The sequence below is a fragment of the Inquilinus sp. CA228 genome (assembly GCF_052078665.1).
In the GTDB taxonomy this organism is placed as follows: Bacteria; Pseudomonadota; Alphaproteobacteria; order DSM-16000; family Inquilinaceae; genus Inquilinus.
Map to the genome: position 1 here is coordinate 1 of NZ_JBQJIK010000056.1, position 54,527 is coordinate 54,527.

The following is a 54,527-nucleotide window of genomic DNA, read 5'->3' on the forward strand; positions in this document are numbered from 1 at the left end:
GCCGGCGTCGTCATCGACGGCGCCATCCTCAAGGCCGCCTGATCCACACCATCCCGAGGACCTGATCAGTCCTCGCGGAAGCAGGTGGACGGACCGATCCCGGACATGGCGCCCGCCAAGGGCCGAGGTCAAGAATGGTGCCGTCCCCTGAGCCTCCCCCGACGCAAGCGGGATCATGGTACTGCCCTCCAACGGGCAACCGTATGTGAGTTGGACCTGGCCGCACCGCCGGCCGCGTCTCCCCAACACGGCTCAGGCCTGCCTTCCGGACTCCCTAATCCTCTCAACCAGGGCGACACACCATGCCGTAGCCTCTTCACCCGCTTGACACCAAACTCCCCATGTGAGCCCGGGCATGACAGAAATGGGTGGACGGGACCTCCTCAGATCGACGGATCGGCGTCTTCTCCAGCCCGCTTGGCCGAGCCGGCGAAGCTGGTGATGGCGAAGGACTCCAGCAGGTCGATCGCGGCGTCCACCGGCATTGCGCCGGTGTCGATCGTCAGGTCCGGCGTCTCCGGCGCCTCATAGGGCGCCGAGACCCCGGTGAAGCCCTGGATCTCGCCGCGGCGCGCCTTGGCGTAGAGGCCCTTGGGGTCGCGCTGCTCGCAGATCGCCAGGTCGGCCTTGACGAAGATCTCGCGGAAGCCGTCGCCGATCACGTCGCCGGCCAAAGCGCGGTGCCAGCGCTCGGGCGAGATCAGCGCCACGATCGCGATCAGCCCGGCCTCGGCAAACAGCCGCGCCACCTCGGCCGCGCGGCGGACATTCTCGGCCCGGTCCTCGGTCGAGAAGCCAAGGTCGCGGCCGAGGCCGGTGCGCAGCGAATCGCCGTCCAGCACCGTCGCCTGCCAGCCGCGGGCGAACAGGCGGGATTCCAGCGCCGTGGCCAGGGTCGACTTGCCGGCGCCGGACAGGCCGGTCAGCCAGACCACCCCGCCGCCATGGCCGTTGGCGATGCGCCGGGCGGCGGCATCGACCCGCCGCTCGGTCGGGAACAGCAGCCGGCTGTCGCCGGTGGCGTCGAGGATGGTGACGCCGCCCACCACGTCGTAGCCGTCGACCAGCACGCCGCGGCCGGTGCCGGGCAGATCGGCATGGCGGTCGAAGGCCATGGCGGTGCGGCCGACCACCTCGATCTCCGCCGTCTCGTTGCGCCGCACCAGCTCCGCCGTCCGGGTCTCGAGCGTGTGCACCTCGACCACATGGGCGATGCGCTCCACCGTCACCGTGTGCTCGGCGGCGGCCAGTCGCAGCGTCAGCCGGGCGCCGGGGCGCAGCGGCTCACGCGCCAGCCAGAACAGGCGCAGCTTCAGCCGGGTCGCGGTGGCCGGCGCCTGCTCGACCAGAGTCGCGATCTGGCCGCGCTCGACGAAGACCGGCGGGTCGAGCGTCAGCCCGACCGCCTGGCCGGCGCGGGCCGAGGTGATCTCCGCCGCCGGCCAGCTCTCGATCGTGGCGATGCGCGCGACCTTGCCCGAGGGGGCGAAGCGCAGGGTCTGGCCGACCGCGAGCGCGCCGCTCTCGATCCGCCCCGACACGATGCGCCGCTCGTCGAATTTGTAGACATCCTGCACCGGCAGGCGCAGCGGCTGGTCGGTCGCCGACGGCGCCGCCTCGAGCCCGTCCAGAGCCTCGACCAGCGACGGCCCGTCATGCCAGGGCATCAGCGCCGAGCGGGTGACGATGTTCTCGCCATGCCGGGCGGCCAGCGGCACCACCACCACGGGGGTGATGCCGACGCTGTTCAGATAGGCCGAGATCTCGTCGACCACCGCCTGGAACCGGGCCTGGTCGTATTCCACCAGGTCCATCTTGTTGATCGCCACCACCACCTGGGTGATGCCGAGCAGGCCGAGGATCAGGGCGTGGCGGCGCGACTGCTCCAGCGTGCCCTCGCGGGCATCGACCAGCAGCAGCGCCGCATCGGCCCCGGCGGCGCCGGAGACCATGTTCTTGAGGAACTCGGCATGGCCCGGCGCGTCGATCAGCACATAGCGCCGGCGCGGGGTGCGGAACTGCACCTCGGCCGTATCGATGGTGATGCCCTGGTCGCGCTCGGACTGCAGCGCGTCGATCAGGAACGACCATTCGAACGGCATGCCGCGCTTCTTGCTCATCGCCTCGACCGCCGTGACCCGCTCGGGGCCGAGCGCGCCGGTGTCGTGCAGCAGGCGGCCGATCAGGGTCGACTTGCCATGGTCGACATGGCCGGCGATGACGACGCGCAGGGTGCGGGCGGCGGCCAGCGCCGGGTGCAGGGCCACGATGCCGTCCATCCTACATGTATCCCGCGCTGCGGAGACGCTCAAAGCCGTCCTCGGTCTCGTTGTCGATGATGCGGCCGGAGCGTTCGGAGACCTTGGTGGTCTCGAGCTCGGCGATGATCGCCTCGATCGTGTCGGCGTCGCTGGCCACCGGCAGGGTGATGTTCTTCTCGCCCAGCGAGCGGTAGCGCAGCCCGTCCCTGGCCAGGTACAGCGGCACGATCGGGATGCCCTCGCGGTGGGTGTAGCGCCAGACGTCGATCTCGGTCCATTTCAGGATCGGGTGGATCCGGACATGGGTGCCGGGCTCGAACCGGGTCTTGTACTGGCCCCAGAATTCGGCCGGCTGGTCGGCCACGTCCCAGGCGCCCTCGAAGCTGCGCGGGCTGAACACCCGCTCCTTCGCCCGCGTGCCCTGCTCGTCGCGGCGGATGCCGACGATGATGCCCTCGAAACCCTCGCGGTGGACCACCGCCTTCAGCCCCTCGGTCTTGCGCGCCGCCGCCCGGCCGCCGGCCGCGAGGGTCGGGTCCATGTCCTCCTCCGGCGGGCAGTCCTCGATGATCAGCGGCAGGTTCCAGTCGCGCACCAGCTTGTCGCGGAACTCATAGACCTCCGGCAGCTCCATATGGGTCTCGAGCTGGATCAGCGGGAACGGGATATGCCCGAAGAACGCCTTGCGCAGCAGCCACAGGATCAAGGTGGAGTCCTTGCCGATGGACCACAGCAGCGCCAGCCGATCGATGCGGGCGAAGGCCTCGCGGAGGATGGTGATGCTCTCCGCTTCGAGTTCGTCGAGATGATTCATGGCCTAAAGGAACGTGACTGGGGAGGGATCGGCGGGGCGGTGGATACCGCATTCGGTCTTGTCTTGGCCAGACCAACGGCCGGAGCGCGGGTCTGCGCCCTGCGCGACCCGTTCGGTACAGGGCATGCAGCCGATCGACAGGAAGCCGTCGGCCTCCAGCGGATGGCGGGCCAGTCCCCGGCCCTCGAACTCCGCGGCGATCCGGTCGGGCGACCAGCCGGCCAGCGGGTTGATCTTGAAGCGGCCCTCATCGGCCGCCCATTCGACCGCCGGCAGGTCGGCACGGGTGAGCGCCTGGAACCGTTTGCGGCCGGTGATCCAGCCGCCGAAGCCGGACAGCGCCCGCTCCAGCGGCTCGACCTTGCGCAGCGCGCAGCACGCGTCCGGGTCACGCTGGAACAGCAGCAGGTCGGGGTCTCGTCTGGCGATCTCAGCGGGGTCAGGCCTGACCGAGCGCACATCCTCAAGTCCGAGCTGCGCGACCAGCCGGTCGCGGTAGCGCAGAGTCTCGCCGAAATGCCGCAGCGTGTCGAGGAAGACGACCGGCGTGGCCGGCGCGACCTCCGCCACCAGGGCCAGCAGCACCGCCGATTCGGCCCCGAAGGACGACACCAGCGCGACCCGCCCGAGCCTGGGATCCGCCAGCACCTTTTCGATCAGCGCACACCCGTCCAGCCCGGCGAAATCGGCGGCGATCAGCTCCTGATCGAGCTGCGAAGTGGCAGCGGCAGAGGCGGACATCGGGTGCTCATGCTCGGCAATTGCTCCTACTTTACTGTAAAATAGAGCGCATTTGCGGGTTGACTGTGTGTGAATCCGGAGACTAATGTCAACCATCAATTGTGGATAGAACGCCGCCGCCGATGTCCGCCGATCCGACCGCCGCTCCCGCGGCCCCGCCCAAGCTTTCCGCCGTCGAAGGCGTGAAGGAACAGAGCCGATTCCTGCGCGGTGGCATCGCCGCCGACCTTGCCACGCCCGGCATCTCGGTCACCGAGGAAAGCTATAACCTGCTGAAATTCCACGGTAGTTATGAGCAGTACGACCGTGACACCGCGACCGCGCGGAAGAAGCAGGGGCTGGAGAAGGAATACCAGTTCATGGTCCGCGCCCGCATCCCGGGCGGGCGGATCACGGCCGACCAGTATCTCGCGATGGACGCCATCGCCGACAGGTATGCCAACGGATCGGTGCGGATTACCACGCGCCAGGGCATCCAATTCCACGGCGTCGTGAAGGGAAACCTGAAGGCCACGATTGCCGACATCAACCACTCGATGCTGACCACCATGTCCGCCTGCGGCGACGTGGTGCGCAACGTCATGACCACCCCGGCGCCGATCCGCGACGCGGTGCATGGCCGGCTGGAGGCGGATGCCCGCTTCCTGTCGACGCGGCTGCTGCCGAAGAGCCGGGCCTATTACGAGCTGTTCCTCGACGAGGAGAGCCAGGCGCCGGCCGAATCAGTCGACGAGCCGCTGTACGGCACGACCTACCTGCCGCGGAAGTTCAAGATCGGCCTGGCCGTGCCCGAGGACAACACGGTCGACATCCTGACCCACGACCTCGGCATCCTCGCCGTGTTCGAGGGCGACCATCTGCTCGGCTACAACCTCAATCTCGGCGGCGGCCACGGCCTGACCCACACCAAGCCCGGCACCTATGCCCGCATGGGCTCGCCGATCGCCTCGGTCGGTCCGGGCGAGCTGCTGCAGGGCGCCGAGGCGGTGATCCGCCTGTACCGCGACCACGGCAACCGCGCCGACCGCAAGCGCGCCCGGCTGAAATACGTGCTCGACGACATGGGCCTGGACTGGACCCGCAAGGAGCTGGAGCGCCAGTTCGGCCGGGTCCTGGCCGACCCGCTGCCGCACGCGCCGTTCCAGGTGCCCGACCATCTCGGCTGGCACGAGCAGGGCGATGGCCGCTTCTGGCTGGGCCTGCCGGTCGCCAGCGGCCGGATCCAGGACGGGCCGCAGATCCGCCTGCGCACCGCCCTGCGCACCCTGTTCGAGAACTGGGCCAAGCCGGCGGTGCTGACGCCGCAGCAGGACATCCTGATCGCCGACATCGCGGCGAATGAGCGCGACGAGATCGAGGCGCATCTGCGCAGCCACGGCGTGGTCTTCGCCGAGGACCTGACCGCCGTCCGCCGCTGGGCCCTGGCCTGCCCGGCCCTGCCGACCTGCGGCCTGGCCCTGTCGGAGGCCGAGCGCATCCGCGAGCCGCTGATCGATTCGGTCGAGGCCGTGCTGCGCAAGCACGGGCTGATCGAGGAGCGGATCAGCATCCGCATCACCGGCTGCCCCAACGGCTGCGCCCGCCCCTATGCCGGCGATATCGGCCTGGTCGGCCGCACCCCCGGCACCTTCGCCCTGTTCGTCGGCGGCGATTTCGAGGGCACCCGGCTGAACGCCAAGCTGACCGAGAAGGTGCCCGAGGCGGCGATCGCCGACACGCTGGACCCGCTGCTGGGCGCCTTCGCGCAGGACCGGCAGCCGGGCGAGGGCTTCGGCGACTGGTGCCATCGCCAGGGCATCGACAAGCTCGCCACGCTGCTGCCCGGCGGGAAGGCGCTCTGATGCTGCCGATTTCCCTGTGCCCCGAGGCGGTGCCGGTCGCCCTGGTCGGCGCCGGCGACAAGGCGGTGCACCGCCTGGCCCAGCTGGACGAGGGCGGCTTCACCGTCGCCGTGTTCTCGGACGCGCCGTCGCCCGATCTCGTGCTCGCCGCCGGCGACCGGCTGCGGCGGCGCCTGCCGACCGCAACCGATCTTGGCGCCCAGCGGCTGCTGCTGGTGGCCGATCTGGACGAGGGCCGCGCCGCCAACCTCGCCCTCCTCGCCCGCCGCCTCGGCCTGCTGGTCAATGTCGAGGACCGCACGGCTTTGTGCGACTTCCACCTGCCGGCGATCGTCCGCCGCGGCGACCTGGTGGTGGCGATCTCGACCGGCGGGCAGAGCCCGCGCCTGGCCGGCCGGCTGCGCCTCGCCGCCGAGCGGCTGATCCATCGCGACTGGGGCGTCCGCCTCGCCCGGCTCGGCCTGCTGCGCTCCGAGCTGCGGGCCCAGGGCAAGGGCCCGACGGAGATTTCCCGCGCGGTCGATTCGGTGATCGACCGCGAAGGTTGGCTCGGCCGGCCGGGAGCCTGAGCGGTCAGACGCCCCGCCGGGCGATCAGGACGGCCCCCACCACCAGCAGGATCGCGCCGAGGACCGGCAGCCGCTGGGCCGAGAGGGTTTGGGCGCCGGGCTTCAGCTGGTCCGCCGCCAGCCCGGCCACCAGCTGGCTCGCCACCAGGATGGCGATGGTGGGCGCCGCCCCCAGCCGCTGGTAGCCGAGGATCCCGGCGAAGACGAAGAACGAGCCGAGCAGCCCCGGCAGGAACGCCCAGGGGCGCAGGGCCGACACCGCCTCGGCCACGCCGCCCGTGCCGTTGCGGAGCAGCAGCAGGGACAAGAGCAGCGTCAGCCCGACGGCGGAGTTGATCACCAGCGCGACCAGCACGGTCGAGGCCGACAGCGTGATCCGCACCATCAGCAGGTTCTGCAGCACCAGGCACAGCCCGGCCGTGGCCAGCAGCGCGACCGTGGCGGCGGCGCCCATCAGGCCCGGCCCTCCGGACCGGCGCGGCCGTCGAGCCGCAGCTGCAGGAAGGCCAGGTCGAGCCACCGGCCGAATTTTGTCCCCACCTCGCGCATCACCCCCGCGGGCTCGAAGCCGAGGCTCTCATGCAGCCGGATCGAGCCGGCGTTGCCCGCCTCGATGCCGGCGACCATGACGTGCTTGCCCAGGGCCTTCGCCCGGACGATCAGCTCCAGCATCAGCGCCTTGCCGATCCCGCCGCCGCGCCGGTCGCGGTGGACATAGACCGAATGCTCGACGGTGTGGCGATAGCCGTGCCAGGCGCGCCAGTCGCCGAAGGAGGCGTATCCCGCCACCCGGCCGTCATCGTCGACCGCCACCAGCACCGGATAGCCGAGGCGCCGCCGCTCCGCCAGCCAGGCGGCGCGGTTCGCCGCATCGACCACGGACTCGTTCCAGATCGCGGTCGTGTGGGCCACGGCGTCGTTGTAGATCTCCAGGATGCCGGCGATGTCGCCGGCCTCGGCGTCGCGAATGCGCATCTCACCCTCACGACAATGGACAGTCCGTAGATAGGACTGACCCCCGGCTTTGTCCATTTTAGTGATACGCATTGCTCATATAGTCCACTATAGTAGCACGCATGGTGGGCCCAGACGGCATCGACCGGCGCATCGGCGCCCGCATCCGGATCGAGCGGGAGAGCCGCGGCTGGTCCCTCTCCGACCTGGCCGTGCGCGCCGCCGTCTCCCGCGCCATGGTGTTCAAGGTCGAGCGCGGCGAGAGCAGCCCGACGGCCAATCTGCTCGGCAAACTGTCCGGCGCCTTCGGCCTCAGCATGTCGGCGCTGATGGCGCGGGCCGAGATGCAGCAGGGCCGGCTGTCGCGACGGGCCGACCAGCCGGTGTGGACCGACCCGCAGACCGGATATCTGCGCCGGCACGTGTCGCCGCGCACCGACCTGCCGCTCGACCTCGTGCGGATCGAGCTGCCGGCCGGGCGCGAGGTGCCGATGCCGGCCTCGGCCTATGCCTTCCAGCGCCAGCTGATCTGGGTGCTGGAGGGCGCGCTGGTGTTCGTCGAGGGCGCGGTGCGGCACGAGATGCAGGCGGGCGACTGCCTCGAGCTCGGCCCACCCGTCGACTGCATCTTCCGGAACGAAAGCGATCGCCCCTGCACCTACGCCGTCGTGGTGCTGCGCCAGCCCTGACGCCTCAAGCCTTGTCGAGCGGGAAGCCCCTGAACGGCTTGATCTCCTTCAGCACGAACATGGTCTGCATCTCCTTGATCCCGGGCAGGCGGCGCACCACCGCCATGGCGAAGTCGGCATAGCTGTCCAGGTCGGGGGCGACGACCTGCAGCAGGAAGTCCGAATCGCCGGCAATGCTGTAGCAGGCGACCACCTCGGGCAGCTGCCGGACGCTCTCGGAAAACTCCTCCGCCTCCGCCTCGCTGTGGCTGTCGATCCTGACCCGGATGAACGCGAGCACGCCGAGGCCGATCCGCCGCCGGTCCAGCAGCGCCGCATAGCCCTGGATGACGCCGTCCTCCTCCAGCTGGCGGACCCGGCGCCAGCAGGGCGAGGTCGACAGCCCGACCTCGGCCGACAGCGCCTGGTTGGTCAGCCGGCCGTCCTGCTGCAGGGCGGCGAGGATGCGGAGATCGACCGGTTCGAGCATGATCTGCCTTTAAGAGAATACTTCTCGGTAGATCCTACCAGAAACCTAGATAGACGACGCAAGGATAGGCAGGATCGACCAGCCGACGCGATGTATCCTGCCGCGCAGACCGCATCGAAGGCCGCCATGACCCAGGATCTCCGCCTCGCCATCGTCGTGAACCCCGGCCTGCCGCTCGGGCTGATCGCCAACACCGCCGGCGCCATCGCCATCGGGCTGGGGGCCCGGCTGCCGGCCCTGGCGGCACGGCAGCTGACCGACCGCCACGACCGCACCATCGACATCAGCTCGAACCAGCCGGTGCCGGTACTGCAGGCCGATGCGGCGGCGATCCGGGCGCTGCTGCTGAAGGCGCTGGCCCAGCCGGGCGAGCGGGCGGTGGTGCCCTTCCCGGCCTTCGCCCGGTCGCTGCACGCCTATGCCGAGTACGAGGCCGCCTTCCCAGGCCGTGACCTGGGCGAGGAGGCGATCGACGGGCTGGGCCTCGCCGGCCCGTCGAAATGGGTCAAGTCGCTGACCGGCGCGCTCAAGCTGCTGCGGTAACCTTCGCCTCGCGCCTAATCCGGATCCTCCGGCCATTGCCGGGCGTGCGTGGGGATGATCACGCCGGGCAAGGCCCGGCTGGTCCAGATGTGGACGGCGTCGCTGAGATCGAGCGGCTCGTCGAGGGAGCCGCCCTTGATGCAGATCTCGTCCTCCCGGTCCTTGTCGCCGTCCCAGAGGCGCGATCCGCAGGTCGGGCAGAAGAAGGAGACGATCGGCCACCCCGATTTCGCCGGCCGCGACCAGCGGCTGAGCTCGCCGCCGAGCAGGCGAAGATCGGCGCTGCGGAAGAATGCCGAGATCCCGAAGGCCGAGGCCGACTGCTTCCGGCATTCGCGGCAGTGGCAGACATACAGGCCGAGCGGCGGCCCGGTGAGCTCGTAGCGCACCCGGCCGCATTGGCAGCCGCCGGTGAGGGGCGTTCCGGCCATGGATCAGACCCTCAGTTCGCCGCCGGGACCGGGCAGCTCATGTCGCCTTCCTCGCAGTTGAGATAGGCCTTGAAGTCCTCGATCCGGCTCTTGGTCTGGCCGTCCAGGCACATCGCGTGGATCATCGGCGCGGCGGTGCCGCCCGCGACGGCGGAGGCCTGGAAGTCGCATTCGGCGTCGCGGAAGGACACCCAGGCGCGCTGCGTGGCCACCAGCAGCCTGGTCGTGTCCGGATCGTCCTTCAGCCGGCCCTGGATCTCCTTGTAGAGCTTGTTCAGCTCGGCATCCGAGGTCTTGAACGCCTTGCCGTAGCATTCGTTCAGATCCGCCTGGCCCTGGGCGCTGTCGCAGTCGTCGGCCTGCGCGCGGGCCGGGCCGGCGACGGCCGCAACCGCCAGAAGGGCGACGAGACCGGCGAGTGAAGCACGCATGGACGATCTCCCCATCCTCGGCAGAAATTCTGTCGTCATGCCGGAGTCGTAGCGACTTCCGGGACGACCTGCCAACAGGGAGTCCGCTACGAGCGAAACATCGATCGGCCCGCCGGCTCAGTCCTCCGCGGCGAAATAGCGGCCGGGGGTGACGCCGAAGGCCTTGCGGAAGCCGGCGACGAAGGCGCTCGGCCCCTCATAGCCGAGGCGGTCGGAGACCTCGCCGACCGGGGCGCCGAGCGACAGCCATTCCACCGCCTTCAGCAGCCGGGCCTGGCGCCGCCAGGCGCGGAAGCTGAGGCCGGTCTCGGACCGGAAGTGCCGTTCGAAGGACCGCTCCGACAGCGCCGCCCGTCGTGCCACCTCGGCCAAGTCGTCGGTCCGGGCCGGATCGGCCGCCAGCTCGGCCACGGCGCGCCGCAGCCGGGCGGATTGCGGCATCGGCAGGTGCAGCGGCGCGATCGGCTCGGTCACCAGCTGGTCGAGGATGACGCCGACGATCCGCCCCGCGGGGCCGCCGGTCGCGGCGTCGCGCGGATAGCCCAGCAGCGTCAGCACCAGCTCGCGCAGCAGCGGCGACAGCCGGATCACCGACGGGTCGCGCGGCAGGTGGCGCACCGCCTCGGGCCGCAGGAACAGGTAGCGCAGCGCCGAGCGCTGCAGATAGGTGACGGCGTGCGGCACGTCCGGCGGGATCCACAGCGCCCGCTCCGGCGGCACCACGAAGCTGCCGCGCCCGGTCTCGACCGTCACCGAGCCGGAGACGATGTGGAACAGCTGGGCCCAGCGGTGGCTGTGCGCCTGGAAGTGCAGCCCGGCCTCGACCTCGCCGGCGAAGGTGAGGACGGGGGCCGGATAGTCCTCCGCCGCCGGCCGGTCGAGATCGGGATGGATCAGATTGTCCGGATGGGTCATGGCGACTCGGATACAGAACTCCGGCCAATGGCGCCAGAGGCTTGGCGACTCGAACACATAAATCGGCGGAGTGGCGCTAACACGAAAATCGGCCCTGGATCTAGTGTGACGCCGGTGACAGCGATCCCCCGCCCGACCGAGCCATCGTCGGGATCGACATCCAAGGAGATTCGGCGATGACCACGATCATTTCATCCCGCGAGTCGCGGGCACCGGCCCCCCGGCCGACGATCCTGGCGACGGCCGCCGCCCGCAGCATCGCCTGGGTCCGGCATCAGCTGCGGCTCCGGCGGGACACCGGGATGCTGCTGGCGCTCAGCGACCACCTGCTCGCCGATATGGGCGTCCACCGCGACCAGGTCGGGCGGGCCGTGCGCGACAGCACTCGGGCGGAGCGAGGGCCGCGGTGACCGGCCTCAGCCGCGGCCGGTCAACCGCAGCCGGAAGCGGAACTGCAGCGTGCCCTCGCACCACATCGGGAAGTTGGTGCCCCATTTGTTGTTGTGCAGGTTGATCCGCACGCCGCCGGAGAAATCCGGCAGGCCGGGGGCGAAGGGCATGAAGGGCGAGGCGGCCGGCGCCGCCAGCGGCGCATCGGGCGACTGGAGCAGGGCGGTGCCGCCCTCCGCCAGCCGGCCGCGGATGCCGGACACGGCCTGCAGCTGGCCGCCGCCCCTGGGCGTGATGCGGTCGGCCGGCTGCCACAGCCCCATCTTGCGGTAGTCCCAGCCCTCGATTCCGGCCGGGGTGAAGCCCAGGAAGCTGGCCTCCGGCATTCGGTTCGCCGGCTTGTCGCGCAGCACAAGCACGAGCTCAAGGCCGTCGCCGGCCGCCGCGATCCGCAGCTCCGCCCGGCGCGGGGCACCGAACACCGCATGCGCCTCCGCCGGCAGATCCAGCAGCAGCGTCGCCCCCGATCCGTCCCGCGCCAGCCCGGCCAAGCGCGGCCGCCAGGCGGCGGAGCGCGCGGTCCGCGCCCGCTCCAGCCCCGGCTTGCCGTGGTCGAGCAGCGCCCATTCGATCCGCTGCGTCAGGTAGACCTGCATATAGGCGGCGACGTCGGCCGCGTCATAGCTCTCGTAGGCATAGGCGATCAGGCTGCCGCCGATCCCCTCCAGCATCCGGCCGTCCGGGGCGGTGAGCCTGGCGATGGCCCCGGTCGTGCCGTCGACGCCCAGCCGCCACTGGCCGGCCCGAATCTCGACGATTCCAGCCGCCGGCGCGTCCGCCGCGACCGGGTCGCCCGGCCGCAGCTCGGCCAGGGCCTGCTCCGCCGCCGGGCGGTCGGCCGGGGACAGCGCGTCCACGGCCGCATCGAGATAGAAGCGCTGCTCGGCCCAGGAGCTCTCGGCGAAGCGGAAGCGCGGGTCGAGGCGCCGCGCCGCCTCGAATTCCGGCCGGTCCCACGCCGCCTCGTCGCGCAGGAAGGTCTTCACATCGACGCCGCAGGTGTGCTCGGCGACCATCGCCAGGCGCCGGCCGAAGGCGAGGCGGCGGTCGTCCAGCCCCTCCACGGCGAAACGGTCATAGACCCGCTGCAGCGCCAGGAACCGCGCGGTCTTCTCCGGATCGCTGGCGCTGCCATGGATCCAGCTGTCGCCGATCTCGCGGTCGACCACCGGCAAGCGCTCGCGCTCCGGCCAGACCGCCGCGGCGAAATCGTCCAGGGTCGAGGCCCGGATCGCGGTGCCGGGATTCGCCGCCCGCAGCTCGCGATGGCATTCCGCCGCCGCCGAGATGCCCTGCGGCCCGACATTGTCCGAGGTGTGGGCGAAGCTCAGGCCCTGGTCCATCCCCTCGGGGAAGAAGGTGGCGCCGTAGCTGCTCTGATAGGCCACCAGCACCTCCTCGCCCGACGGCGCGCGCCAGCGGAACAGCGGCGGCACCTCCGGCAGGGTCGAGGCCGAGTTGACGCCGATATGCAGGAAGCGGATGCCGGCCTCGGCCAGGATCGGCACGATGCCCAGCGGGTGGCCGGGCACGTCGGTCATCTTGGCGGCGATGGTGCTGGTGCCGAAGCGGCGGTCCAGCGCCTGGGCGTAGGACAGGCCGGCGCGGAACAGCGCCGGCGACATCAGCTCGGTGTGGGTGGTGAAGGGCAGGCCGTGCCAGCGGATCAGCCCGCGCTCGATCGCCCGCTCCAGCCGCCGCACCTGGTCGCGCGGCTGGGTCTCCAGATGGTCCCAGATCAGCCAGGCGCCGGTGGTCCAGACGAACATGCGCTGCGCCGGGTCCTCGGCGAAGAAATGCTCGCCGGTGTCGATCGCGCGCGGGATGAACACCTCGTGGTATTCCCGCCGCACCGTCTCGGCCAGCTGGGTGAAGCCGATGTCGAGATGCGTCTTGAAGACGAGGTGGATCGTCCGGCCGGTCATCGTCTCATCCATGATGGCGTGATGGGTCAACCCACAGTGCTGCGGACGACCAGCTTGGTGCGGATCGTCTCGACCAGCGGCGGGGCGCCGCGATTCTGCAGGCGCTGCAGGATCAGCCGCACCAGCGCGGCCACCCGCTCCTCGACGTCGATCTTGATTGTGGTGAGGTCGTAGCTGCGCCAGGCGGCCTGGTCGATGTCGTCGAAGCCGACGACGCTGACCTCCTCCGGCACCTTCCGCCCCAGGGCGTGGCGCAGCGCGTCGAGCGCGCCGAAGGCGCTGACGTCGTTGGCGGCGAACACCGCCTCGGCGCCGGGCCCGCCGCGGAACAGCTCGATGGTGGCGTCATGGCCGCGCTGATAGCTGAAATCGCCCTCGACCACCGCGGCCGGCGGCAGGCCGCGCGCCGCCAGCACCTGCTGCAGCGTGCGCAGCCGCGCCGTGTTGGCCTGGGCCTTGGGGTTGCCGGCCAGATAGGCGAAGCGCCGGCGGCCGAAGCCGGACAGAAGGGCCACCGCCTGCTCGATGCCGTCGCGCTGCAGCACCCGCAGGCAGTCGAAGCGGTGCATCCCCGATTCCGGCGGCGGGCCGGGGTCGGTGGCCTCGTTCGGATAGTCGACATAGACCGGCACCGCCTGGTCGAAGGCGCGGTGCAACTGGTCGGGCGGCACGTTCTCGGTGAACACCACCACGCTGTCCGGGTTGTAGGCCCGCATGTAGGACAGCAGCTTCGGGTCCAGGCTGCGGTCTATCCGGGTCTTGAACAGCAGCGTGGCGAAGCCGCGGTCCTGCAGCGCCGTGGTCAGCGCGTCGATCTCGAGGCTCTCCCACGGGCTGCAGACATGCGGCACGATCACCCCGACCAGATGCGACCGCTGCGTGGCCAGCGCCCGGCCGGCCATGTTGGGGACGTAGTTCATCTCCTCGGCGATGCGCAGCACCAGCTCGCGCTTGTCGGCCCGCAGCGGCGCCTTCGGGTTGAACGCCCGCGAGACCGCGGCGCGCGACACCTTGGCCCGGTCCGCCACGATCTCGGCGATGGATTGTCTCTGGTCCTCTCGTGCCACCTGCGCCTCAACCGACTGAAATCGCTTTCATCCACACTGGGCAGACGGCATGGGGCTGTCAAGCATGGTTGCGCGGAAGTTTGGCAGGATCCCTCGCATTCCAACGATCCTCGGGCGGAGTGCGGCGATGTTCAGAGACCGAAACGATCGCGATTGACGGAAAACTGAAAGCGTGTTCACTTCTGCTCGAAGCCGCATCCCGCCTGAAGGATGCGCCGCCATGGGAGGCCACAGCGCATGACCGCACATCGCCTGGGAATTCTCACCGCCGGCCTGCTCGCGACCCTGTCCTGGGGTGCGCCGGCGCAGGCCGCCGACCTGTCCATCGTCTGCCGCTGCGTCGAGGGCGGCGTGAACGCCGAGCTGGCGACCTGGATCAAGACCTGGGTCATCCCCGAATTCGCCAAGACCCCGGCCGGCGCCGGCTCGACCGTGACGCTGAAGGAGTTCGGCGGCACCGACGAGCAGTTGACGCAGCAGCTGGCGCTCGACTTCTCCACCGGCGCCGGCGCCGACGTCTCCGGCTTCGACGGCTTCCTGATCCCCAGCTTCGTCGAGGGCGGCCTGCTGAAGCCCCTGAACGAGATCGCCGGCTCCGAGGTCGATGGCTGGGACGGCTGGCCGCACATCTCGGCCGGCGCCCAGGCGCTGATGTCCTACCAGGGCAAGCGCTTCGGCCTGGCCGAGGGCACCGATGTCCGCGTCATCTTCTACCGCCGCGACCTGCTTACGAAGGCCGGGCTGAAGGCCGAAGGCTGGCAGCCGGCCAGCTGGGACGATGTCCTGGCCACCGCGCGGGCGCTGAAGAAGGCCGATCCGGACAGCTTCCCGCTGCAGATCAACGCCGGGGTCTCGATGGGTGAGGCCACCACCATGCAGGGCTATTACCCCCTGATCCTCGGCGCCGGCGAGGCGCTGCAGGACAAGGACGGCAAGTGGATCACCGCGAGCCCGGCGATCCTGGCGGCGCTGAAGCTGTACAAGACCGTCTATGTCGACGAGAAGCTGGGCGACCAGCGGGCCCAGCTGCTGGCCGACGGCCGCAACCGCAGCTTCGCCAATTTCCGTGACGGCAAGACGGCGATGCTGGTCGAGGGCGACTGGTTCTACCGCTCGGTCACCGCGCCGGGCAGCGAATTCGCCGTCGCCGACCGCGACCAGACCATGGGCTGGGCCAAGATCCCGGCCGAGGCCGCCGGCCGCGGGCTGGACGGGCGCGACTTCGTCACCATCTCCGGCGGCACCGGCTTCGTGCTGAACCCGAACACCCAGAACCCGAAGCAGGCCTGGGCGCTGCTGGCCTTCATGAACAGCCGGCCGGCGCTGACCGCCTATCAAGGCTTCTCGGAGCGGATCCGCATCCGCGACGACGTGCCGGTGCCGAACTCGACCTTCCTGCAGGACACCGCCAAGGCGCTGCTGCCGATCACCACGGCACGGCCGAACGACCCGAACTACGAGAAGGTGTCGGCCGAGCTGCAGCGCATGACCGAGGCCGTGGTCTCCGGCAACGCCACGCCGGAGGAGGCGATGGCCCGCTACGGCGCCGCCGTGAAGAAGATCGTCGGCGAGGCCAACACCGCCAGCAAGAGCTGAGGATGGGGCAGGGACGGATCGGCATCGTAGGTTGGGTTCGCGTGCGCGAACCCAACATCCATCCGGCCGAGCCCACGTCAATGTTGGGTTCGCATCCGCGAACCCAACCTACGTCTGCGCTACCCCCTCCCGCGAGGGGAGGGGGAGAATAGTGGAGAAGCGCGCCACCCTGCTCTCCGCCCGGTCCGGGGCCGCCTTCATGGTCCCGGCCGGGGTGCTGGTCGGGCTGTTCGTCGTCGTCCCGTTCTTCTGGATCATCGCGGTCAGCTTCACCAACCGCACGCTGCTGGGCCGCACCGCGCTGCATCCCGATTTCGTCGGGCTGCAGAACTACACCTCGCTGTTCGACGGCAGCGCGTTCTTCGCCCCCGGCGAGTTCGGCGCCTCGCTGATCCTGACCGTGCAGTTCGTGCTGCTCTCGGCCCTGATCGGCCAGGCGCTGCTGGGCCTGCTGCTGGCTTGGCTGCTGCAGAATATCCATCCGGCCCTGAAAGCAGCGGTGCAGGCGGCGGTGGTGGCGGCCTGGATCCTGCCGGAGGTGGTGATCGGCTTCGCCTGGTTCGCCTATCTCGACCGCGACGCCGGCACGCTGAACGGCATCCTCGGCACGCTCGGCCTGCCCCGGCCGGACTGGCTCCTGGAGATGCCGTTCCTGGCGATCGTCGTGTTCAACACCTGGCGCGGCACCGCCTTCTCGATGATGCTGTTCTCCTCGGCGCTGCAGTCGATCCCGCCGAGCTATTTCGAGACCGCCAACGTGGTCGGCGCCTCGTCCTGGCAGAAGCTGCGCGACATCGCCCTGCCGCTGATCCGCGGCCATGTCGTCACCGACCTGATCCTGGTGACGATGTGGACCTTCAACGTGTTCACGCCGTTCCTGCTGACCGGCGGCGGCCCCTCCTTCCGCACCGAGATCCTGTCGATCTACACCTACCAGCTGGCCTTCAAGCATTTCGAGTTCGGCCGCGGCGCCGCGGTCGGCGTCGTCATCATGCTGATCAACCTGGCCTTCGCGCTGGTCTATCTCGGCCTGGCGCGGCGCCGCCGGGCCGCGGCGGAGCATTGACATGGCGCTGCGCCCCCTCCTCCTCCGCATCCTGTTCGCCGGCCTGGCGGCGCTGATCGGCCTGGTCTTTGCCCTGCCGCTGCTGTGGTTCGTGCTGGCGCCGTTCAACGCGCGGGCGGAGCTGGGGCTGGCGGTGCCGGACCCGTTCACCCTCGGCAACTTCGCCAAGGCGTTCGAGAACGGCTTCGCCATGCGGGCGCTGCTGAACAGCCTGATTCAGAGCGTCGGCGGCGTCGCCCTGGTGACCGCTGCGGCGACGCTGGCGGCCTATGCCATGTCGCGCGCGCCGGTGCCGGGCAAGGGCCCGATCACCTACCTGCTGCTCTTGTTCTCCTCGGTCGTCTCCGGCTCCGCCGCCATGGTGCCGATCTTCCTGATCGTCAGCGCCATCGGCCTGGTCGACACCCATGTCGCGGTGATCCTGGTCTTCGCCGGCGGCCTGCTGCCGACCGCGATGTTCATCCTGCGCGACTTCATCGACGGGCTGCCGCGCACCTACGAGGAATCGGCGCTGGTCGCCGGCGCCTCGCCGCTGCGCGCCTTCTTCGACGTCGCCCTGCCGGTGATCCGCCCCGGCGTCGTGGTCGTCGCCGTCTGGGCCTTCGTGCAGATCTGGGGCAGCTTCCTGATCCCCTTCGTCCTGCTGCGCAGCGAATCCCGCATGCCGGCGGCGCTGGCGATCTACTCCTACTATTCCGAGGCCGGAACGCCGGTGGTCACCCTCCTCTCGGCCTATGCCGTTGTCTATTCGGCGCCGGTGGTGGCCCTCTACCTCTTCGTCAGCTGGAAGTTCGGCTTCCGATTCTTCGGCGGCATCAAATCGTGAGCGGGCGGGAGATCCGATGGCTTCTGTAACGCTGGAGAAGGTCCAGAAGGCCTTCGGCGAGCTGACCGTGGTGCGCGACATCAACCTCGACATCGGCGACGGCGACTTCGTCTGCCTGCTCGGGCCCTCGGGCTGCGGCAAGACCACGACGCTGCGCATGGTGGCGGGGCTGGAGCAGCCGACCGCCGGCCGCATCCTGATCGGCGGCGCGGACGTCACCCGCAAGCCGCCGAGGGAGCGCAACCTGTCGATGGTGTTCCAGGACTATGCGCTGTATCCGCACATGTCGCTGGGCCAGAACATCGGCTATCCGCTGAAGGTCCGCGGCGCCCCCGTGGAGGCGCGGCGCGGCCGGACCCAGGAGGTGGCCGACATCCTGCAGATCGGCCATCTGCTGGACCGGCTGCCGTCGCAGATCTCCGGCGGCCAGCAGCAGCGCGCCTCGCTGGCCCGGGCCCTGGTGCACCCGTCGCAGGTCTATCTGTTCGACGAGCCGCTCTCCAACCTCGATGCCAAGCTGCGGCTGGAGGCGCGGGCCTTCCTGAACCACCTGCAGCGCGACATCGGCATGACCGCGGTCTACGTCACCCACGACCAGGCCGAGGCTATGGCGCTGGCCACAAGGGTGGCGGTGATGGAGGCCGGACAGGTGGTGCAGTACGCGCCGCCGCTCGAGGTCTATCGCCGCCCGGCCACCACCTTCGTCGCCGGCTTCGTCGGCAATCCGCCGATGAACCTGGTGCCGGTCGAGGCCGTGCTGCAGGACGGCGCGGCGTCGCTGGCGGCCGAGGGGCTGGAGGCCCCGCCCCTGCCGCCGTGGGACGCGCTGGCCCGGGCGATCGACCGCAGCGGCCGGCTGACGCTCGGCATCCGGCCGGAGCATCTGGGCATCGCCGGCGACGATTCCGGCTGGCGCCTCTCCGGCGAGCTCTTCGCCAATGAAGGCATGGGGCCGGAAAGCCTGGTGACGATGCTGCTGCCGGGCGAGCGGCGGGTCACCGCCCGGATCTTCGGCGACGATCCGCTGAGCCTCGGCCGCGACGTCCGGCTCGGCTTCCGGGCCGAGGATCTCGTGCTCTTCGACGCCGAGGGCCGACGCATCCCGGGTCCGCGGGAGGCGCCGTGACGCTGGCCCAGGCGCTGACCGTCCGGGTCGCGGCCACGGAAGGCCCCTACCGCCCGGTCCCGGTCGAGATCCCGCCCGGCACCACCCGGATCGACGTTGCCATGGCCTATGCCAAGGTGGGCGACTGCATCATCGACCTCGGCCTGCTGGACCCGCGCGCCACCGCCTTCCCCAGCCCGGCCGGCTTCCGCGGCTGGAGCGGCGGCGCCCGCGACGGCTTCTTCGTCGCCACCGACGACGCCACCCCGGGCTATGTGCCGGGGCCGATCCCGGCCGGGACCTGGACCATCCTGCTCGGCCTCTACCGCGTGCCGCCGGGCGGCGCCGAGGTGGCGCTGACCCTTCGCCTCGACGACGCGCCCCGCCCCGACTGGTCGCCGGAGCCGGTGGCCGATGTGCGGGATCCGGCGCCCGGCTGGTACCGCGGCGACCTGCACTGCCACACCCATCACAGCGACGCGCGGGGGGCGCCCGAGCTGCTGCACGAGGCAGCGCGTCTGGCGGGGCTGCGCTTCCTGGCCGTGACCGACCACAACACCACCACGCAGCGCCGCTATTTTTCCCCACGCAGCAGCAGGGAGATCGTCTTCATCCGCGGCGAAGAGATCACCACGGCCGAGGGCCACGCCAATGTCTTCGGCGCCGAGGGCTGGATCGATTTCCGGATGACGGCGCCGGCCGACGCGCACCGGCTGGCGGCCGCCGCCCATCGCGCCGGCGGGCTGCTGTCGATCAACCACGACAAGCCGCCGATCCCGTGGCGGCACGAGCTGCCGATGCTGGACTGCATGGAGGCCTGGCAGTCGCACTGGTTCACGGGCAACTGGATCTCCCTGGCCCGCTATGACGAGCGACTGCGCGCCGGCTGGCGGATCTCGCTGATCGGCGGCAGCGACTGGCACCAGCCGGCGGCGCTGGCTCCGCCCGGCCCGCTCGGCCTCGGTCGGCCGGCCACAGTGCTGTGGCTGCCGGAGCTGTCGGAAGCCGCGGTGCTGCGGGCGCTGCGCGCCGGCCACGGCTATGTCACCGAGGGGCCGGACGGGCCGCATCTCGCCGTCACCGCCGGCGGCGTGCCGATGGGCGGCACCCATTCCGGCGATGGCGACTGGACCGTCGAGGCGGAGATCCGCGGCGCCGCCGGCGACCGCCTGGTCTGGGTCGATGCCGGCGGCACGGTCGCCGAGCAGGAGATCCCGGCGGAGGACTGGATCGCCCGCCTGACCCTGACCCCGCCCGACCGCTTCCTGCGCGCCGAGATCGTCGCCGCTGCCAGCCGGCCGCGGCTCGAGGCCGAGTTCCTGCAGGCGCTGGCGGGGCGCAGCCTGCCAGCCGGCGTGACCCACAGGGACATCGCGGCCCAACCCCTGCGCCGGGCGCTGGGCAACCCGATCTATGTCGGGTGAGGCGGGACCTTATGCCGGCGAGTTCGTGATCGGACTCTCTTTCCGAAGAAAGAGCCGTCATTGCGAGGAGGCGAAGCCGACGAAGCAATCCAGGGGCCAATGCGAGCCGCCCTGGATTGCTTCGCTGCGCTCGCAATGACGATTGTGGGCTGGCTGCCCATGGTCTCCTACTCGAACATCCCCTTCGGCGTCTCGCCCTTGAGGAAGGGTTCGATCACGGCCACCAGCAGGTCGGCCTGGCCGATCACCGCGGTGTGCGAGGTCGCCGGCAGCACGGCGAGGCGCGAGGCCGGCAGCTTCTGGCCCATGTCGCCCATGCCGCCGCCGCCGAGCAGCCGGAACAGCGCCACCGAATGCTCCAGTGTCGCGACATCGGCATCGCCGGTGATGATCAGCACGGGGGTCTTCAGCGCCTTGACCTCCGCCTCCCACGCCATCGGCTCCTTCTCCAGCGCGATCAGCTTGCGCACCAGTTCGGGGAAGCCGTCGGGATCGGCGGCGAGCTTGCGGTACGCCTCGGCGAACACCGGCATGCCGACGAACATCTCCACCGTCATCTGCGGGATGAACTCCCGGAACGCCGGCTGCCAACCCTGGGCGTCGTAGGCGACGGAGGCGGCGGCGAGCTTGTTCACCTTGTCCGGGTGGCGAATCGCCAGCTGCAGCGCGGCGGCGGCGCCCATGGAATAGCCGAACACGTCGGCCTTCGGCAGGCCCACCGCATCCATGAAGGCGGCCACGTCGTCCGCCAAAGCGGGATAGGTGATCGGCCGGTCGATGTCGGTGGTGCGACCGTGGCCCTGGAATTCGAGCGCGTAGACCTTGTGGGCCTCGGCCAGCTTCGGGATGATCGCGCCCATCGACGGGATGTTCATATAGGCGCCGTGCAGCACCACCAGCGGGTCGCCGCTGCCGGAGACTTCGTAGTAGACCTGCATGCCGTTGACCTCGACGCGGGCGCCCACCGGCTGGGCCTCGGCGAAGGCGGGACCGGCGACGAACAGGGCCGCGGCCATCAGGACGGTACGGATCATGGGACTTTCCTCTCCAACGCGTGCGGTTTCGCTGACGCTGTCGATAAGACGAAGCACCCCTGCCCCGATCCGACACGGCCGGGCGGAAATTTTTGCGATCGCATCCGGATGGTGATCCGCATCCGCCCGGCCCGGCCGGAGGACAGGGACGCGCTCGGGGCGCTCAAGCTGCGCGCCTCGCTGGCCTGGGGCGATCATGTCGAGGAACTGCGGGCGCTGCCCGAGGCAAGGCAGGTCCCGGCCGAGCATCTGCCCGGGGTCTTCGTCGCCGAGCTGGACGGCAGGATCGCCGGCTTCGCGACCATCCTGCCGCGCGGCGACGGCGAGGCCGAGCTGGAGGACCTGTTCGTCGATCCCGAGTCCTGGCGCCGCGGCGTCGGCGCCCGGCTGGTGGCCGAGGCCGAGCAACGGGCCGCCGCCCTCGGTGCCCGCGCGCTGCATGTGATCGCCGGCGAACGGGCCCAGGCCTTCTACCAGCGCTGCGGCTTCCGGGTCGTGGGCACGGCGATGACCGCTCTCGCCCCCGCCCTCGCCATGCGGAAGGATCTGGCCCGCTGAGCGCCCGGAAGCAGCCGGCCGCGCTGTTAACATCATGTGCATTGCGCTCGTCTGCGATTCTCGTTCATGATACGTTCTATGGACAAGGCGCATTCCGTCTCCACTCCGCAGCCGGCCGTGCCGGGCCTCGACCCCGAACGGGCCGAGCGGGCTGCGCGCATGCTCGACCGTTTCGCCGAGATGGCGATGGAGCAGGCGGAGGCGATGCATCAGGCCACCCTGGCCGCGGCCGAGGCCGGCGATGCCGCCGCGGCCAAGGAGCTCTCGCTGATCTTCGACCGCGCCGGCCGCAGCCTGCGCCGGTCGCTGGCGCTGCAGGCCCGCCTCGCCCGCGAGCGGCTGGAGATGGCGGACAGGAAAGCCGCCCATGCCCGGGACCGCGCCGAGGAGAAGACGCAGCGCCGCCGCCAGGTCGCCCGCGCCGTCGCCGGCTCGATCGCCGGCGACGACGGGGTCGATGCCGAGAAGGGCGAGAGGCTGACGGCCGAGATGTGGGAGCGGCTGGTCGAGGATGAGGACATCGATGCCGAGCTGGCGGTTCTCGACCATCCGCTCGAGGAGATCGTCATCCATCTCTGCCGCGACATCGGCATCCGCCCCAACCCGGCCTGGCTGAACCCGGACTATTCCGGTGCCGATTGGTCCCACGGCCGCGAGGCGGAGGGCGATGAATCTGGGCCGCCCGGCTGGCCCAAGGACGGGCCGGACGCAGGCCGGTACTGGCGCTTCGCCGAGCCCGGCTGGTACGACTTGGAAACCTGCAAGAAGCTGAACCGCCCGCCCTGGGAGCTGAAGCCGGACAGCAGCTGAGCGCTGCCCGTCGTCGGGACCGGCTCCCGCCCCCCTGAAACCGTCATGGCGAGCCCCGCAGAGGCGTGGCCATCCAGCAGCCCCGGCTTCTGGATCGCCCCTGCTCGACTTGACGGGGGCGCTGCGCGCCTCGCGATGACGGTTCTGTTGCGAGAGGCCCGCCTACTCCGCCGGCTTCGGATGGGCAGGCGGCTCCTCCTCCTCGACCACGCGGTGATGGTCGCGGGCGAGGTAGGTGTAGACCATCGGCACCACGAACAGGGTGAACAGCGTGCCGATCGACATGCCGGACGCGATCACCAGCCCGATCGAGAACCGCGCTGCGGCGCCGGCGCCGCTGGCGTAGAGCAGCGGCACCACGCCCAGCACCATCGCCGCCGTGGTCATCAGGATCGGCCGCAGGCGGATCGCCGCCGCCTGCTCGATCGCGTCGCGCCGCGCCAGCCCCTGCTCCTCCTGCAGCTTGTTGGCGAACTCCACCATCAGGATGCCGTGCTTGGTGATCAGCCCGACCAGCGTAATCAGCCCGATCTGGGTGTAGATGTTCAGGCTGGCCCCGGGCACGTCGATGACGATGCCGAGCTGCTGGCCGATCCCCGGCAGCATCGAGCCGACATTGAGCGCCGCCAGCGCGCCGAAGATTGACAGCGGCACCGACACCATGATGATCAGCGGGTCGCGGAAGCTCTCGAACTGCGCCGCCAGCACCAGGAAGATCACGATCACCGCGAAGGCCATGGCGATCATCACCGTGTTGCCCTCGGTGATGTACTGCCGGGAATCGCCCTCGTAGTCGTAGCTGACGCCGCGCGGCAGGATACGGTCTGCGGTCTGTTGCAGGAAGGTCAGCGCCTGGCCGAGGGTGACGACCACCGGGGTCGGCACCGCCTGGATGGTCGAGCTGTTGAGCTGGTTGAACTGGGTGTAGGAGTTCGCCGTCGCCTGGGTCTTCAGCGTCACCACCGAGGACAGCGGGATCAGGTCGCCGCCGGCGGTGCGGATGAAGTACTTGTTCAGCTCCTCCGGGTTCAGCCGGCTCTCCTGCGCGACCTGCGGGATCACCTTGTAGCTGCGGTTGTCGCGGTCGAACCGGCCGATGTCGTTGCCGCCCAGCATGACGTTCAGCGTGGTGCCGATGTCGTCCATGTTGATGCCCAGCGCCGCCGCCTTGTTGCGGTCGATCTCGACCGACAGCTCCGGCCGGTCGAAGGCCAGGGTTGCGTTGGCGAACAGGAACATGCCGCTCTTGCGGGCCTCGTTGGCGATCTGCTGCGCCATCTCGTAGACCAGCTCGGGCGAGCCCGGGGCCTTGATCACGAACTGCACCGGCGGGCCGCCGCTGGAGCCCGGCAGGGCCGGCGGCGCGGTGGCGAAGCCCTCGACCCCGGCGATGCTGCCGACGATGCCCTGGACCTGGGCCTCGATCTCGGCGCCGCTGCGGGTGCGCTCGCCCCACGGCTTGAAGGTCATGCCGCCGAAGCCGGAGGCCAGCGAGCCGGCGCCGTTGACCGCGAAGATCGCGTCATGCTCCGGCACCGCCTGCAGGTCCTTGACCAGCTTGTCGGAGAACCGGTTCATATATTCGAGATTGGCGTAGCGCGGGCCCTCGAGGATCATGAAGACGAAGCCCTGATCCTCCTTCGGCGCCAGCTCGCTCGGCGTGTTCACGAACAGGAAGGCCGAGGCGCCGAGCAGCACCACGGCCAGGAAGATGGTGACCGGCCGGTAGTTCAGCGAGTTGTGCAGCCGCCGGTGGTACCAGTTCTGCAGTCCGGTGAAGAAGCGGTCGACCACGCGCTGGAACCGGCCGGCGCCCGCGCCATGCGGCTTCAGCATCTTGCTGGTCATCATCGGCGACAGGGTCAGCGCGACGATGCCGGAGATGATGACGGCGCCGGCCAGGGTGAAGGCGAATTCGCGGAACAGTGCCCCGGTCAGGCCGGTGGCGAAGCCGATCGGCACGTAGACCGCGGCCAGGGTGATGGTCATCGACACCACCGGCCCGGCGATCTCGGCCGCCCCCTTCAGCGCCGCCTGCCTGGGTGTCAGCCCCTCCTCGATATGGCGGTGGATGTTCTCGACCACCACGATGGCGTCGTCGACCACCAGGCCGATCGCCAGCACCATGGCCAGCAGCGTCAGCGTGTTGATCGAGTATCCCAGGGCGTAGAGGCAGAACAGCACGCCGATCAGCGACAGCGGGATGGTGACGACCGGGATGATCACGGCGCGGAACGAGCCGAGGAACAGCAGGATGACGACGACCACGATCGCCACCGCCTCGGGGATGGTCTTGCCGACCTCAAAGATCGAGGATTCGATGAACTCGGTGGCGTCGTAGACGATCTCGCCGCGCATGCCCTCCGGCATCTGGCGCTCGATGTCGACCATCGCCGCCCGCACATTGGCCGCCGTGGTCAGCGGGTTGGCCGCGGGCGTCGGGTTGATGGCGATGAAGATCGCCTCGCGCCCGTTGAAGGTGACGCGGGCGTCGTAGCTCTCGCTGCCCAACTCGACCCGGGCGACGTCCTTCAGCCGGACGATGTTCGACCCGTCCGATCGCACCACCAGGTCGCCGAAGGCTTCGGCCGTGCGCAAGGTGGTGTCGGTGCGGATGGCGAAGGTGACCAGCTCGCCCTCGGTCCGGCCCGGCGCCGACTGGAAGTTGTTGGCCCGGATCGCCGTCACCACATCGGCCGCCGTCGCCATGCGCGAGGCCAGCCGGATCGGGTCGACCCAGACCCGCATGGCGAAGCTCTTGGCGCCCAGGATCTGGGCCTCGGCCACGCCCTCGGTGGTCGACAGCTGCGGCTGCACCACCCGGGTGATGTATTCGGTCACCTCCTCCGGCGACATCCGGTCGCTGTCCAGCGCGATGTACTGGATCGCAATCTCCTGGCCGGTGCCCTTCACCACCACCGGGTCCTTCGATTCGTCCGGCAGGTCGTTGCGGACCTGCTGCACCTTGGTCAGCACCTCGGTCAGCGCCGCGTCCGGGTTGGCGTTCAGCTTCATGTGCACCGACACGGTGCTGAGGCCCTGGACCGAGGAGGAGGTGACGTAGTCCAGCCCTTCCGTGCTGGCCACCGCCTGGGCGACCGGGGTGGTGATGAACCCCTGCATCAGGTCGGCGCTGGCGCCCGGATAGGCGGTGGTGATGGTGATCGTCGTCTCTTCGGTCTTCGGGAACTGGCGCACCGGCAGGGTGGCCAGGCCCTGCAGGCCGAGCAGCAGGATCAGCAGGCTGATCACCGAGGCCAGCACCGGCCGGCGGATGAAGATCGAGGTGAAGTTCATGGCGTCCCCCCTTCCCGGCCGGGCCTAGGACCCGGCCTGCGGCGGACGGGTGGGGTCGACCGAGTTGTCGATCACCACCGGGAACCCGTTCTGCAGCTTGAGCTGGCCGGAGGTGACGACCTGGTCGCCCGCCTTCACCCCCTCGACGATCTCGGCGACGTTGCCCTGGCGCTGGCCGACCCGGACGAAGACCTGCTCGACCGCCAGCTGCGGCCCGGCCGGCGGCTGGCTCCCGTCACCGGAGGCCGCCGGCTTCTCCGCGGGCTGATCCGCCGGCTGCTGCTGGCCGGCCTCGGCCTGCTTCTCGCGGATCACGAAGACGGTGTCGCCATAGAGGCTGAAGGTGATCGCGGTCTGCGGCACGGTCACGACGTTCGGCCGCTCCGGCAGGATCAGCCGGACATTGGCGAAGAAGCCGGGGCGCAGCTTGAGGCCGGGATTGTCGATGGTGGCCCGCACCCTGACCATGCGGCTGGCGGCGTCGACCACCGGCTCGATGCCGGTGACCTCGCCGCGGAACGCCTCGTCCGGGAAGGCGTCGGCCCGCACCTCGACCTTCTGGCCCTGGCTGATGCGGCTGAACGCCTGCTCCGGCAGGGTGAAGTCGGCATAGACCTGGTCCAGGCGCTGCAGCGTCACCAGCGCATCGCCGGGGGCGACGTAGCGGCCGATGTCGATCTTGCGGATGCCGACGATGCCGGCGAAGGGTGCCATCACCGCCTTCTTCTCGATCGTCGCCTGGGCGCGGGCCAGCTGGGCCTGGGCCTTCAGCAGCTCGGCGTTGGCGGAGTCGAGGTCGGATTGCGGGGCGTTGCCGCGCGACCGCAGCGACGACACCCGATCCAGGACCCGCTGCGCCAGGTCGATCGCCGCCTGGTACAGCCGCACATCCGCCTGGTCGATCGAATCGTCGAGCTGGACCAGACGCTGCCCGGCGCTGATCGTGTCGTTCGGCTTGAAGTCGATCGACTTGACCGTGCCCGCGACCTCGGAGGCGAGTTCGATGCCCTCGACCGCGGAGACGCTGCCGATGCCCTCGAGGTAGTCGGTCCAGGTCTTCGCTTCGGCCTTGGTGGCGGAGATCGGCACCGGCGGCATCTGCTGGCTGGCGAAGAACTCCGCCACGCCCTGGTCGCGCATGATGTTCATGCCGACAAGCGCGCCGACAACGATGATCAGGCCGATCCCGACCAGAAAGAAGCGGAGAATCATGGGGAAACCGTCTCCCTGGCCGCGGCGCATCTTTGCCCGGCCGCGCTGTGAATCGAGAGGCGCGCCACCATACACCAGACTGTTACAGTTGACATAATCGGAAACATACATGCGTGTACGTCATATGTAACCGACCCCTCCATGCGCCGTTCGCAACCCGCCGGCGGTGGCCACCATCGGCCTTCGCATTGCCCCTTTCACCGACTAAGGTGCCGGTCAGGACTGGACGGGACCCCGCGTCATGCAAGTCTATCTGCCGATCGCCGAGGTCTCGGTGAATGCCCTGCTGATTCTCGGCATGGGCGGTCTCGTCGGATTCCTGTCCGGCCTGTTCGGCGTCGGCGGCGGCTTTCTGATGACGCCGCTGCTGATCTTCATCGGCATCCCGCCGGCGGTCGCGGTCGGCACCCAGGCCAACCAGCTGGTCGCGGCCAGTGTCTCCGGCATGCTGGCCCATCTGCGGCGCGGCAATGTCGACCTGAAGATGGGGCTGGTGCTGCTGGCCGGCAGCGTGATCGGCAGCGTGCTCGGCGTGCGGCTGTTCAGCCTGCTGCAGCTGCTCGGCCAGATCGACCTCGCCATCAACCTGTTCTACCTGCTGTTCCTGGGCTCGGTCGGCGCGCTGATGCTGGTCGAGAGCCTGCGGTCGATGCTGCGCCGCCGCCGATCGCCCGGGCAGCGGCGCAAGCTGCACAAGCACGGCTGGTTCCTCGGCCTGCCGTTCAAGACCCGGTTCCCGAAGTCGCGGCTGTACATCAGCGCCCTGGCGCCGATCGCGATCGGCGCGCTGGGCGGCTTCCTGACCGCGATCATGGGCATCGGCGGCGGCTTCATCCTGGTGCCGGCGATGATCTACCTGCTGGGCATGCCGGCCTCGCTGGTGGCCGGCACCTCGCTGTTCCAGATCATCTTCACCACCGCGCTGGTCTGCTTCCTGCAGGCCTTGCAGAACCAGACGGTCGACGTGCTGCTGGCCCTGCTGCTGCTGGCCGGCGGCGTGATCGGCGCCCAGTTCGGCACCCATGCCAGCGGCCGGCTGCGCGGCGACCAGGCCCGCGCCCTGCTGGCCACGCTGGTGCTGATCATCTGCATCAAGGTCGGCTTCGACCTGATCGGCACGCCCGCCGACCTGTTCACCGTCGCCATGCGCCGGGGGGGCTGAACGTGCCGCGCCTCCTCCTCGCCGTCGCCATCTGGGCCGCGGCGCTGGGCCTGTGCCGGTCCGGCGCCGCCCAGGACCTGGTGGCCGACCTGTCCGACCACGTCATCGCCATCAACACCGGCTTCACCGGCACCAAGGTCCTGCTGTTCGGCGCCACCGAGGGCGAGGGCGACGTGGCGGTGGTGGTACGCGGCCCGGCCGACCGGGCCACGGTGCGCGAGAAGGACCGCGTCGCCGGAATCTGGCTGAACCACGCCAGCCTGAAGTTCAACGGGGTGCCCGGCTTCTACGCCGTGGCCTCGAGCAAGCCGCTGGAGCAGCTGGCGCCGCCGCCGGTGCTGGAGCGCGCCGGCATCGGCCTGAAATACCTGCAGCTGGCGGTCAGCGACGACGACCGCGAGGCCGGGCCCGAAGTCATCGCCGCCTTCCGCGACGCGCTGATCCGCGGCCTGCAGCGCGGCGGCCTCTACGTCATCGACACCGGCCAGATCAGCTTCCTCGGCGGCCGGCTGTTCCGGACCCGGATCGAATTCCCGGCCAATGTCCCGACCGGCCAGTACCAGGTCGAGACCTATCTGTTCCGCGGCGGCCAGGTGGTCGACGCCCAGACCACGCCGCTGATCGTCGGCAAGGTCGGGATGGGCGCCGAGATCTACGGATTCGCCCAGGACGAGCCGGCGCTGTACGGGCTGGCCGCCATCATCGTCGCCGTCGCCGCGGGCTGGCTGGCGAGCGTCGTCTTCCGCCGCGCCTGATCCCTTCCCATCTGTTGAGGGTGCCATGACCGACAACGCCCCAGAGACCCCCAAACAGGAGCTGCCGCGCATCTTCCTCGTTGTCGTCGACGACACCGAGGAGTGGCGGGCGGCGCTGCGCTATGCCTGCCGCCGGGCCCAGCACACCGGCGGCCGGGTCGCGCTGCTGCAGGTCATCAGCCCGAGCGAGATCCAGCATTGGGGCGCGATCGAGGACGTGCTGCGCGAGGAGGCGCGGCACGAGGCCGAGCAGCGGCTGCAGCGGGTGGCGCGTGAGGTCAACCAGCTGACCGGCACCATCCCGATCCTGCACATCCGCGAAGGTGCTGCCCGCGACGAGCTGATGGCCCTGATCGCCGAGGAGCCGTCGATCTCGGTGCTGGTGCTGGGTGCCGACACCGTCTCCTCCGCCGGCCCCGGCCCGCTGATCCAGTACCTGACCAGCAGCAAGGCCATCGCCAGGCTGCGGATCCCGCTGACCATCGTGCCGGGCCACCTGACGACCGACGCGATCGACGCCCTGAGCTGACCCGCGCCGCACGCCGGGACGGCAGGCCCAGTGCGGCTTGACGGCGTCCTCCGGCAGTGGCATGCGACGGGCGACGGGTGCCGGCAGGCCCTGCCTTCGATGAATCGAGACATGGACGAGCCAGACAGTCGTCCCGACCGGGACGAACCACAGAGGCGACCCGACCGGATCGCCCCGAGACGGAACGGACGGCCGAGCGCCGCGCCGGCCGGAGGGTTCCGCTAGACATCGCGGCCCCTGGCCGCCGATGCGCCGGCCTGCAGGGGACAGACCGCGATGCTGCGCATCTACACGCTTTCGAACGCCCGTTTCGCGCCGGTCGAGCCGGCGGAGGGCGTCAGCTTCCCGCCGGACACGGTCTGGATCGACCTGTTCAACCCGACCGCCGAGGAGGAGCGGCTGTCCGAGCAGCAGCTCGGCCTGTTCCTGCCGACCCGGGAGGAGATGCAGGAAATCGAGGCGTCGAGCCGGCTGTACCAGGAGGATGGCGGCATGTTCATGACCGCCAGCGTGCTCTACGCCACCGAAACCGATGCACCGGGCACCGCGCCGATCACCTTCGTGCTGAAGGGCCAGATCCTCGTCACCATCCGCTATGCCGAGCCGAAATCCTTCGCCGGCTTCATCGCCCATGCCGAGCGCCAGCCGATGCTGTGCCCCTCCGGGTCGGCCACGCTGATCGGCCTGCTCGAGGCCATCGTCGACCGCACCGCCGACATCCTGGAGCGGGTGGCGGGCGAGGTCGACGCGCTGTCGCAGCGCATCTTCAAGGTGCATGAGGCGGTGCACAAGCGCACCACCAACGAGGAGCTGGAAGCCAATCTGAAGGCGATCGGCCGCAGCCAGAACCTGGTGTCGAAGGTGCGCGAGAGCCTGGTCAGCCTGGCCCGGCTGCTGAGCTTCCTGGCGGTCGGCGACGCCACCAAGGACAAGGCCTTCCGGATCCATCTGAAGAGCCTGAGCCGGGACGTGCTGTCGCTGACCGACCACGCCACCTATCTCGGCAACAACATCACCTTCCTGCTCGACGCCTCGATGGGGATGATCAACATCGAGCAGAACGCGATCATCAAGATCTTCTCGGTCGCCGCCGTGGTGTTCCTGCCGCCGACCCTGGTGGCCAGCATCTACGGCATGAATTTCGACATCATGCCGGAGCTGAAATGGGCGGTCGGCTATCCCTTCGCCCTCGGGCTGATGGTCCTGTCCGCCGTGCTGCCCTATCTGTGGTTCAAGCATAAAAGGTGGCTGTAGGGCGGCGTTGCCGTCACCCGCACCGTTCCCACCATCGTCATGGCGAGCCCCGCAGGGGCGTGGCCATCCAGCGGTACCGGCCCCTGGATCGTCACGACGCTGCGCTCCTCGCGCCCCTCGGCATAGCCATCGTCGGATGGCATCATGGCCATCCATATCGCCTGGATATGCCGATGATCGAGCTGCGCCATCTCCGCTACTTCGTCGCCGTGGCCGAGGAGGGGCATGTCACCCGGGCGGCCGAGCGGCTGGGCATGCAGCAGCCGCCGCTGAGCCAGCAGATCAAGGCGCTGGAGCAGGCGCTGGGTGTGCCGCTCCTCCACCGGCTGCCGCGCGGCGTGCGGCCGACCGAGAGCGGCCTGGTGCTGCTGGCCGAGGCCCGCGCGATCCTGGCCCAGCTCGACCGCGCGCTGGAGACGGTGCGGCGCACCGGGCGCGGCGAGCAGGGTCGGATCGCCGTCGGCTTCACCAGCTCCGCCGCCTTCCACCCTTTCGTCTCCGCCGCCATCCGCGGCTTCCGCGAGGCCGCGCCCCAGGTCGAGATGGCGATGGAGGAGGGCAGCACCGCCGAGCTGGTCGAGGCGCTGCGGCTGGGCCGGCTGGACGCCGCCTTCATCCGCTCCCCGGTCGGCGACGCCGCCGGGATCACGGTCGAGCCGCTGCTGGACGAGCCGATGGTCGCGGTTATCCCGGCCGGCCATGCGCTGGCCGCCGGGCCGAACCCGATCCCGCTGGCGGCGCTGGCCGAGCAGCCCTTCGTGCTGTACCGCCGGCCGAGCGGACCGGGCCTCTATGATTCGATCATCGCCGCCTGCCGCGCCGCCGGCTTCAGCCCGCGCATCGTGCAGGAGGCGCCGCGGCTGGTGTCGACGCTGAGCCTGGTCGAGGCCGGGCTCGGCGTGTCGATCGTCCCGGCCTCGATGGCCCGGCTGGACGCCGGCGGCGTCGCCACCCTGCGCCTGGCCGCGCCGCTGTCGGCACCGCTGCACCTGGCCCGGCGCGACGCCGAGCCGCTGGGCGCGACCCGGCGCTTCGTCGACCATGTCCGAGGGATGATGGCCGCGCAGGCCTAACGCGAGAAGCGCTTGGCCCCGGCAACGCAGAGGACAACGGCGGCGGCGCAGCCGACCAGGCCCCAGCCGACCGGCTCGTGCAGCAGGGTCGCGGCCAGGGCCAGGCCGAAGAAAGGCTGCAGCAGCTGCAGCTGGCCGACCGCGGCGATGCCGCCCAGCGCCAGGCCGCGATACCAGAAGATGAAGCCGATCAGCATGCTGAACAACGAGACATAGGCCAGCGCCAGGAGCGCCGGCCAGCCGACCAGGGCCCAGGAGGAGGGCAGGGTCAGCAGCGACGCCGGCAGCGACAGTGGCAGCGAGATCAGCAGCGCCCAGGAGATCACCTGCCAGCCGCCGAGCCGGCGCGACAGCCGGGCGCCTTCGGCATAGCCCAGGCCGCAGACCACGACGGCCGCCAGCATCAGCCCGTCGCCGAGCGGCGAGGCCTCGGCGCCCTGGCGCAGGGCATAGGCGCCGACGATCGCGGCGCCGAGCACCGAGAACACCCAGAAGGCCGGGCGCGGCCGTTCGCCGCCGCGCAGCACGCCGAACACGGCGGTGGCGATCGGCAGGAGGCCGATGAAGACGATGGCATGGGCCGAGGTGACAGTGCGCAGCGCCACCGCCGTCAGCAGCGGGAAACCCACGACCACGCCGAGCGCCACCACGACCAGCGGCACGATGTCCGTCCGCTCCGGCCGCTTCGGCCGCAGCACCAGCAGCATCGCGGCGCCGAGCACCCCGGCGATCGCCGCCCGGGCCAGGGTCAGGAACAGCGGGTCGAGGTCGAGCACCGCCACCCGGGTCGCCGGCAGCGAGCCGCTGAAGATGAGCACGCCGAGCAGGCCGTTGATCCAGCCCGCCGCCGCCTCGTTCGAAGGTTCCATGATCGTTCGTGTCGCTTCCATGCCGCCGACCATGACGGCCAGCGACGGCATGGGCCAGAGATGGTAGAGTACAGTTTCGCCGAACTGTCCTGGTCCGGAGCCTGGTACGGATGCTCGATCTCGTTTCAGCGCCGCAGCGCGGCGCGACCCTTGTCGCCACCGTGATGGACACGATCCGGCAGCGGATCGAGAGCCGTGCCCTGGCGCCAGGCGCCAAGGTGCCGTCGATCCGCCGCATGGCGGAGGCGCTGGGCGTGTCGAAATCGACCGTGGTCGAGGCCTATGACCGGCTGGCGGCGGAGGGAGCGATCGCCGCCCGCCCCGGCTCGGGCTTCTACGTCGCCCGGCGGGCGCAGCCCCTGACCCTGGCCGAGCCCGGCCGGCGGCTGGACCGGACCATCGACCCGCTGTGGATCGCCCGCCAGGCGCTGGAGGATACGGGGCCCGACGGTCCGACGTTGAAGCCGGGCTGCGGCTGGTTGCCGGCCGACTGGATGCCCGACCCGGCGATCCGGCGGGCGCTGCGCAGCCTGGCCCGGTCGGAGGGCGCGGGCCTGGTCGACTATGATTCGCCGCTCGGCTTCGCCCCCCTGCGCCGGCACCTGGCCGGACGGCTGGCGGAGCGCGGCATCGCCGCCGATGCCGGGCAGATCCTGCTGGCCGATGGCGGCACCCAGGCGATCGACCTGATCGGCCGCTTCCTGCTGGAGCCGGGCGACGCCGTGCTGGTCGACGACCCCTGCTACTTCAACTTCCTCGGCGTGCTGCGCGCCCATCGCGCCCGGGTGATCGGCGTGCCGCGCACCCCGGCCGGCCCCGACCTGGACGCTTTCGCCCGCGCCGCGGCGGAGCACCGGCCGAAGCTCTATGTCACCAACGCCGCCCTGCACAACCCGACCGGGGCCAGCCTGGCGCCGCAGGTGGCGCACCGGCTGCTGATGCTGGCCGAGGCCCATGACCTGGTGGTGGTCGAGGACGACATCTTCGCCGATTTCGAGACTGACTCGTCGCCGCGCCTGGCCGCGCTGGACGGGCTGCAGCGGGTGATCCATATCGGCAGCTTCTCCAAGACCCTCTCGGCGGCGGTGCGCTGCGGCTTCATCGCCGCCCGGCCGGACTGGATCGAGGGGCTGATCGACCTCAAGTTGGCCACCAGCTTCTCCAACGGCGCCCTGGCGGCGCGGCTGGTGCACCGGCTGCTGACCGACGGCAGCTACCGCCGCCATGTCGAGGGGCTGCGCGGCCGGCTGGCCCGGGCGATGGGCGAGACCGCGCGGCGGCTGGGCGCGCTGGGCCTGGTGCCCTGGGTCGAGCCGCGCGGCGGCATGTTCCTGTGGGCGGCCCTGCCGGACGGCCTCGATTCGGCCGAGGTGGCGCGCCGCGCCCTGGCCCGCGACGTGGTGCTGGCGCCGGGCGACGTGTTCAGCCCATCCCGCAGCGCCGGGCGCTACCTGCGCTTCAATGTCGCACAGTCGGCCAGCCCGCGCATCTTCACGGTGCTGGAAGAGGCGATGTGGGGGTGAGAACGACTCGTCGGTCGGCAAGACAGATTGCCTCTCCCGCGTGGCGGGAGAGGTCGGGCGTCCGCAGGACGACCGGGTGAGGGCTGGCCCAGGCCTCGACAAACTCCCCTCACCCGGAGCCGCTTATCCTCCCCCTCCCCTTGCGGGAGGGGGGCAGGGGGAGGGGTCTGCGCGCGTCAGCGCGCCGCCTCTGCCTGCCTTCCCAAGCAAACCTCGTCATCCCCGCTTTCGAAAGCGGGGATCTCATCACGCCGGAGGATCGGAGAGAGTCCCACTCTCGCGGGAATGACGGCCAAAAAAGGGAAGGGGCCTCCCGCGACCATCGCCGGCGCGACCGGGAGGCCGGCATCGGTGTTTGGGATACAACTAAATATCGCATCAAATATCATTATTTATTCAAAATTCATCAATTGACTCATGATAAACACGCATCTACCCTAACTATAGAGTTCAACTTACCAGTAGATTTATCTTTGTAACTTAATAATTCTGGGAGACTAAAAATGCCTGTTTTGTTCGCATTCGAACAATCGTCGAGCCCAGGGATCGAATTCATCATCGAGCTCAATGATGACCAAAAAATTCAACACGCTCGTAACATATTATCTGGAGAAGAAACCCAAAGCGTTCACGTTCACGGGCGGATCATCAAACGGATGGCGCCATACAATCCAAGATTCAACTTCTATCTCGACCCCAACACGATCGACTTCTTCCAGATGGCGATCGAGGTCTGCGACGCGAATATGATGTATGTGGAAGACCATCTCGACGAGGCCTGCGGCGCCTTCCTTCCCGGCTGCCACTGGTGTCCCTGGGACTCCAGGCTGACCCGCGAGGTCACCCCGTAAACCGGCCTTCCGGCGGCGGAGGTTTACTCCGCCGCCATCGCCCCGGTGCCGGCCGCCGGCGGCATCAGCCAGCCATCCTCGACCCGCAGGCGGAGCGCCGCGCCCTCCTCTGGCGGCGGGCCGCGATGGGCGACGCGCAGCACCCGGCCGGGATCGGCATCCGGCCGGCAATGCAGGATGGTGACCGCGCCTTCGAACACGGCACGGTCCAGCCGCGCCGGGATGCCCTCGGCCGGGTCGACCGCGAGCCCCTCGGCCCGCAGGCAGGCGGTCTGCGACGGTGCCCCCGGGCCGCTGCGCAGCCGCACCGCATGGCCCCAGAGCTCGGCGGCGCACAGGCCGGGTCCGGCGCCGCCGTGCCAGGTCACCGGCACCACCATGCCGCGGCCGACGAAATCCGCCACCATCGCCGTCGCCGGCTCGGCGTAAAGCTGCCGCGGCGGCGCCACCTGCTGCAGCTTGCCGTGGTCCATCACCGCGATCCGGTCGGCCAGCGCCATCGCCTCGGCCTGGTCGTGGGTGACATAGACCACGGTGGCGCCGAGCTGGAGGTGCAGCCGGCGGAACTCCGCCTGCAGCGCGTCGCGCAGATGCACGTCGAGATTGGCCAGCGGCTCGTCCATCAGCACCAGCGCCGGCGCCATCGCCAGGCAGCGGGCCAAAGCGACGCGCTGGCGCTGGCCGCCGGACAGGGTCTCGGGCCGGGCCTCGGCGCGATCGGTCAGCCCGACCGCCGCCAGCGCCTGGTCGCTGCGCCGAATCCGCTCCGCCGCCGGCAGCCGGCGGATGCGCAGCGCATAGTCGACATTCTCGCGCACGGTCATATGCGGCCACAGCGCGTAGGACTGGAACACCATGCCGATGCCGCGCTCCTCCGCCGGCACCATCGTCCCGCTTCCGGCCACCACCCGGCCGCCGATCCGGATCGTGCCGGAATCGGGCGCGTCGAAGCCGGCGAGCAGGCGCAGCAGCGTGGTCTTGCCGCAGCCGGACGGGCCGAGCAGGGCCAGGAACTCACCCTGCGCCACCTGCAGCCCGACCCCGTCGACCGCGGTGCGCTGGCCGAAGCGCCGGACGACGCCAGCAATCTCTACGGCAGCCATGGCAGCGATCCCCTGGGCAGGCGGCGGGCGAAGAGGGTGGCGACCCCGGCGAGGCCGAGCGTGACCAGCACGGTCAGCACCGCGACGGCCGAGGCGGCGGTGGCGGCGCCCTCCGCCTGCAGCGAGAACACCATCACCCCGACCGTCTCGCTGCCGCGCGACCAGAGGAGGGCCGAGACCGTCAGCTCGTTGAAGGCGGTCAGGAACACCAGGATGGCGCCGGTCGCGACCGCGGGCGCCACCGCCGGCAGCAGGATGCCGAGCAGGCGCCGCGGCCCGTGGGCGCCGGCCAGCTTCGCCGCCTCCTCCGGCGCCGGGTCGGCCTGGGCGATCGCCGCCGCCACCGGCCGCAGCGCCAGCGCCAGGAAGCGGCCGAGATAGGCGGCCAGGATGATCCACAGCGTACCGTAGAGGCTGACCCCCAGGATCGGCAGCGGTCGCAGCAGCAGCAGGATCGCGGCGATCGCGGTCAGCACGCCGGGCAGCGCATAGGGCAGGTCAGCCAGGGTGTCGAGCCAGCGCATCGCCCGCCAGCGCCGGGCCTCGGCGTAATAGGCCAGGACCAGACCGACCGCCGCCGTGGCCATAGCCGCCGCGGCGGCCAGCAGCGCGCTGTTCAGGAAGGCGCGGCGGGTGGCGTCGTGCTGGAACAGGATGTAGCCGAACTGGTCGAGGCTGGCGGTGGCGAAGGTCAGATCCACCCCCAGCGCCGGCACCAGGGCCGAGGCCAGCAGGGCCAGCAGAGGGGCAACCGAGAGCACGCCGACGATGAGCCACAGCGCCGCCTCAGTCCAGGCCCGGGCCTGGCCGAGCGGCAGGATAGGCCCGGTCGGGCCGGTGCGGACCAGCACCGGCGCCCGCGCCGCCGCCCAGCGCTGCAGCCCGAGGCCGAGCGCCGCCAGCACGGCCAGCACCAGGGCCAGCGCCGCGACCTCGCCCAGCACCGAAGGCCCGAAGCCGCTGAGCCGCTGGTAGATCAGCGTCGTCAGCACGCTGTAGCGGCCGGGGATGCCGAGCAGCGCCGGCACGCCGAAATTGCCGATCGCCGAGACGAAGGCCAAGGCGGCGCCGGCGACGAAGGCCGGGCGCAGCAGCGGCAGCAGGATGCCGGGCAGGATCCGCGATCCCCGGGCGCCGGCGGCGCGGGCGGCCTCGACCAGGTCGCAGGGCAGGCTTCGAATAGCGGCGGTGACGGCGAGGAAGACCAGCGCCGCATGCTCCAGCCCCATGATCCAGACCACGCCGCCGCCGGAGTAGAGCGGGTGGTTCGGCCAGCGGCCGGTGACGGCGTCGAGCAGGGCGCGGGCCGGCGTGCCGGCGTCGAGCAGCCGGATCCAGGCCAGGGCGGCGATCTGCGGCGGGATCAGCATCGGCAGCAGGCACAGCAGCGCCAGCACACCCTTGCGCCGGATGTCGGTCAGGCCGATGGCCAGCGCCAGCCCGCCGCCGACCACGACCGACACCAGGGTCGAGCCGAGGCCGGAGACCAGGGTGTTCTGCAGCGCCCGCAGCGTCGCCCGGCCGCCGAGCATGGCCAGCGCCGCCTCCGGCTGCGCCAGCCCCTCGGCGAACAGGCGCAGCATCGGCAGGGCGCAGACCAGCAGCACATAGGCGCCGGCCGCGGTCGCCAGCGCCGGGTCGCCCCAGCGGCGGAAACCGGCAGCTGGCAAGGTCGATGCGAAGGAACGGCTCACGGATCCGATGGCACTCTGGTCGGCGATCTGTCCCGTACCATGCCTCGCCGGCGCCGGTCTCCCCCTCACCCGCCGAAGGCGTCGGTGAACTTGCGCTTGTTCTCGTCGACGCCCTTGGCCAGGGTCTCGGCCGAGACCGGCATCAGCTTCAGCGCCGAGGCCGCCGGGCGGCCGGGCGGCAGGGCGACGCCGGGCTTGCCGGGGATGTAGCCCTGCTTGGTCATGTAGGCCTGCCCGTCATCCGACAGCAGCCAGTCGACGAAGGTCTTGGCGTCGGCGACGTCGTCCGCCGACTTCAGGATCGCCACCGGCTCGGTCACCACCGACACGCCGTCCGACGGATAGACGAAGTCGACCGGCGAGCCCTTGGCCTTGGCGTTCAGCGCCATGAAGTCGACGATGATGCCGTAGCTCTTCTGGCCGGTGGCCACCGCCTCCATCACCGTGCCGTTGCCCTGGCCGGCGACCGCGCCGTTCGCGGCCAGCTTGTCGAGATAGTCCCAGCCCATGCCGGGCTGCGCCGCGACCGTGCCGACATGGATCACGGCGGCGCCGGAATAGAGCGGGCTGGCCATGATCACCTGGTCCTTGGCCGCGGCCGACAGCAGGTCGTTCCACGACGTCGGCGCCGGAGCGCCGGACTTGGTGTTCCAGGCGATGCCGGTCGGGATCAGCTTGGTGCCGAAGAAGGTCTTGTCCGGGTCGGCAAAGCCGTCGGGGAAGCCGGCGATCGGCGCATCGGTGTAGGCCATCAGGCGGCCGTCATCCTTCAGCTGCTGCATCGCCACCGCATCGGCGATGAACACCACGTCCGGCTGCGGCGACCCGGCCGCGAACTCCGCCTGCAGCTTGTTCAGCACCTCGGTGGTGCCGGAGCGGAAGAACTCGACCTTCACCTCCGGATGCGCCTTGTTGAACTCGGCGACCAGCGCCGTCATCGCCTCGTTCGGGGTCGAGGTGTAGATCATCAGCGATCCCGGCGCGGCAAGCGCCGCGGCGGAGATGGTGGTGAGGGCGGCGGCGAGGAGAAGGCGGGTCAGCATGTGCGTGGATCCCAAGGATTTTAGACAATGGCTGGGGTGCTAGCAGGTTCCGGTTGCAGTTTCGTGACCGGTTCGACCCGCCAGGGCAAGTCCGGAGCCTCCGGCGGCGTGAATCGCATCGGCAGGGGGGCTGGCCACGCCCTTGCCCTCGAAGACGAAGGGCTGCATCGGTCAGAACGGTCCCTATGTTATAGAATGCGATCGGACGTCACGGTATCCGCGGGGTCGGGTGCACTATGGACGAGAAGACGAACAATCTGGTGCTGGAGCACCTGCGGCACATCCGCGGGTCCGTCGACGACATCCGCGAGGACATGCGTGAGGTGAAGTCGCGCCTGGGCCTCCTGGAGCAGCAATACGCCATCATCTCCGGCCGGCTCGACCGGTTGACCGATCGTGTCGAGCGCATCGAGCGTCGGTTGGATCTGGTGGAACATTCCCCATGAGTCCAGGGATACCAAGGCCAAGTTTGGCTCACTGAACCGGTCAGATCTCCACGGTCTCGTCGAGGGCGATGCGGGCGGGGGCGAAGGCCTTGGCCCAGGCGGCGCGGTGCTTAGCGTCGCCGAAGGCCGGGATCGCCGTCTCGGCCCCAAGCGTCTTCGCCAGCGCCGCGTTCTGCGACAGGCGCGGATGCACCGGCCAGCGCAGCGCCACCGCACGCCCCTCATCCACCGCCCTTCGCGCCGGGGTGCCGGCGGCGACATAGCCGGTGGCGACCACCGGACCGTCGTCGCGGCCCCAACCCTCCAGCAGCGGCTTGGCGGCGCCGCCGGTGGCGTTCGGCTTGGCGGCGATGATCGCCCGTTCCGGCGGCGGCTCGACCGAGCCGATCGGCTCGATCCTGCTGCGCAGCGAATCCAGCATCGTGCCGGCGCCGGGCCGCAGCCAGGCGGGGTCGTCGATCAGCCGGTCGATCATCGCCCGGTTGGCGTCGCACACCGCCGGCTTCCGCTCATGGGCGGCCGCCGCGGCCAGGGCCATCTCCGGCCCGCGCCCGCCGGCCGGGGCGAGCAGCAGCGAGCGCTTCGCCGCGAAGATCGGGGCGAAGGCGGCCAGGCGATCCTCATGCGGCGTGTCGTCGTCGCCATAGGAGGCGTCGAGGATCGCGACAAGCGCCGCCGGCGGCTCGGCATCCACCGCGAAAAGCACGGAGTCGAAGCCCATGTCGCCGGCATAGAACAGCCCGCCGCCGATCGCGAGATGCAGCCACACCCCGCCCGGCGCGTGGCCGGACCGGCCGCAGGTGACGGCGAGGTCGCCCGGCAGGGCGTTGCGGCCGAGGACCAGCGGCCGGCGGTCGGCCGGCGCGCCCTCGGGCAGCGCCTGCAGCACCGGCGGGGTGGCGTAGACCGGCACCGGTCCGAAGCGCTCCGCCGCTTCCGCCAGCGCCTCGACATGGTCGGGATGGGCGTGGCTGAGCAGGATGGCGTCGATCGGGCCGAGGCCGGACAGGTCGGGCCGCATGCCCTCATCCGGCCCGGCGCCGCAGTCGAGCAGCAGGCGCATCCCGGCCGCCTGCACCAGGAAGCAGGCGGGGCCCTTGCCCCCGACCCCCGAGATCGCCCGCACGCTCGCCGCCATCGGATCCTCCAGATCGCCAACCCTGCCTAGACGGGAACGGAGCAGGACGCCACCGCGTCCTCCGCACGGGTGCCTTGACGGGCGTATTGACTCCCGGATGAAACGTTTCATAGTGAGGGAATGTCGCAGCGGAAGACGACGATCAGGGAGGTCGCGTCGCGCGCCGGGGTCTCGCTCGGCACGGCATCCAACGTGTTCAACGGCAAGGCCGGGGTTGCCGCCGAAAGCCGCCGGCGGGTGCTGGAGGCGGCCGAGGCGCTGGGCTATCGCCCGAACAGCCTGGCCGCCGGGCTGCGGCGCCAGCGCACCCGCACCATCGGCCTGGTGGTGCCCGACGTGCTGAACATCGTGTTCAACGAGCTGGTCGAGCATCTCGAGAACATCGCCCTGTCGCAGAGCTACGAGGTGATCATCGTCACCTCGCGCGAGGACCCGGAGCGCGAGCATGAGCGGGTGTGGGCGCTGCTGTCGCGCCGGGTCGACGGGCTGGTCATCATCCCGACCCGCGACTGGTCGGCGACCGAGCGCGAGATGCGGCACCACCGCATCCCGGTGGTGGTGCTGGACCGGGTCGCGGCGCAGGACCATTTCCCGTCGGTCGCGGTCGACAACGCCGCCGCCACCCGGCTGGGCACCGAGCATCTACTGGGGCTGGGCCACCGCGACCTGGCCTTCGTCATCAACTCGACCCGGCTGTGGAACAGCGCCGCGCGGGTCGAGGGCTTCCTCGCTGCGATGCGCGCCGCCGGGCTGGAGCAGCGGGCCCGCGTGCTGCTGCCCGGCATGACCGAGGAGGAGACCCGGGCCGGGGTGCTGCCCGTCCTCACAGCGGCCCGCCGGCCGACCGCCGTGTTCACCGGCAGCAACGTCGCCACGCTGGGCGTGCTGCGGGCGGTGCAGGATGCCGGCATGTCGATCCCGCAGGACCTGTCGCTGCTGGCCTTCGACGATTTCGCCTGGCTGACCGTGCTGCGCCCCTTCGTCAGCGCCATCCGCCAGCCGACCGAGGCGCTGGCCGGCCATGCCTGGCGGATTCTCACCGCCACCTTCGAGGCGCCGGACCGGCCGGCCGAGCACATCCGCCTGGCGGCGCCGCTGATCACGCGCGAGACCACGGCCGCGCCGCCGGGCAAGGCGCACCGGACGATGAAAGCGGACACGGTGGACGGGGCGTCGCCCTGAACCGCCGGGCCGGGCGGCCGCCACGAAGCCGCCGGCGACAAGAGTAGGGAGGAGAGGTGTCGAGTTCAGCCGCAGAAACCAGCCCGGCCACCGCGACGCCGGTGCTGCGGGCCGCCCGCATCGGCAAGGCCTTCGCCGGGGTACCGGTGCTGCACGGCGTCGGCCTGGACGTGTTCGCGGGCGAGATCCACGCCCTGATGGGCGAGAACGGGGCCGGCAAGTCGACCCTGATGAAGATCCTGGCCGGCATCCACGGCGACTATGACGGCACCATCCTGGTCGACGGCGCGCCGCGCCAGTTCGCCGGGGTGCGCGACGCCGAGGAGGCCGGCATCGGCATCATACACCAGGAGCTGAACCTGGTGCCGGGCATGACCGTGGCCGAGAACATCTTCCTGGGCCGCGAGCCGCTGCGCGGCGGCATCTTCGTCGACGGGCCGGCCCTGCGCGACGCGGCGGCGCGGCTGATCCGCCGGCTGGGCATCGCCGTCGACCCGGAGGCGCGGGTGGGCAGCCTGCGGGTCGGCGAGCAGCAGCTGGTCGAGATCGCCAAGGCGCTGTCGCTGGACACCCGCATCCTGATCATGGACGAGCCGACCTCGGCCCTGTCGCAGGCGGAATGCGCCACCCTGTTCGCGGTGGTGCGGCAGCTGGCGCGCGACGGCGTCGCCGTCGTCTACATCTCGCACCGGATGGACGAGGTGATGGAGCTGGCCGACCGCGTCACCATTCTGCGCGACGGCCGCCATGTCGTCACCGCCCCGATCGCCGCGCTGACGCGGGAGCGCATCATCGCCCATATGGTCGGGCGCGAGCTGGCCACGGCGGCGCATCCGGCCGGGCGCCGCGGCGCCGAGGGACAGCCGGTGCTGAGCGTGCGCGACCTGTCGCTGGAGGTGCCGGGCCGGCGCGGCGGCTGGCGCCGGGTGCTGGACGGCGTCGGCTTCGACCTGCAGCCCGGCGAGATCCTGGGCATTGCCGGGCTGCTGGGCGCCGGCCGCACCGAGATCCTGGAGACCATCTTCGGTTCCGCCCGCGGCCGCCGCGGCGGGTCCGTGCGGATCGACGGCGCGCCGGTGGCGATCGACGATCCGGCGGCGGCCAAGCGCCACGGCCTGGCGCTGGTGACCGAGGACCGCAAGGTCACCGGCCTGCAGCTCGGCGCCTCGATCCGCGACAACCTGACCCTGCCCTCGCTGTCCGTCTTGGCCCGCCTGGGCCTGCGCCGCTTCGGGCGCGAGGCGGAGCTGGCGCGCGGCACCATCGGCCGGCTTGGGGTGCGCTGCACCGGGCCGGCCCAGCCGGCCGGGCGCCTGTCCGGCGGCAACCAGCAGAAGGTGGTGATCGGCAAGTGGCTGGCCACCGCGCCGCGCGTGCTGCTGCTGGACGAGCCGACCCGCGGCATCGATGTCGGCGCCAAGAAGGAGATCTACGACCTGGTCTTCGCCCTCGCCGACCAGGGCATCGCCGTCCTGCTCGTCTCCTCCGAGCTGCCGGAACTCCTGTTGCTCGCCGACCGCATCCTGGTGATGTGCGAGGGCCGGCAGACCGGCCTGCTGCCCCGCGCCGAGGCCAGCCAGGAGGCGATCATGGACCTCGCCTCGCCCCGCGCTTCCCGCCCCGTTCCCCGAGCCGCCGAGACCGTGCCATGAGCGTCCTGCGCCTGTTGTCCCGCACCAAGCTGTACTGGGGCCTGCTGGTCATCCTGCTGATCGGCATCGCCTTCTCTCCGGTCAGCGGCAGCGGCCGCAACATCTTCCTGTCCTATGGCAACCTGACCGACGTGCTGCGCCAAGTGTCGATCACCGGCCTGGTCGCCGTCGGCATGACCGTGGTGATCCTGATCGCCGGCATTGACCTGTCGGTCGGGTCGGTGATGGCCTTCGGCACGGTGCTGACCGCGACGCTGCTGACCGAGGCGGGCTGGACCAGCGCCGCCACCGTCGCCGTGCCGGCCGCCATCTCCATCGCCTTCCTGGCCGCCTTCCTGCTGGTCCGCTTCCTCGGCCGCGGGCTGAAGCACCGGGAGGGGCCGGTCGGCGCCAGGCGGCGGCCGGGGCGCGACCCGCTGCGCGACGGCTGGGTGCCGGGCGCCGCCGGCCTCGCCCTGGCGGCGCTGGTGGCCCTGTGGCTGGTGCCGCAGATCGGCACCAAGTTCGGCGTCCCGGCCCTGCTGGTGGCCGTGCCCTGCGCCGGGCTGATGGTCGGCGCGGTCAGCGGCGCCATCATCGTCGCCGGGCGGCTGCAGCCCTTCATCGTCACCCTGGCGATGATGGTCGGCATGCTGGGCCTGTCGCGCCTGACCGCGGGCCAGGACAGCGCCGTGCTGCCGGTCTATGCCGGCACCAACGCCACCGCGGACATCGAGCTGTTGCGCAGCATGCTGTGGGGCGTGCTGCCGGTGCCGGGCCTGTTCTTCCTGGGAGCGGTCGCGGTGTTCGCGGTGCTGCTCCGCCTGACCGTGTTCGGCCGCTACGTCTACGCCATCGGCGGCAATGAGGAGGCGGCGCGGCTGTCCGGCATCCCGGTCGACCGGGTGAAGATCGCGGCCTACGCCTTCTCCGGCATGCTCGCCACCCTGGCCGGCATCCTCTATGTCGCCCAATACCGCCAGGGCAAGCCGGATGCCGGGGCGGGGCTGGAGCTGGACGCCATCGCCGCGGTGGTGATCGGCGGCACCAGCCTGATGGGCGGCCGCGGCGCCCTGGCCGGCACCCTGGTCGGCGTCCTGATCTTCGGGCTGCTGTCGAACATCCTGCAGCTCCACAACATCAACTCCAACCTGCAGCTGGTGTTCAAGGGGGCGATCATCATCGTCACCGTGCTGCTGCAGGAGCGCAACCTGGCCGATCTGCTGGCGCCGTTCCGCACGGCGCGCGCAGCCCGGCGGGACCCCGCCGCCCGATCCGAGGCGCCGGGCCAACAAGGATCGTCGCTGATCCATCGGGAAGGAACGCAACCATGAACCGTCGCGATCTTCTGAAGACGACCGCGCTGGCGCTGGGCGCCGGCGTCACCCTGTACCTGCCCGCCGGCTGGGTCGCCCCGGCCCGCGCCGCCGCCAAGTGGCGCATCGGCTTCTCCCAGGCCACGACGCTGGAGCCGTGGCGGGTGCAGTTCAACAAGGACATCAAGGCCGAGGCCGAGAAGCAGCCCGACGTCGAGCTGCTGATCGCCGACGCCGAGGACAAGACCGAGAAGCAGGTCGCCGATGTCGAGAACTTCATCCGCCAGGAGGTCAACGCCCTGCTGATCTCGCCGAAGGAATCGGCCGGGCTGACCGGGGTGGTGGAGAAGGCGATCGAGGCCAAGATCCCGGTCTTCGTGCTGGACCGCAACGTCGACACCCAGGGCTACACCCAGTTCATCGGCGGCGACAACGTCCTGATCGGCAAGGCGGTCGGCGAGTTCGTGGTCAAGACGCTGGGCGGCACGGGCAAGGCGGCCGGCAATGTGGTCGAGATCTGGGGCGGCCTCGGCACCCAGGCCTCGCACGACCGGTCCGACGGCTTCCACGCCGTGGCCGACAAGGAGCCCGGGCTGAAATACCTGCTGGACAAGCAGTCGGCCGATTGGAAGCAGAACCTGGCCTACGACATCATGTCCACGGCCCTGCGCAACTTCGAGAAGATCGACCTGGTCTACGGCCACAACGACCCGATGGCCTATGGCGCCTATCTCGCCGCCAAGGATGCGGGCCGCGAGAAGGAGATCAAGTTCGTCGGCGTCGACGGCCTGCCGAATGAGGGCGTGGTCTGGGTCAACAAGGGCGAACTGGCGGCGACCTTCCTGTACCCCACCCCGGGCGCCGAGGGGCTGCGCCAAGCAGTGAAGCTGCTGAAGGGCGAGAAGGTCGAGAAGACCATCGTCCTGCCGACCGAGACCATCACCAAGGAGAACGCGCCGGAGATCCTGAAACGGAACGGACTGATGTGATCAATCCGATGAGCGAGCGAGAGGCCCAGCGGCCTCTCGCCCGTCCACCGGCGTCGGTTGGTCCTGAACGCTACAGAACAGGGTCTCGCCGTTGCCTCAGAGCACGAAGTCCGAGGCCTGCAGGGTGATCGCTCCGGTGAGTTGGATGACAATGTCGGCGGTGCTGTCGCCGTTGACGTCGGCCGAGACCGTCGTGGTGCTGCCGACGATCTCGAACCGCAGCTGCCCGGCGGTGCCGGTGAAGGCCGTGTTGCCGATGAAGCTGAAGGCCGTGTCGCCATTCACGCCATTGCCGTCGGCATCGATCTTCTGCACCCAGATTAAATCGCCGTGCTGGAAGTCCTGGATCGTGTCGGCGGCCGCGGCGGTGCTGTCGGAGACGGCGGTGTAGCTGAAATAGTCCCCGCCGGCCCCGCCGTTCAGCGTGTCGGCGCCGGCGCCGCCCCGCAGCACGTCGGCGCCGCCGGCGCCGCTGAGGGTGTCGGCCCCATCGAACCCGACCAGCGCGTTGGCCAGGGCGTTGCCGACCATGACATCGACGTGGTTGCTGCCGTTGATCGTCTCGACGTCGTTGTCGATCGTGTCGCCCTCGGCCATGCCGCCGGTGTTGTCCTGGGTTTCGAGGTTGATCGACACGCCCACGGTGCTGAACCAGTAGCTGGCGGTGTCATAGTCGGCGCCGCCGATCAGGTGGTCGGCGCCGTCGCCGCCACGCAGGATGTCGCCGAAGGCGCCGCCACTCAGCTGGTCGTCGCCGGCCTCGCCCTCCAGGGTGTCCCAGCCGTCGCCGCCGCTGATCTGGTCGATGCCGTTGCCGCCATAGAGGGTGTCGTTGCCGCCTGCTCCGGCGACGGTGTCGTCGCCGCCCCCGCCATTGATCGCGTTGGCGCCCGCATTGCCGGAAAGCGTGTCGTTGAAGATGCTGCCGCCCAGGTTTTCGATATTGGTCAGCGTGTCACCTTCGGCATCGCCGCCGAGGCCGGTGCCGGCCGCGAGGTCCACCGTCACCGCGTCGCCGGACTCGTGGTAACCGGCCCCGTCGATCCCGGCGCCGCCGTTCAGCACATCGGCACCGCCGCGGCCATAGAGTATGTCGTTGCCGTCGCCGCCGGCCAGCGCGTTCGCGTCCGCGCTGCCGCGCAGGGTGTCGGCGAAGGCGGAGCCTATCAGGTTCTCGATGCCGGTCAGCGTGTCGCCCGCCGCATCGCCGCCCGTGCCGGTGCCGGCGATCAGGTCGACGTCCACGCCGGCGCCCGAGCCGGAATAGGCGGCCGTGTCGACACCGTCGTTGCCGGTGAGGACGTCGGCCCCGGCACCGCCGGTGAGGGTGTTGTCGCCGGCCGAGCCGATGAGGGTGTCGTTCCCGGCCGAGCCGATCAGGTTCTCGACGCCCGTCAGCGTGTCGCCCTGGGCGTCGCCGCCGGTGCCGGTGCCGGTGGTCAGGTTGACATTTACCAGCGTGGCGGAGCCGGAATAGTCCGCGGTGTCGATGTCGGCGCCGCCCTGCAGCGAATCGCCGCCGCCGCCGCCGACCAGTGTGTCGTCTCCGGTGCCGCCGAGGAGGGTGTCATCGCCCCCTTGGCCATCGAGCGTGTCGTTGCCGCCCTGGCCGTTCAGGTTGTTGGCGGCGGCGCTGCCGGTCAGGTTGTCGCCGCCGGTGTTGGAGCCGAGCAGGTTGACGATGCCGACCATATAGTCGCCCTGGGCATCGCCGCCGAAGCCCTGCGAGGCGCCGGTGAGCTGGATGTTGATGGTCAGGATCGGGATGGTGATGTCGAGGATAACCGACAGGTCGACCGTTACGCCGTCGACCGAGGTGGTGTAGTCCGCCGCATCGATGCCGGACAGCGTGACGACGCCGGCCAGTGTGAGCAGGCCGCCGATCAGCACGTCTGCACCGGCGCCGCCCCTGAGCACGTCATTGCCGGTCCAACCGAGCAGGACATCGTCGCCGCCGAGGGCGTCGACGAAGTCGTCGCCCAAAGCGCCGCCGACCGGGAGAACAGCCTGCACGAGTGACGGCAGGATTTCGGCACCATTGGTGCCGGTGAAAGTCGTCATGAATTTCCTCCCCAATATGTAAAGTGCCCGATATGAAGAGGGCATCTCAGTTGGGCATTTCTTCACACATTATTCAACAAAAATTCGTTCCCTGGGAAGAGGCATCGGCTAAAATCGATCATCGGACATTAAGATATTGAATAAGCGGTGAATTTAAGCAAATTCTCGTGCGATCGGTATCATCGGACATACTATTTTATTAATTCCCAGGCCCGCGGAGCCAAGTTACCATTAATACCGGGTTATGCTATCGGGGAAATATCCGATCGCCGTGGCCATGCAGGTTCTGCATTCGCCAAATCTTTTACCCTCATTCGGGTGACCGGCTACAAGGCCGCGCCGTCAGCGCAACCATGCCACCGAGGCCCTCCCCGGCCACCGCGCCACCGCCCGCAACGGCGCCAGCAGAATGGTCCCCTTCCCAGGAATTGGGCCGCCGGATCGCCACCCCTTCGGGCTCGCGACAAGACTGAAATTTAACCTTATCTTAAGCGTCCCATTCTTAAGATTTATTTTAGAATCCGATGTGTTGACCGTAATCGGGGCGTGCTGTCGCAGATTTCAACGTTGGCTCGACTGGATCTTCCCAGCCATCGCTGTTGTCCTTGTAAATGAGGAGGACGAACGGCCATGAAACACGGACTCCGCCTGGTGGCGTGCTTTCTTCTGGCCGCCTGTGGCAACGTTCCCAACACCCAGGCGCCGCTGGTCACCGAGGGGCCGCTGACCACGGTGTCCTATCCCGGCACGGTCATCATCCCCGGAGTCACGCCGCCGCTGCCCCGGGTCGCGGCGATGCCGGAGCCGTCGCCGCCCGACGCGATCGCCGAGATCGGTGCCGGACCGGACTGCCGGTCGGACCGGCTGGCGCCGTCCCGGCGCGCCATCTGCGGGTCGCCGACCGCGCTGTGGCTGGACCGCCAGCTGGACGGCATCCAGGGCTGGAGGATCGCGGGCCCCGCCGCCGTCGGCCGGGCCAAGACCGACGCCCTGCGCCTGGCCGTGCGCCGCTGGGTCGAGCAATGCGGCGCCGACATCGCCTGCATCCAGTCGCGGCAGTTCGGCATGCAGCGCACCTTGACCGCCTCGATCGACCCGGCGCAATGGGGCGGCCGCTACGATGGCCCGCATTGGACCATGTATGTCCTGCCGGCCCAGTATGTCGGTGAGGTCAACGTCTTCTTCACGCTCGACCACAACGGCCGCGAATGCGCGCTGGCGCTGACCGGCGTCCGCCTCGACCTGCGGGACCGCTTCCCGCTGCCGGACCTGCGCGACCGGGCGATCGGCGGCAGCGACCGCCTCTACCTGGCCGATCCGGACAACCCCTCGGCCCTGATCCGTTTCACCCGGGTCGGCTCCAAGGTCTGGATCAACCGCGACGGCCGGACCCCGGCCTTGGACCGGCAGTGCCGGGCCGGCGCGATCTACGGCGAGTACCGCAAGGACGACGCCAGGAAGCCGGTGGTCAGCTATCTCGGCGCGCCGGGGCTGGAGCCGCTGCCGCCACACATCATGATCCCGGGAGCCTAGCCCGGCGGCGGGCCGCCGCCGGTGGCGGCGATCGCGGCGGCGGCCACGGCCGGGTCGACCGGGGCGCCGTCGTGGCTGCGCACCACCACGTCGCGCCGGGCGAGATGGATGCCGGCGGCGTCGAACTCCTCAAGGATGCGCTGGTACAGCATCCGGCGGATCATGAACTGCTCGCCCGGCCGGGCCATGAACTTGACGCCGACCACCATGTTGAACTCCTCGATCTGGCGCACGCCCTGGGATTTCGGCGCGTCGAGCAGATGCGGGCCCAGCTCCGGGTCGGCGGCGATCTCGGCGCCGATCTTCTTCACGATCCGCTTCACCTGGTCGACATCGGTGTCGAAAGGCACCCGGAACTCCAGCTTCATCACCACCCAGTCGCGGCTGAGATTGGTCATCGCCCGGGCCTCGCCGAACGGCACGGTCTGCAGCGCCCCGCGCTGGTGGCGCAGCTTGAGCGAGCGGATCGAGATCGCCTCGACCGTGCCCTTCAGGTTGCCGATCTCGACGTATTCGCCGATCCGGAACGCGTCCTCGAGCAGGAAGAAGACGCCGGAGACGATGTCCTTCACCAGGGTCTGGGCGCCGAAGCCGATGGCCAGGCCGATCACCCCGGCGCCGGCCAGCAGCGGCCCGATGTCGATGCCGAGCGCGGACAGCACCACCAGCACCGCGACCGTGGCCAGGGTGACGAAATAGGCGTTGCGGAACAGCGGCAGCAGCGTGCGCAGCCGCGCCTGCCGGGTGGCGTCGGTCGCCGACATCGCCTCGGTCGAGCGGCTCAGATAGCGGTCGATCAGGGCGCGGCCGAGATGCCACAGCAGGTCGACCACGATCAGCGTCAGCACGATGCGCAGGCCGGCGCGCAGCGCCATCGCCCCCGGCTCCTCCGCCGCCATCATGGCATGCATCGAATCGACGCCCCAGCGCTGCGCCAGGAAGCCGAGCGCGCCGAGGATGACCAGTGCCTGGGCCGTCCGCTCGACCAGCATCGCCAGCGGCCTGTCCTTGCCCTCGACCGAATCCGGCGACGCCACCGACCGCGCCGCCTCGCGGATCTGACGCAGGCCCCAGGGCAGCAGCGCCAGCACGAACACCGTGATCGCGGCGCGGCCGGCGCCGAGGGCGACCAGCACCGACGCCGCCGCCATCGCCACCGTGACCAGCCAGCGCGCGAGGTCGTCCTTGATGCCCGGCTCGTCGGTCCAGGCCCGGCGCCGCCAGGTGAAGGCGGCGACCAGGGCGAGCACCAGGAAGGAGGTCAGCTCGCGGATCAGCAGCGCCGCATCCTCCGGCGCGTCCAGCCCGCGCATCAGCCGGGCCAGGAACACGCCGCCGATCATCACCGTCGGGATCGCGATCAACCAGCGCATGACCACCGGGATGACGCTCTCCTCCACCACGACCAGGCGCAGATCCGGCCGGCCGGGGGCGAGACCCAGCCGCAGCACCGCCCGCGCCAGCCGGGCGACCAGCACGATGGCCAGCAGAGCCAGCACCAGATGCTGGAAGCCGCGCGGCCAGGAGAAGATCAGGAAGATGCCGAGGCTGCCGACCGCGAAGGCGACCACCGAGCCGACGGCGAAGACCAGCCGGGCGGCGAAGACGGCGAGATGCTCGCCGATCCCGGCCCCGGGGGCGTGGATCAGCCGGTGGCGGATCGAGGCGGTCAGGCGCCGGAACAGCCATTCGACCAGGATACCGATGCCGACGAAGCCGCCGACCGCCAGGACCAGGCCGATCAGGCCGAGCTCGGACAGGGCCTGGCCGATCCTGGCCCCGACCGCGGCCAGGATGCCCGGCAGGTCGCGCGCGGTCGCGGCGTACCATTGCAGCTTGCTGCGGGTCTGCATCCGCATCATGTCGATCTCGTCCATCTTGGACGAGGCCGATGCCGCGGCGGCCGGCGTCGCCCCCGGCTGCGCGGCCTGCTCCTGCGCCAGCCAGCCCTGCACCTCCGGGTTGCGCAGCAGGTCGAGCAGTTGCTGCACCGAGGCCGGCGGGACCGGCTCCGGCGCGGCGGGCTCCGCCTGCTGCGCCCAGGCCGGCGCGCCGGCCAGGACCAGCACCGCGATCAACAGGCCTCGAAACCAACGCATCCGCCCCTCCCCCTGCTGCGCGCATGCTGTCGCGCCGCGCGGCCGGTGGCAACGGGTGTCGCGCGGGACGCTAGCGCCCGGGCTTGGCCAGGCGCCGTTCCAGCGCCGTTGCCGCCAGGGCGATCGGGTAGCACAGGGCGAAGTAGAACAGCGCGACGAAGCCGTAGGTGCGGGCGGAGTCGAAGGTGGCGTTGACGATGATGCTGCCGGCCTTGGTCAGCTCGACGAAGCCGATCACCGAGGCCAGCGCCGTGCCCTTCACCACCTGCACCAGGAAGCCGACGGTCGGCGCGATGGCGACGCGCAGGGCCTGCGGCAGGATCACCAGGCGCAGCTGCTGCGGCCAGGACAGCGCCAGGGCGCGCGCCGCCTCCCACTGGCCGCGCGGCACGCTGTCGACCGCGCCGCGCCAGATCTCGGACAGGAAGGCGGCGGCGTAGAGGGTCAGCGCCACCGCCGCGGCGGCGAGCGGCGGCAGGTCGAGGCCGATCAGCGCCAGGCCGAAGAAGCACAGGAACAGCTGGATCAGGAGCGGCGTGCCCTGGAACAGCTGGACGTAGAGCCCGGTCGCGCGCCGCGCCCAGCGCCGCCCGGACAGGCGCAGCAGCAGCAGGCCGGCGCCGAGCAGGAAGCCGCCGAGGAAGGCGATCAGGCTCAAGGCCACGGTCCAGCGCGCCGCCAGCAGCAGGTTGCGCAGGATGTCCCAGGTGGTGAAGCCGGTCATGCCGCCACCTGCCGATGGCGGAACAGCCGGCGGCCGACCCGGTCCGACACCCGCCGCAGGGCGACGGCGAGGACCAGGTAGATGGCGCCGACCAGGAGATAGGTCTCGAAGCTGAGGAAGGTGCGGGATTGGATGAAGCTGCCGGCGAAGGTCAGCTCGCACACCGCGATCTGCGACACCACCGAGGAGCCGAGCATGATGATGACGAACTGGCCGGCAGCGCCACCCCGGCCAGCCCCGCGACGACCATGAGACCGCAGAGCAGCCCCTTCCCCAATTCACCAGCGACATCCCTGCGCCCCATCCTGTCGGAGCGACCGCCGCGCCATCGGGCCCTGGTGTCAGCAAGCGGCGTGCCACGCCGGAGGCGCAACACATGGCAACAAATCGTTACGCAGCCGAGATTGTCCCGGCCGGCCGGGGGCGCTAGGCAGGGGCGGGATCCACAACCGGGACCGGTCGTTGACCACGTTTCTGTACATCCTCGCCTTCCTGTGCCCGCCGCTCGCCGTCTATCTCGACATCGGCGCCGGGGACGAGCTGCGGCTGAACATCATCCTGACGATCCTGGGCTGGATCCCCGGCATCATCCACGCGCTCTACATCCTGTCGATCCACCCGCCGCACTGACGGCAATGCCCGCCGGGGCAGGCCGGCGGGCGTCAGTCGGTCACAGGGTCAGTCGCGGACGTAATGCTTCCGCATCGTCCCGTCGAAGCGCTTGCCCTTCAGGCAGCAGCGCCTGAAAGCTCAGGCCCGAGCCGCAGGGGCAGGGATCCCGGCGGCCCAGCTTCTCGACCAGCTCCTTGTCGCCATGGACGACGCGGTCGCCCCGGCCGACCTGGGTTTCGGAGTTGAAAGCCCCTCCGGCGCTTGCTCAGCGGCTCAAAAGCAGTAGGGGGCGTCGAAACGGTCCTTGCGCATGATGACCTCCTCTGTCGCGAGGCCGTCCGGGCCCGGCCCGGACGGCCGGGGTCGATAGCAGGAACGCCGCCGCGACGCCAGCGTCACTCCGCCGCCGCTTCCGCCGGCTGCAGCGCCGGCTCGGCCCGGGCCGGGCGGGAGAGGAAGCCGAACACCACGGCGGCGGTGACCACGGTGATCGCGGCCAGCACGAAGCACAGATCGTGGAAGGCGTCGCCATAGGCCTGGACCAGCAGCGCCGGGCCGGCCTGCGGCAGCGTCGCCGCAGCCTGGGCCAGGTCGCCCATCGCCAGCCGCTGCGCCGCCAGGGTCAGCGCCGCCGGATCGGCAAGCCCCGCCCCGGCCAGCCAGGACCGGGCGAAGCCGGCCAGGATGGCGCCGACCACGGCCAGGGCGATGCCCTCACCCGCCACGCGGGTGGTGCTGAAGATGCCGGCGGCCAGGCCGGCGCGCTCCTTCGGCACGACGCTGACCGCCAGCGCGTCCATCAGGCCCCAGGGCAGGCTGATGCCGAGGCCGATCACCAGCAGCGGCGGCGCCATCGCCGCGGCCGCGCCGCCCGGCGGCACCCCGGCCAGCAGCACCAAGCCGCCGGCCGCGACCAGCAGCCCGGCGCCGCACAGCACCCCGGCGGAGACCCAGCGGGTCAGCAGCGCCGCCAGCATCGGCACCACCAGCATCGGCCCGCACAGCGCCATCATCATCCAGCCGGCGCCCAGCCCGCCCCAGCCCTCGATGCCGACGAAGCGCAGCGGCAGCAGGATCAGCAGCACGACGAAGGAATAGGCCGGGGCCGCGGCCAGCAGCTGGACGCCGACGAAACGCGGGATGCGGAACAGCGACAGGTCCAGCATCGGCCGCGCCGCTCGTGTCTCGATCGCGACGAAGGCGGCGCCGAGCGCCACCGCGCCGGCCAGCAGGCCGATCACCCAGGCGCTGCCCCAGCCCTGCTCCGGCGCCAGCAGCACGGCATAGGTCAGCAGCGACAGGGCGGCGGTGAAGCTGGCGGCGCCCGGCCAGTCCAGCCCGGCCGCGCCGGGATCGCGGGATTCGCGCATGAAGCGCCAGCCGAAGCCGAGGGCGATCGCGGCCAGGACCGCGGTGCCGAGGAAAATCGCCTGCCAGCCCACCGCCTCGACCAGCCAGCCGGACAGCAGCGGTCCGAAGGCCAGGCCGATGCCGAAGGTGGTGCCGATCAGGCTGAAGGCGCGGGTCCGGGCCGGCCCGTCGAACTCCTGCGCCAGGGCGGCAAGGCCGGCGGAGAAGGCGGCGGCGCCGGCGCCGCCCTGCAGCGCCCGCAGCAGGTCGAGCCACAGCAGGTCCCGCACCTGGGTCAGCGCCAGGGAGGAGACCAGGAACACCAGTTGGCCGATCAGGAACAGCCGCTTGCGGCCGAACGTATCGGCCAGGGCGCCGGCGATCATCAGCGTGCTGCCGAAGCACAGCATGAAGGCATTGGTGATCCAGTTCAGGGCGATCGGGTCGCCGCCGAGCGAGCGGGCGATGGCCGGCATCGCCACGGCCGGCCCGGTGAAGTTGAACGGCAGGGCCAGCAGCGACAGGCACACGGCGGCCAGCACCAGCAGGCTCTCCGTCCGGC

The 54,527-nt window shown here is 70.4% G+C and carries 52 protein-coding genes (1 of these 52 running past the window's edge); 26 read left to right on the top strand and 26 right to left on the bottom strand.

Going from position 1 to position 54,527, the window contains the following annotated elements; all coding sequences use genetic code 11:
- Positions 1-383: 383 nt before the first annotated feature.
- The 3 genes from cysC to ACTOWL_RS25275 are packed head-to-tail and all read right to left on the bottom strand — an operon-like array spanning position 384 to position 3,816.
- Entirely contained in the window at positions 384-2,279 is a 1,896-nt protein-coding gene (cysC, locus tag ACTOWL_RS25265) for an adenylyl-sulfate kinase (RefSeq protein WP_441324052.1), read from the bottom strand.
- 1 nt (position 2,280) lies between these two features.
- Positions 2,281-3,075: a sulfate adenylyltransferase subunit CysD gene (gene cysD / locus ACTOWL_RS25270; protein ID WP_441324053.1), complete on the bottom strand. Its 795-nt coding sequence runs from the start codon at positions 3,073-3,075 to the stop codon at positions 2,281-2,283.
- Positions 3,076-3,078: 3 nt separating this feature from the next.
- Entirely contained in the window at positions 3,079-3,816 is a 738-nt protein-coding gene (locus ACTOWL_RS25275) for a phosphoadenylyl-sulfate reductase (protein ID WP_441324054.1), read from the bottom strand.
- A 122-nt stretch (positions 3,817-3,938) separates the two neighbouring features.
- Here ACTOWL_RS25275 and ACTOWL_RS25280 point away from each other — a divergent pair, with 122 nt between their 5' ends.
- Positions 3,939-5,657, top strand: a complete 1,719-nt coding sequence (locus ACTOWL_RS25280) for an NADPH-dependent assimilatory sulfite reductase hemoprotein subunit (RefSeq protein WP_441324055.1) — start codon at positions 3,939-3,941, stop codon at positions 5,655-5,657.
- A complete protein-coding gene (locus ACTOWL_RS25285) occupies positions 5,657-6,226 on the top strand; it encodes a precorrin-2 dehydrogenase/sirohydrochlorin ferrochelatase family protein (protein WP_441324056.1) in 570 nt (189 codons plus the stop codon). The genes ACTOWL_RS25280 and ACTOWL_RS25285 overlap by 1 nt, the downstream gene beginning before the upstream one ends.
- A gap of 4 nt (positions 6,227-6,230) precedes the next feature.
- Here ACTOWL_RS25285 and ACTOWL_RS25290 read toward each other — a convergent pair whose 3' ends face one another.
- Both ACTOWL_RS25290 and ACTOWL_RS25295 read right to left on the bottom strand, forming a co-directional pair.
- Complete coding sequence (locus tag ACTOWL_RS25290) at positions 6,231-6,680, bottom strand: DMT family transporter (RefSeq protein WP_441324057.1); 450 nt, start codon at positions 6,678-6,680, stop codon at positions 6,231-6,233.
- Positions 6,680-7,201 carry a GNAT family N-acetyltransferase gene (locus ACTOWL_RS25295; RefSeq protein WP_441324058.1) on the bottom strand — a complete coding sequence of 174 codons (522 nt, stop codon included), beginning with the start codon at positions 7,199-7,201 and terminating at the stop codon, positions 6,680-6,682. Before ACTOWL_RS25295 ends, ACTOWL_RS25290 begins: the two co-directional genes overlap by 1 nt.
- Before the next feature lie 101 nt (positions 7,202-7,302).
- Between ACTOWL_RS25295 and ACTOWL_RS25300 the strand changes: the two genes are divergently transcribed.
- Entirely contained in the window at positions 7,303-7,869 is a 567-nt protein-coding gene (locus ACTOWL_RS25300; RefSeq protein ID WP_441324059.1) for a helix-turn-helix domain-containing protein, read from the top strand.
- A 4-nt stretch (positions 7,870-7,873) separates the two neighbouring features.
- Here ACTOWL_RS25300 and ACTOWL_RS25305 read toward each other — a convergent pair whose 3' ends face one another.
- On the bottom strand, positions 7,874-8,338 hold the full coding sequence (locus ACTOWL_RS25305; protein ID WP_441324060.1) for an Lrp/AsnC family transcriptional regulator: 465 nt from the start codon (positions 8,336-8,338) through the stop codon (positions 7,874-7,876).
- Positions 8,339-8,464: 126 nt separating this feature from the next.
- Between ACTOWL_RS25305 and ACTOWL_RS25310 the strand changes: the two genes are divergently transcribed.
- Complete coding sequence (locus ACTOWL_RS25310) at positions 8,465-8,881, top strand: DUF2000 domain-containing protein (protein WP_441324061.1); 417 nt, start codon at positions 8,465-8,467, stop codon at positions 8,879-8,881.
- A gap of 14 nt (positions 8,882-8,895) precedes the next feature.
- Here the strand turns inward: ACTOWL_RS25310 and ACTOWL_RS25315 are convergent, their stop codons facing one another.
- The 3 genes from ACTOWL_RS25315 to ACTOWL_RS25325 form a co-directional block, all read right to left on the bottom strand.
- Entirely contained in the window at positions 8,896-9,312 is a 417-nt protein-coding gene (locus ACTOWL_RS25315; RefSeq protein ID WP_441324062.1) for a GFA family protein, read from the bottom strand.
- An 11-nt stretch (positions 9,313-9,323) separates the two neighbouring features.
- Positions 9,324-9,743 carry a lysozyme inhibitor LprI family protein gene (locus tag ACTOWL_RS25320; RefSeq protein WP_441324063.1) on the bottom strand — a complete coding sequence of 140 codons (420 nt, stop codon included), beginning with the start codon at positions 9,741-9,743 and terminating at the stop codon, positions 9,324-9,326.
- 117 nt (positions 9,744-9,860) lie between these two features.
- Positions 9,861-10,658, bottom strand: coding sequence for an AraC family transcriptional regulator (locus ACTOWL_RS25325; protein WP_441324064.1), 798 nt, complete (start codon positions 10,656-10,658; stop codon positions 9,861-9,863).
- A gap of 176 nt (positions 10,659-10,834) precedes the next feature.
- On the opposite strand from ACTOWL_RS25325, the gene ACTOWL_RS25330 reads away from it, so the two are divergent.
- Complete coding sequence (locus ACTOWL_RS25330; RefSeq protein ID WP_441324065.1) at positions 10,835-11,068, top strand: hypothetical protein; 234 nt, start codon at positions 10,835-10,837, stop codon at positions 11,066-11,068.
- Positions 11,069-11,074: 6 nt separating this feature from the next.
- Here ACTOWL_RS25330 and ACTOWL_RS25335 read toward each other — a convergent pair whose 3' ends face one another.
- Positions 11,075-13,033, bottom strand: a complete 1,959-nt coding sequence (locus ACTOWL_RS25335; protein WP_441324066.1) for a DUF5054 domain-containing protein — start codon at positions 13,031-13,033, stop codon at positions 11,075-11,077.
- 26 nt (positions 13,034-13,059) lie between these two features.
- Positions 13,060-14,100: a LacI family DNA-binding transcriptional regulator gene (locus ACTOWL_RS25340; protein WP_441324067.1), complete on the bottom strand. Its 1,041-nt coding sequence runs from the start codon at positions 14,098-14,100 to the stop codon at positions 13,060-13,062.
- Between the two features lie 237 nt (positions 14,101-14,337).
- Between ACTOWL_RS25340 and ACTOWL_RS25345 the strand changes: the two genes are divergently transcribed.
- The 5 genes from ACTOWL_RS25345 to ACTOWL_RS25365 all read left to right on the top strand — a co-directional run bounded on the left by ACTOWL_RS25345 (position 14,338) and on the right by ACTOWL_RS25365 (position 20,117).
- Entirely contained in the window at positions 14,338-15,696 is a 1,359-nt protein-coding gene (locus ACTOWL_RS25345; protein WP_441324068.1) for an extracellular solute-binding protein, read from the top strand.
- A 151-nt stretch (positions 15,697-15,847) separates the two neighbouring features.
- Positions 15,848-16,762, top strand: coding sequence for a carbohydrate ABC transporter permease (locus tag ACTOWL_RS25350; RefSeq protein ID WP_441324069.1), 915 nt, complete (start codon positions 15,848-15,850; stop codon positions 16,760-16,762).
- A 1-nt stretch (position 16,763) separates the two neighbouring features.
- A complete protein-coding gene (locus tag ACTOWL_RS25355) occupies positions 16,764-17,588 on the top strand; it encodes a carbohydrate ABC transporter permease (protein WP_429225380.1) in 825 nt (274 codons plus the stop codon).
- 16 nt (positions 17,589-17,604) lie between these two features.
- On the top strand, positions 17,605-18,714 hold the full coding sequence (locus tag ACTOWL_RS25360) for an ABC transporter ATP-binding protein (RefSeq protein WP_441324070.1): 1,110 nt from the start codon (positions 17,605-17,607) through the stop codon (positions 18,712-18,714).
- Positions 18,711-20,117 (top strand): CehA/McbA family metallohydrolase, encoded by a 1,407-nt coding sequence (locus ACTOWL_RS25365; protein WP_441324071.1) that lies wholly within the window; start codon positions 18,711-18,713, stop codon positions 20,115-20,117. Before ACTOWL_RS25360 ends, ACTOWL_RS25365 begins: the two co-directional genes overlap by 4 nt.
- Before the next feature lie 167 nt (positions 20,118-20,284).
- Here the strand turns inward: ACTOWL_RS25365 and ACTOWL_RS25370 are convergent, their stop codons facing one another.
- Positions 20,285-21,151: an alpha/beta fold hydrolase gene (locus ACTOWL_RS25370; protein WP_441324072.1), complete on the bottom strand. Its 867-nt coding sequence runs from the start codon at positions 21,149-21,151 to the stop codon at positions 20,285-20,287.
- Positions 21,152-21,259: 108 nt separating this feature from the next.
- Between ACTOWL_RS25370 and ACTOWL_RS25375 the strand changes: the two genes are divergently transcribed.
- Positions 21,260-21,709: a GNAT family N-acetyltransferase gene (locus ACTOWL_RS25375; protein ID WP_441324073.1), complete on the top strand. Its 450-nt coding sequence runs from the start codon at positions 21,260-21,262 to the stop codon at positions 21,707-21,709.
- A 66-nt stretch (positions 21,710-21,775) separates the two neighbouring features.
- Positions 21,776-22,519, top strand: a complete 744-nt coding sequence (locus ACTOWL_RS25380) for a hypothetical protein (RefSeq protein WP_441324074.1) — start codon at positions 21,776-21,778, stop codon at positions 22,517-22,519.
- 162 nt (positions 22,520-22,681) lie between these two features.
- On the opposite strand, the gene ACTOWL_RS25385 is transcribed toward ACTOWL_RS25380, so the two are convergent.
- Complete coding sequence (locus ACTOWL_RS25385) at positions 22,682-25,816, bottom strand: efflux RND transporter permease subunit (RefSeq protein ID WP_441324075.1); 3,135 nt, start codon at positions 25,814-25,816, stop codon at positions 22,682-22,684.
- A gap of 24 nt (positions 25,817-25,840) precedes the next feature.
- Positions 25,841-27,028: an efflux RND transporter periplasmic adaptor subunit gene (locus ACTOWL_RS25390; RefSeq protein ID WP_441324076.1), complete on the bottom strand. Its 1,188-nt coding sequence runs from the start codon at positions 27,026-27,028 to the stop codon at positions 25,841-25,843.
- A gap of 241 nt (positions 27,029-27,269) precedes the next feature.
- On the opposite strand from ACTOWL_RS25390, the gene ACTOWL_RS25395 reads away from it, so the two are divergent.
- From ACTOWL_RS25395 to corA, 4 genes are all read left to right on the top strand, one after another.
- Entirely contained in the window at positions 27,270-28,190 is a 921-nt protein-coding gene (locus ACTOWL_RS25395; RefSeq protein WP_441324077.1) for a sulfite exporter TauE/SafE family protein, read from the top strand.
- 2 nt (positions 28,191-28,192) lie between these two features.
- Positions 28,193-28,945, top strand: a complete 753-nt coding sequence (locus ACTOWL_RS25400; protein ID WP_441324078.1) for a TIGR02186 family protein — start codon at positions 28,193-28,195, stop codon at positions 28,943-28,945.
- A 25-nt stretch (positions 28,946-28,970) separates the two neighbouring features.
- The gene (locus ACTOWL_RS25405; protein ID WP_441324079.1) at positions 28,971-29,474 is read left to right on the top strand and encodes a universal stress protein; all 504 of its coding nucleotides are present in this window, start codon (positions 28,971-28,973) and stop codon (positions 29,472-29,474) included.
- 276 nt (positions 29,475-29,750) lie between these two features.
- On the top strand, positions 29,751-30,728 hold the full coding sequence (gene corA / locus ACTOWL_RS25410) for a magnesium/cobalt transporter CorA (protein WP_441324080.1): 978 nt from the start codon (positions 29,751-29,753) through the stop codon (positions 30,726-30,728).
- Here corA and ACTOWL_RS25415 read toward each other — a convergent pair.
- A complete protein-coding gene (locus ACTOWL_RS25415; protein WP_441324081.1) occupies positions 30,695-30,919 on the bottom strand; it encodes a hypothetical protein in 225 nt (74 codons plus the stop codon). The genes corA and ACTOWL_RS25415 overlap by 34 nt on opposite strands.
- On the opposite strand from ACTOWL_RS25415, the gene ACTOWL_RS25420 reads away from it, so the two are divergent.
- A complete protein-coding gene (locus ACTOWL_RS25420) occupies positions 30,902-31,801 on the top strand; it encodes a LysR family transcriptional regulator (RefSeq protein WP_441324082.1) in 900 nt (299 codons plus the stop codon). The two genes, ACTOWL_RS25415 and ACTOWL_RS25420, sit on opposite strands and share 18 nt — an antisense overlap.
- On the opposite strand, the gene ACTOWL_RS25425 is transcribed toward ACTOWL_RS25420, so the two are convergent.
- The gene (locus tag ACTOWL_RS25425) at positions 31,798-32,670 is read right to left on the bottom strand and encodes a DMT family transporter (protein WP_441324083.1); all 873 of its coding nucleotides are present in this window, start codon (positions 32,668-32,670) and stop codon (positions 31,798-31,800) included. The genes ACTOWL_RS25420 and ACTOWL_RS25425 overlap by 4 nt on opposite strands.
- A 110-nt stretch (positions 32,671-32,780) precedes the next feature.
- On the opposite strand from ACTOWL_RS25425, the gene ACTOWL_RS25430 reads away from it, so the two are divergent.
- Positions 32,781-34,193 carry an aminotransferase-like domain-containing protein gene (locus ACTOWL_RS25430; RefSeq protein ID WP_441324084.1) on the top strand — a complete coding sequence of 471 codons (1,413 nt, stop codon included), beginning with the start codon at positions 32,781-32,783 and terminating at the stop codon, positions 34,191-34,193.
- Between the two features lie 503 nt (positions 34,194-34,696).
- Positions 34,697-35,044, top strand: coding sequence for a BP74-related protein (locus ACTOWL_RS25435; protein ID WP_441324085.1), 348 nt, complete (start codon positions 34,697-34,699; stop codon positions 35,042-35,044).
- Positions 35,045-35,067: 23 nt separating this feature from the next.
- Here ACTOWL_RS25435 and ACTOWL_RS25440 read toward each other — a convergent pair whose 3' ends face one another.
- The 3 genes from ACTOWL_RS25440 to ACTOWL_RS25450 all read right to left on the bottom strand — a co-directional run bounded on the left by ACTOWL_RS25440 (position 35,068) and on the right by ACTOWL_RS25450 (position 38,884).
- Positions 35,068-36,147: an ABC transporter ATP-binding protein gene (locus ACTOWL_RS25440; protein WP_441324086.1), complete on the bottom strand. Its 1,080-nt coding sequence runs from the start codon at positions 36,145-36,147 to the stop codon at positions 35,068-35,070.
- A complete protein-coding gene (locus ACTOWL_RS25445) occupies positions 36,135-37,841 on the bottom strand; it encodes an ABC transporter permease (RefSeq protein ID WP_441324087.1) in 1,707 nt (568 codons plus the stop codon). The genes ACTOWL_RS25440 and ACTOWL_RS25445 overlap by 13 nt, the downstream gene beginning before the upstream one ends.
- A gap of 65 nt (positions 37,842-37,906) precedes the next feature.
- Positions 37,907-38,884, bottom strand: coding sequence for an ABC transporter substrate-binding protein (locus ACTOWL_RS25450; protein WP_441324088.1), 978 nt, complete (start codon positions 38,882-38,884; stop codon positions 37,907-37,909).
- Between the two features lie 236 nt (positions 38,885-39,120).
- Between ACTOWL_RS25450 and ACTOWL_RS25455 the strand changes: the two genes are divergently transcribed.
- Positions 39,121-39,330, top strand: coding sequence for a hypothetical protein (locus ACTOWL_RS25455; protein ID WP_441324089.1), 210 nt, complete (start codon positions 39,121-39,123; stop codon positions 39,328-39,330).
- A 40-nt stretch (positions 39,331-39,370) separates the two neighbouring features.
- On the opposite strand, the gene ACTOWL_RS25460 is transcribed toward ACTOWL_RS25455, so the two are convergent.
- Positions 39,371-40,468, bottom strand: coding sequence for an MBL fold metallo-hydrolase (locus ACTOWL_RS25460; RefSeq protein WP_441324090.1), 1,098 nt, complete (start codon positions 40,466-40,468; stop codon positions 39,371-39,373).
- 120 nt (positions 40,469-40,588) lie between these two features.
- Between ACTOWL_RS25460 and ACTOWL_RS25465 the strand changes: the two genes are divergently transcribed.
- From ACTOWL_RS25465 to ACTOWL_RS25480, 4 genes are read left to right on the top strand one after another with little or no spacing between them, the layout of a single operon-like run.
- Positions 40,589-41,650: a LacI family DNA-binding transcriptional regulator gene (locus ACTOWL_RS25465; RefSeq protein ID WP_441324091.1), complete on the top strand. Its 1,062-nt coding sequence runs from the start codon at positions 40,589-40,591 to the stop codon at positions 41,648-41,650.
- A gap of 56 nt (positions 41,651-41,706) precedes the next feature.
- Positions 41,707-43,302 carry a sugar ABC transporter ATP-binding protein gene (locus ACTOWL_RS25470; RefSeq protein ID WP_441324092.1) on the top strand — a complete coding sequence of 532 codons (1,596 nt, stop codon included), beginning with the start codon at positions 41,707-41,709 and terminating at the stop codon, positions 43,300-43,302.
- Positions 43,299-44,615 carry an ABC transporter permease gene (locus ACTOWL_RS25475; protein ID WP_441324093.1) on the top strand — a complete coding sequence of 439 codons (1,317 nt, stop codon included), beginning with the start codon at positions 43,299-43,301 and terminating at the stop codon, positions 44,613-44,615. Before ACTOWL_RS25470 ends, ACTOWL_RS25475 begins: the two co-directional genes overlap by 4 nt.
- On the top strand, positions 44,612-45,586 hold the full coding sequence (locus ACTOWL_RS25480; protein ID WP_441324094.1) for a substrate-binding domain-containing protein: 975 nt from the start codon (positions 44,612-44,614) through the stop codon (positions 45,584-45,586). The genes ACTOWL_RS25475 and ACTOWL_RS25480 overlap by 4 nt, the downstream gene beginning before the upstream one ends.
- 96 nt (positions 45,587-45,682) lie before the next feature.
- Here the strand turns inward: ACTOWL_RS25480 and ACTOWL_RS25485 are convergent, their stop codons facing one another.
- Complete coding sequence (locus ACTOWL_RS25485; protein ID WP_441324095.1) at positions 45,683-47,647, bottom strand: M10 family metallopeptidase C-terminal domain-containing protein; 1,965 nt, start codon at positions 47,645-47,647, stop codon at positions 45,683-45,685.
- Between the two features lie 630 nt (positions 47,648-48,277).
- Between ACTOWL_RS25485 and ACTOWL_RS25490 the strand changes: the two genes are divergently transcribed.
- The gene (locus tag ACTOWL_RS25490) at positions 48,278-49,180 is read left to right on the top strand and encodes a hypothetical protein (RefSeq protein ID WP_441324096.1); all 903 of its coding nucleotides are present in this window, start codon (positions 48,278-48,280) and stop codon (positions 49,178-49,180) included.
- Here ACTOWL_RS25490 and ACTOWL_RS25495 read toward each other — a convergent pair.
- The 3 genes from ACTOWL_RS25495 to ACTOWL_RS25505 form a co-directional block, all read right to left on the bottom strand.
- Entirely contained in the window at positions 49,177-51,279 is a 2,103-nt protein-coding gene (locus ACTOWL_RS25495) for a mechanosensitive ion channel family protein (RefSeq protein ID WP_441324097.1), read from the bottom strand. The two genes, ACTOWL_RS25490 and ACTOWL_RS25495, sit on opposite strands and share 4 nt — an antisense overlap.
- A 70-nt stretch (positions 51,280-51,349) precedes the next feature.
- A complete protein-coding gene (locus ACTOWL_RS25500; RefSeq protein ID WP_441324098.1) occupies positions 51,350-52,003 on the bottom strand; it encodes an amino acid ABC transporter permease in 654 nt (217 codons plus the stop codon).
- Positions 52,000-52,200: a hypothetical protein gene (locus ACTOWL_RS25505; protein WP_441324099.1), complete on the bottom strand. Its 201-nt coding sequence runs from the start codon at positions 52,198-52,200 to the stop codon at positions 52,000-52,002. The genes ACTOWL_RS25500 and ACTOWL_RS25505 overlap by 4 nt, the downstream gene beginning before the upstream one ends.
- A 265-nt stretch (positions 52,201-52,465) precedes the next feature.
- Here ACTOWL_RS25505 and ACTOWL_RS25510 point away from each other — a divergent pair, with 265 nt between their 5' ends.
- Complete coding sequence (locus ACTOWL_RS25510; protein WP_441324100.1) at positions 52,466-52,633, top strand: YqaE/Pmp3 family membrane protein; 168 nt, start codon at positions 52,466-52,468, stop codon at positions 52,631-52,633.
- A 40-nt stretch (positions 52,634-52,673) separates the two neighbouring features.
- Here ACTOWL_RS25510 and ACTOWL_RS25515 read toward each other — a convergent pair whose 3' ends face one another.
- Positions 52,674-52,805 carry an SEC-C metal-binding domain-containing protein gene (locus ACTOWL_RS25515; RefSeq protein ID WP_441324103.1) on the bottom strand — a complete coding sequence of 44 codons (132 nt, stop codon included), beginning with the start codon at positions 52,803-52,805 and terminating at the stop codon, positions 52,674-52,676.
- 205 nt (positions 52,806-53,010) lie between these two features.
- On the bottom strand, positions 53,011-54,527 hold the 3' portion of the coding sequence (locus ACTOWL_RS25520) for an MFS transporter (RefSeq protein WP_441324101.1). It continues 28 nt past the right edge of the window; the window shows 1,517 of its 1,545 coding nt (coding positions 29-1,545); the start codon falls outside the window, past its right edge; its stop codon occupies positions 53,011-53,013.

What these genes read in the sequence shown, in the direction of transcription:
- ACTOWL_RS25335 (WP_441324066.1), bottom strand. Translation starts at nt 13,033, where the DNA reads ATGACCGGCCGGACGATCCACCTCGTCTTCAAGACGCATCTCGACATC.
- ACTOWL_RS25490 (WP_441324096.1), top strand. Translation starts at nt 48,278, where the DNA reads ATGAAACACGGACTCCGCCTGGTGGCGTGCTTTCTTCTGGCCGCCTGT.
- ACTOWL_RS25300 (WP_441324059.1), top strand. Translation starts at nt 7,303, where the DNA reads ATGGTGGGCCCAGACGGCATCGACCGGCGCATCGGCGCCCGCATCCGG.
- cysD (WP_441324053.1), bottom strand. Translation starts at nt 3,075, where the DNA reads ATGAATCATCTCGACGAACTCGAAGCGGAGAGCATCACCATCCTCCGC.
- ACTOWL_RS25390 (WP_441324076.1), bottom strand. Translation starts at nt 27,028, where the DNA reads ATGATTCTCCGCTTCTTTCTGGTCGGGATCGGCCTGATCATCGTTGTC.
- ACTOWL_RS25435 (WP_441324085.1), top strand. Translation starts at nt 34,697, where the DNA reads ATGCCTGTTTTGTTCGCATTCGAACAATCGTCGAGCCCAGGGATCGAA.
- ACTOWL_RS25310 (WP_441324061.1), top strand. Translation starts at nt 8,465, where the DNA reads ATGACCCAGGATCTCCGCCTCGCCATCGTCGTGAACCCCGGCCTGCCG.
- ACTOWL_RS25320 (WP_441324063.1), bottom strand. Translation starts at nt 9,743, where the DNA reads ATGCGTGCTTCACTCGCCGGTCTCGTCGCCCTTCTGGCGGTTGCGGCC.
- ACTOWL_RS25450 (WP_441324088.1), bottom strand. Translation starts at nt 38,884, where the DNA reads ATGCTGACCCGCCTTCTCCTCGCCGCCGCCCTCACCACCATCTCCGCC.
- corA (WP_441324080.1), top strand. Translation starts at nt 29,751, where the DNA reads ATGCTGCGCATCTACACGCTTTCGAACGCCCGTTTCGCGCCGGTCGAG.
- ACTOWL_RS25430 (WP_441324084.1), top strand. Translation starts at nt 32,781, where the DNA reads ATGCTCGATCTCGTTTCAGCGCCGCAGCGCGGCGCGACCCTTGTCGCC.
- ACTOWL_RS25480 (WP_441324094.1), top strand. Translation starts at nt 44,612, where the DNA reads ATGAACCGTCGCGATCTTCTGAAGACGACCGCGCTGGCGCTGGGCGCC.
- ACTOWL_RS25295 (WP_441324058.1), bottom strand. Translation starts at nt 7,201, where the DNA reads ATGCGCATTCGCGACGCCGAGGCCGGCGACATCGCCGGCATCCTGGAG.
- ACTOWL_RS25405 (WP_441324079.1), top strand. Translation starts at nt 28,971, where the DNA reads ATGACCGACAACGCCCCAGAGACCCCCAAACAGGAGCTGCCGCGCATC.
- ACTOWL_RS25305 (WP_441324060.1), bottom strand. Translation starts at nt 8,338, where the DNA reads ATGCTCGAACCGGTCGATCTCCGCATCCTCGCCGCCCTGCAGCAGGAC.
- ACTOWL_RS25280 (WP_441324055.1), top strand. Translation starts at nt 3,939, where the DNA reads ATGTCCGCCGATCCGACCGCCGCTCCCGCGGCCCCGCCCAAGCTTTCC.
- cysC (WP_441324052.1), bottom strand. Translation starts at nt 2,279, where the DNA reads ATGGACGGCATCGTGGCCCTGCACCCGGCGCTGGCCGCCGCCCGCACC.
- ACTOWL_RS25420 (WP_441324082.1), top strand. Translation starts at nt 30,902, where the DNA reads ATGATCGAGCTGCGCCATCTCCGCTACTTCGTCGCCGTGGCCGAGGAG.
- ACTOWL_RS25485 (WP_441324095.1), bottom strand. Translation starts at nt 47,647, where the DNA reads ATGACGACTTTCACCGGCACCAATGGTGCCGAAATCCTGCCGTCACTC.
- ACTOWL_RS25380 (WP_441324074.1), top strand. Translation starts at nt 21,776, where the DNA reads ATGATACGTTCTATGGACAAGGCGCATTCCGTCTCCACTCCGCAGCCG.
- ACTOWL_RS25440 (WP_441324086.1), bottom strand. Translation starts at nt 36,147, where the DNA reads ATGGCTGCCGTAGAGATTGCTGGCGTCGTCCGGCGCTTCGGCCAGCGC.
- ACTOWL_RS25345 (WP_441324068.1), top strand. Translation starts at nt 14,338, where the DNA reads ATGACCGCACATCGCCTGGGAATTCTCACCGCCGGCCTGCTCGCGACC.
- ACTOWL_RS25360 (WP_441324070.1), top strand. Translation starts at nt 17,605, where the DNA reads ATGGCTTCTGTAACGCTGGAGAAGGTCCAGAAGGCCTTCGGCGAGCTG.
- ACTOWL_RS25460 (WP_441324090.1), bottom strand. Translation starts at nt 40,468, where the DNA reads ATGGCGGCGAGCGTGCGGGCGATCTCGGGGGTCGGGGGCAAGGGCCCC.
- ACTOWL_RS25315 (WP_441324062.1), bottom strand. Translation starts at nt 9,312, where the DNA reads ATGGCCGGAACGCCCCTCACCGGCGGCTGCCAATGCGGCCGGGTGCGC.
- ACTOWL_RS25375 (WP_441324073.1), top strand. Translation starts at nt 21,260, where the DNA reads ATGGTGATCCGCATCCGCCCGGCCCGGCCGGAGGACAGGGACGCGCTC.
- ACTOWL_RS25325 (WP_441324064.1), bottom strand. Translation starts at nt 10,658, where the DNA reads ATGACCCATCCGGACAATCTGATCCATCCCGATCTCGACCGGCCGGCG.
- ACTOWL_RS25290 (WP_441324057.1), bottom strand. Translation starts at nt 6,680, where the DNA reads ATGGGCGCCGCCGCCACGGTCGCGCTGCTGGCCACGGCCGGGCTGTGC.
- ACTOWL_RS25275 (WP_441324054.1), bottom strand. Translation starts at nt 3,816, where the DNA reads ATGTCCGCCTCTGCCGCTGCCACTTCGCAGCTCGATCAGGAGCTGATC.
- ACTOWL_RS25455 (WP_441324089.1), top strand. Translation starts at nt 39,121, where the DNA reads ATGGACGAGAAGACGAACAATCTGGTGCTGGAGCACCTGCGGCACATC.
- ACTOWL_RS25500 (WP_441324098.1), bottom strand. Translation starts at nt 52,003, where the DNA reads ATGACCGGCTTCACCACCTGGGACATCCTGCGCAACCTGCTGCTGGCG.
- ACTOWL_RS25385 (WP_441324075.1), bottom strand. Translation starts at nt 25,816, where the DNA reads ATGAACTTCACCTCGATCTTCATCCGCCGGCCGGTGCTGGCCTCGGTG.
- ACTOWL_RS25475 (WP_441324093.1), top strand. Translation starts at nt 43,299, where the DNA reads ATGAGCGTCCTGCGCCTGTTGTCCCGCACCAAGCTGTACTGGGGCCTG.
- ACTOWL_RS25355 (WP_429225380.1), top strand. Translation starts at nt 16,764, where the DNA reads ATGGCGCTGCGCCCCCTCCTCCTCCGCATCCTGTTCGCCGGCCTGGCG.
- ACTOWL_RS25285 (WP_441324056.1), top strand. Translation starts at nt 5,657, where the DNA reads ATGCTGCCGATTTCCCTGTGCCCCGAGGCGGTGCCGGTCGCCCTGGTC.
- ACTOWL_RS25465 (WP_441324091.1), top strand. Translation starts at nt 40,589, where the DNA reads ATGTCGCAGCGGAAGACGACGATCAGGGAGGTCGCGTCGCGCGCCGGG.
- ACTOWL_RS25330 (WP_441324065.1), top strand. Translation starts at nt 10,835, where the DNA reads ATGACCACGATCATTTCATCCCGCGAGTCGCGGGCACCGGCCCCCCGG.
- ACTOWL_RS25395 (WP_441324077.1), top strand. Translation starts at nt 27,270, where the DNA reads ATGCAAGTCTATCTGCCGATCGCCGAGGTCTCGGTGAATGCCCTGCTG.
- ACTOWL_RS25505 (WP_441324099.1), bottom strand. Translation starts at nt 52,200, where the DNA reads ATGCTCGGCTCCTCGGTGGTGTCGCAGATCGCGGTGTGCGAGCTGACC.
- ACTOWL_RS25415 (WP_441324081.1), bottom strand. Translation starts at nt 30,919, where the DNA reads ATGGCGCAGCTCGATCATCGGCATATCCAGGCGATATGGATGGCCATG.
- ACTOWL_RS25495 (WP_441324097.1), bottom strand. Translation starts at nt 51,279, where the DNA reads ATGCGTTGGTTTCGAGGCCTGTTGATCGCGGTGCTGGTCCTGGCCGGC.
- ACTOWL_RS25425 (WP_441324083.1), bottom strand. Translation starts at nt 32,670, where the DNA reads ATGGAACCTTCGAACGAGGCGGCGGCGGGCTGGATCAACGGCCTGCTC.
- ACTOWL_RS25370 (WP_441324072.1), bottom strand. Translation starts at nt 21,151, where the DNA reads ATGATCCGTACCGTCCTGATGGCCGCGGCCCTGTTCGTCGCCGGTCCC.